At 59.5% G+C, this 56,848-nt stretch carries 55 protein-coding genes (2 of these 55 only partly in view); 33 read left to right on the forward strand and 22 right to left on the reverse strand.

Features of this window, described 5'->3' with window-relative positions; all coding sequences use genetic code 11:
• The 3 genes in view from gpmM to BVU99_RS07835 are tightly spaced (at most 9 nt apart) and all read left to right on the forward strand, a layout consistent with a single transcriptional unit that may run on beyond the window.
• Positions 1-401: the 3' end of a 2,3-bisphosphoglycerate-independent phosphoglycerate mutase gene (gene gpmM, locus BVU99_RS07825; RefSeq protein ID WP_089181448.1), read on the forward strand. The gene continues 1,144 nt to the left of window position 1, outside the view; 401 of the gene's 1,545 nt are visible here — the last part of the coding sequence; its start codon lies off the left edge, out of view; the stop codon is at positions 399-401.
• Between the two features lie 9 nt (positions 402-410).
• Positions 411-1,745, forward strand: a complete 1,335-nt coding sequence (envC, locus tag BVU99_RS07830; RefSeq protein ID WP_025304680.1) for a murein hydrolase activator EnvC — start codon at positions 411-413, stop codon at positions 1,743-1,745.
• 2 nt (positions 1,746-1,747) lie between these two features.
• A complete protein-coding gene (locus tag BVU99_RS07835) occupies positions 1,748-2,701 on the forward strand; it encodes a divergent polysaccharide deacetylase family protein (RefSeq protein ID WP_025304681.1) in 954 nt (317 codons plus the stop codon).
• Positions 2,702-2,741: 40 nt separating this feature from the next.
• Here the strand turns inward: BVU99_RS07835 and tdh are convergent, their stop codons facing one another.
• Together tdh and kbl are read right to left on the reverse strand one after the other, a co-directional pair.
• Complete coding sequence (gene tdh / locus BVU99_RS07840; protein ID WP_025304682.1) at positions 2,742-3,767, reverse strand: L-threonine 3-dehydrogenase; 1,026 nt, start codon at positions 3,765-3,767, stop codon at positions 2,742-2,744.
• Positions 3,768-3,776: 9 nt separating this feature from the next.
• On the reverse strand, positions 3,777-4,973 hold the full coding sequence (kbl, locus tag BVU99_RS07845) for a glycine C-acetyltransferase (protein ID WP_004931154.1): 1,197 nt from the start codon (positions 4,971-4,973) through the stop codon (positions 3,777-3,779).
• 239 nt (positions 4,974-5,212) lie between these two features.
• Here kbl and rfaD point away from each other — a divergent pair, with 239 nt between their 5' ends.
• Genes rfaD through BVU99_RS07875 form a run of 6 tightly spaced genes read left to right on the forward strand, consistent with a single transcriptional unit; the run spans position 5,213 to position 11,586 of the window.
• Positions 5,213-6,142 (forward strand): ADP-glyceromanno-heptose 6-epimerase, encoded by a 930-nt coding sequence (gene rfaD / locus BVU99_RS07850; protein ID WP_025304683.1) that lies wholly within the window; start codon positions 5,213-5,215, stop codon positions 6,140-6,142.
• Between the two features lie 22 nt (positions 6,143-6,164).
• A complete protein-coding gene (gene rfaF, locus BVU99_RS07855) occupies positions 6,165-7,211 on the forward strand; it encodes an ADP-heptose--LPS heptosyltransferase RfaF (protein WP_099817563.1) in 1,047 nt (348 codons plus the stop codon).
• Positions 7,212-7,213: 2 nt separating this feature from the next.
• A complete protein-coding gene (rfaC, locus tag BVU99_RS07860; protein ID WP_025304685.1) occupies positions 7,214-8,179 on the forward strand; it encodes a lipopolysaccharide heptosyltransferase RfaC in 966 nt (321 codons plus the stop codon).
• Positions 8,176-9,342: a glycosyltransferase gene (locus BVU99_RS07865; protein WP_049209106.1), complete on the forward strand. Its 1,167-nt coding sequence runs from the start codon at positions 8,176-8,178 to the stop codon at positions 9,340-9,342. The genes rfaC and BVU99_RS07865 overlap by 4 nt, the downstream gene beginning before the upstream one ends.
• A gap of 28 nt (positions 9,343-9,370) precedes the next feature.
• Entirely contained in the window at positions 9,371-10,612 is a 1,242-nt protein-coding gene (locus BVU99_RS07870) for an O-antigen ligase family protein (RefSeq protein WP_043141024.1), read from the forward strand.
• Positions 10,609-11,586 (forward strand): glycosyltransferase, encoded by a 978-nt coding sequence (locus BVU99_RS07875; RefSeq protein ID WP_060448507.1) that lies wholly within the window; start codon positions 10,609-10,611, stop codon positions 11,584-11,586. Before BVU99_RS07870 ends, BVU99_RS07875 begins: the two co-directional genes overlap by 4 nt.
• 36 nt (positions 11,587-11,622) lie before the next feature.
• Here the strand turns inward: BVU99_RS07875 and BVU99_RS07880 are convergent, their stop codons facing one another.
• Both BVU99_RS07880 and BVU99_RS07885 read right to left on the reverse strand, forming a co-directional pair.
• A complete protein-coding gene (locus tag BVU99_RS07880; RefSeq protein WP_025304689.1) occupies positions 11,623-12,717 on the reverse strand; it encodes a glycosyltransferase family 9 protein in 1,095 nt (364 codons plus the stop codon).
• Positions 12,718-12,725: 8 nt separating this feature from the next.
• Positions 12,726-13,682, reverse strand: a complete 957-nt coding sequence (locus tag BVU99_RS07885; protein WP_025304690.1) for a polysaccharide deacetylase family protein — start codon at positions 13,680-13,682, stop codon at positions 12,726-12,728.
• Between the two features lie 210 nt (positions 13,683-13,892).
• Between BVU99_RS07885 and rfaQ the strand changes: the two genes are divergently transcribed.
• The 3 genes from rfaQ to BVU99_RS07900 are packed head-to-tail and all read left to right on the forward strand — an operon-like array spanning position 13,893 to position 17,202.
• Positions 13,893-14,975: a putative lipopolysaccharide heptosyltransferase III gene (gene rfaQ, locus BVU99_RS07890; protein ID WP_043141032.1), complete on the forward strand. Its 1,083-nt coding sequence runs from the start codon at positions 13,893-13,895 to the stop codon at positions 14,973-14,975.
• Positions 14,972-16,099: a glycosyltransferase family 4 protein gene (locus BVU99_RS07895; RefSeq protein ID WP_099817564.1), complete on the forward strand. Its 1,128-nt coding sequence runs from the start codon at positions 14,972-14,974 to the stop codon at positions 16,097-16,099. Before rfaQ ends, BVU99_RS07895 begins: the two co-directional genes overlap by 4 nt.
• A 2-nt stretch (positions 16,100-16,101) precedes the next feature.
• Positions 16,102-17,202 carry a glycosyltransferase gene (locus tag BVU99_RS07900; protein WP_099817565.1) on the forward strand — a complete coding sequence of 367 codons (1,101 nt, stop codon included), beginning with the start codon at positions 16,102-16,104 and terminating at the stop codon, positions 17,200-17,202.
• A 44-nt stretch (positions 17,203-17,246) separates the two neighbouring features.
• On the opposite strand, the gene BVU99_RS07905 is transcribed toward BVU99_RS07900, so the two are convergent.
• Positions 17,247-18,260 carry a glycosyltransferase family 9 protein gene (locus tag BVU99_RS07905; protein WP_043141040.1) on the reverse strand — a complete coding sequence of 338 codons (1,014 nt, stop codon included), beginning with the start codon at positions 18,258-18,260 and terminating at the stop codon, positions 17,247-17,249.
• A gap of 125 nt (positions 18,261-18,385) precedes the next feature.
• On the opposite strand from BVU99_RS07905, the gene waaA reads away from it, so the two are divergent.
• From waaA to coaD, 3 genes are read left to right on the forward strand one after another with little or no spacing between them, the layout of a single operon-like run.
• A complete protein-coding gene (waaA, locus tag BVU99_RS07910) occupies positions 18,386-19,663 on the forward strand; it encodes a lipid IV(A) 3-deoxy-D-manno-octulosonic acid transferase (RefSeq protein ID WP_025304695.1) in 1,278 nt (425 codons plus the stop codon).
• The gene (locus BVU99_RS07915) at positions 19,664-20,437 is read left to right on the forward strand and encodes a glycosyltransferase family 2 protein (protein ID WP_025304696.1); all 774 of its coding nucleotides are present in this window, start codon (positions 19,664-19,666) and stop codon (positions 20,435-20,437) included.
• 3 nt (positions 20,438-20,440) lie between these two features.
• Positions 20,441-20,926: a pantetheine-phosphate adenylyltransferase gene (gene coaD / locus BVU99_RS07920; RefSeq protein ID WP_004931181.1), complete on the forward strand. Its 486-nt coding sequence runs from the start codon at positions 20,441-20,443 to the stop codon at positions 20,924-20,926.
• Between the two features lie 3 nt (positions 20,927-20,929).
• Here the strand turns inward: coaD and mutM are convergent, their stop codons facing one another.
• The 4 genes from mutM to radC all read right to left on the reverse strand — a co-directional run bounded on the left by mutM (position 20,930) and on the right by radC (position 23,188).
• Complete coding sequence (mutM, locus tag BVU99_RS07925) at positions 20,930-21,745, reverse strand: bifunctional DNA-formamidopyrimidine glycosylase/DNA-(apurinic or apyrimidinic site) lyase (RefSeq protein ID WP_025304697.1); 816 nt, start codon at positions 21,743-21,745, stop codon at positions 20,930-20,932.
• Positions 21,746-21,826: 81 nt separating this feature from the next.
• Positions 21,827-21,994, reverse strand: a complete 168-nt coding sequence (gene rpmG, locus BVU99_RS07930) for a 50S ribosomal protein L33 (RefSeq protein ID WP_002442576.1) — start codon at positions 21,992-21,994, stop codon at positions 21,827-21,829.
• 11 nt (positions 21,995-22,005) lie between these two features.
• Complete coding sequence (rpmB, locus tag BVU99_RS07935) at positions 22,006-22,242, reverse strand: 50S ribosomal protein L28 (RefSeq protein WP_004931195.1); 237 nt, start codon at positions 22,240-22,242, stop codon at positions 22,006-22,008.
• Positions 22,243-22,504: 262 nt separating this feature from the next.
• Positions 22,505-23,188, reverse strand: coding sequence for a DNA repair protein RadC (radC, locus tag BVU99_RS07940; RefSeq protein WP_025304698.1), 684 nt, complete (start codon positions 23,186-23,188; stop codon positions 22,505-22,507).
• Between the two features lie 183 nt (positions 23,189-23,371).
• Here radC and coaBC point away from each other — a divergent pair, with 183 nt between their 5' ends.
• The 3 genes from coaBC (at position 23,372) to slmA (ending at position 25,873) form a co-directional block, all read left to right on the forward strand.
• A complete protein-coding gene (gene coaBC / locus BVU99_RS07945; protein WP_168186804.1) occupies positions 23,372-24,589 on the forward strand; it encodes a bifunctional phosphopantothenoylcysteine decarboxylase/phosphopantothenate--cysteine ligase CoaBC in 1,218 nt (405 codons plus the stop codon).
• Complete coding sequence (gene dut / locus BVU99_RS07950) at positions 24,567-25,025, forward strand: dUTP diphosphatase (RefSeq protein ID WP_016929680.1); 459 nt, start codon at positions 24,567-24,569, stop codon at positions 25,023-25,025. Before coaBC ends, dut begins: the two co-directional genes overlap by 23 nt.
• Before the next feature lie 251 nt (positions 25,026-25,276).
• Positions 25,277-25,873 (forward strand): nucleoid occlusion factor SlmA, encoded by a 597-nt coding sequence (gene slmA, locus BVU99_RS07955; RefSeq protein ID WP_025304700.1) that lies wholly within the window; start codon positions 25,277-25,279, stop codon positions 25,871-25,873.
• A 31-nt stretch (positions 25,874-25,904) separates the two neighbouring features.
• On the opposite strand, the gene pyrE is transcribed toward slmA, so the two are convergent.
• Both pyrE and rph read right to left on the reverse strand, forming a co-directional pair.
• On the reverse strand, positions 25,905-26,546 hold the full coding sequence (gene pyrE, locus BVU99_RS07960) for an orotate phosphoribosyltransferase (RefSeq protein ID WP_004931204.1): 642 nt from the start codon (positions 26,544-26,546) through the stop codon (positions 25,905-25,907).
• Between the two features lie 96 nt (positions 26,547-26,642).
• Positions 26,643-27,359, reverse strand: a complete 717-nt coding sequence (gene rph / locus BVU99_RS07965) for a ribonuclease PH (RefSeq protein ID WP_025160305.1) — start codon at positions 27,357-27,359, stop codon at positions 26,643-26,645.
• A 126-nt stretch (positions 27,360-27,485) separates the two neighbouring features.
• On the opposite strand from rph, the gene BVU99_RS07970 reads away from it, so the two are divergent.
• Positions 27,486-28,349 (forward strand): YicC/YloC family endoribonuclease, encoded by an 864-nt coding sequence (locus tag BVU99_RS07970; RefSeq protein ID WP_060435257.1) that lies wholly within the window; start codon positions 27,486-27,488, stop codon positions 28,347-28,349.
• A gap of 55 nt (positions 28,350-28,404) precedes the next feature.
• Here the strand turns inward: BVU99_RS07970 and BVU99_RS07975 are convergent, their stop codons facing one another.
• A complete protein-coding gene (locus BVU99_RS07975) occupies positions 28,405-28,794 on the reverse strand; it encodes a hypothetical protein (protein ID WP_099817566.1) in 390 nt (129 codons plus the stop codon).
• Positions 28,795-29,156: 362 nt separating this feature from the next.
• On the opposite strand from BVU99_RS07975, the gene BVU99_RS07980 reads away from it, so the two are divergent.
• Positions 29,157-30,341 carry a nucleoside transporter C-terminal domain-containing protein gene (locus tag BVU99_RS07980; protein WP_004931212.1) on the forward strand — a complete coding sequence of 395 codons (1,185 nt, stop codon included), beginning with the start codon at positions 29,157-29,159 and terminating at the stop codon, positions 30,339-30,341.
• Between the two features lie 34 nt (positions 30,342-30,375).
• Here the strand turns inward: BVU99_RS07980 and BVU99_RS07985 are convergent, their stop codons facing one another.
• Positions 30,376-30,810, reverse strand: a complete 435-nt coding sequence (locus BVU99_RS07985; protein WP_060448514.1) for a DUF3574 domain-containing protein — start codon at positions 30,808-30,810, stop codon at positions 30,376-30,378.
• A 253-nt stretch (positions 30,811-31,063) separates the two neighbouring features.
• On the opposite strand from BVU99_RS07985, the gene BVU99_RS07990 reads away from it, so the two are divergent.
• From BVU99_RS07990 to recG, 6 genes are all read left to right on the forward strand, one after another.
• Positions 31,064-31,681: a trimeric intracellular cation channel family protein gene (locus BVU99_RS07990; RefSeq protein ID WP_025304704.1), complete on the forward strand. Its 618-nt coding sequence runs from the start codon at positions 31,064-31,066 to the stop codon at positions 31,679-31,681.
• A 211-nt stretch (positions 31,682-31,892) separates the two neighbouring features.
• Entirely contained in the window at positions 31,893-32,516 is a 624-nt protein-coding gene (gene gmk / locus BVU99_RS07995) for a guanylate kinase (protein WP_033636481.1), read from the forward strand.
• Positions 32,517-32,570: 54 nt separating this feature from the next.
• Positions 32,571-32,846, forward strand: a complete 276-nt coding sequence (gene rpoZ / locus BVU99_RS08000; RefSeq protein ID WP_004931221.1) for a DNA-directed RNA polymerase subunit omega — start codon at positions 32,571-32,573, stop codon at positions 32,844-32,846.
• Between the two features lie 18 nt (positions 32,847-32,864).
• Positions 32,865-34,976 carry a bifunctional GTP diphosphokinase/guanosine-3',5'-bis pyrophosphate 3'-pyrophosphohydrolase gene (gene spoT / locus BVU99_RS08005; protein ID WP_015379445.1) on the forward strand — a complete coding sequence of 704 codons (2,112 nt, stop codon included), beginning with the start codon at positions 32,865-32,867 and terminating at the stop codon, positions 34,974-34,976.
• A gap of 5 nt (positions 34,977-34,981) precedes the next feature.
• Entirely contained in the window at positions 34,982-35,677 is a 696-nt protein-coding gene (trmH, locus tag BVU99_RS08010; RefSeq protein WP_033639122.1) for a tRNA (guanosine(18)-2'-O)-methyltransferase TrmH, read from the forward strand.
• Positions 35,674-37,755: an ATP-dependent DNA helicase RecG gene (recG, locus tag BVU99_RS08015; RefSeq protein ID WP_043141057.1), complete on the forward strand. Its 2,082-nt coding sequence runs from the start codon at positions 35,674-35,676 to the stop codon at positions 37,753-37,755. Before trmH ends, recG begins: the two co-directional genes overlap by 4 nt.
• A gap of 42 nt (positions 37,756-37,797) precedes the next feature.
• On the opposite strand, the gene gltS is transcribed toward recG, so the two are convergent.
• Positions 37,798-39,009, reverse strand: a complete 1,212-nt coding sequence (gltS, locus tag BVU99_RS08020; protein ID WP_025304708.1) for a sodium/glutamate symporter — start codon at positions 39,007-39,009, stop codon at positions 37,798-37,800.
• A 240-nt stretch (positions 39,010-39,249) separates the two neighbouring features.
• Here gltS and BVU99_RS08025 point away from each other — a divergent pair, with 240 nt between their 5' ends.
• Positions 39,250-40,650: an NCS2 family protein gene (locus tag BVU99_RS08025; RefSeq protein WP_025304709.1), complete on the forward strand. Its 1,401-nt coding sequence runs from the start codon at positions 39,250-39,252 to the stop codon at positions 40,648-40,650.
• A gap of 128 nt (positions 40,651-40,778) precedes the next feature.
• The gene (locus BVU99_RS08030; protein WP_049209086.1) at positions 40,779-42,440 is read left to right on the forward strand and encodes an AsmA family protein; all 1,662 of its coding nucleotides are present in this window, start codon (positions 40,779-40,781) and stop codon (positions 42,438-42,440) included.
• Positions 42,441-42,478: 38 nt separating this feature from the next.
• Here the strand turns inward: BVU99_RS08030 and fabY are convergent, their stop codons facing one another.
• From fabY to typA, 5 genes are all read right to left on the reverse strand, one after another.
• Positions 42,479-43,426 carry a fatty acid biosynthesis protein FabY gene (gene fabY, locus BVU99_RS08035; protein ID WP_025304711.1) on the reverse strand — a complete coding sequence of 316 codons (948 nt, stop codon included), beginning with the start codon at positions 43,424-43,426 and terminating at the stop codon, positions 42,479-42,481.
• 21 nt (positions 43,427-43,447) lie between these two features.
• Positions 43,448-43,885, reverse strand: a complete 438-nt coding sequence (gene dtd / locus BVU99_RS08040) for a D-aminoacyl-tRNA deacylase (protein WP_025304712.1) — start codon at positions 43,883-43,885, stop codon at positions 43,448-43,450.
• Positions 43,882-44,775, reverse strand: a complete 894-nt coding sequence (locus BVU99_RS08045; protein ID WP_025304713.1) for a virulence factor BrkB family protein — start codon at positions 44,773-44,775, stop codon at positions 43,882-43,884. The genes dtd and BVU99_RS08045 overlap by 4 nt, the downstream gene beginning before the upstream one ends.
• A 51-nt stretch (positions 44,776-44,826) precedes the next feature.
• Entirely contained in the window at positions 44,827-45,417 is a 591-nt protein-coding gene (gene yihX, locus BVU99_RS08050; RefSeq protein WP_043141076.1) for a glucose-1-phosphatase, read from the reverse strand.
• A 165-nt stretch (positions 45,418-45,582) separates the two neighbouring features.
• Positions 45,583-47,406: a ribosome-dependent GTPase TypA gene (gene typA / locus BVU99_RS08055; RefSeq protein WP_004931243.1), complete on the reverse strand. Its 1,824-nt coding sequence runs from the start codon at positions 47,404-47,406 to the stop codon at positions 45,583-45,585.
• Between the two features lie 370 nt (positions 47,407-47,776).
• Here typA and glnA point away from each other — a divergent pair, with 370 nt between their 5' ends.
• From glnA to BVU99_RS24945, 4 genes are all read left to right on the forward strand, one after another.
• Positions 47,777-49,186, forward strand: coding sequence for a glutamate--ammonia ligase (gene glnA, locus BVU99_RS08065; RefSeq protein WP_025304715.1), 1,410 nt, complete (start codon positions 47,777-47,779; stop codon positions 49,184-49,186).
• Positions 49,187-49,384: 198 nt separating this feature from the next.
• Complete coding sequence (gene glnL, locus BVU99_RS08070; RefSeq protein ID WP_004931246.1) at positions 49,385-50,434, forward strand: nitrogen regulation protein NR(II); 1,050 nt, start codon at positions 49,385-49,387, stop codon at positions 50,432-50,434.
• An 8-nt stretch (positions 50,435-50,442) separates the two neighbouring features.
• The gene (glnG, locus tag BVU99_RS08075; protein WP_025304716.1) at positions 50,443-51,855 is read left to right on the forward strand and encodes a nitrogen regulation protein NR(I); all 1,413 of its coding nucleotides are present in this window, start codon (positions 50,443-50,445) and stop codon (positions 51,853-51,855) included.
• 113 nt (positions 51,856-51,968) lie between these two features.
• On the forward strand, positions 51,969-52,091 hold the full coding sequence (locus BVU99_RS24945) for a YshB family small membrane protein (protein ID WP_015379453.1): 123 nt from the start codon (positions 51,969-51,971) through the stop codon (positions 52,089-52,091).
• Positions 52,092-52,125: 34 nt separating this feature from the next.
• Here BVU99_RS24945 and hemN read toward each other — a convergent pair whose 3' ends face one another.
• Together hemN and yihI are read right to left on the reverse strand one after the other, a co-directional pair.
• Positions 52,126-53,499 (reverse strand): oxygen-independent coproporphyrinogen III oxidase, encoded by a 1,374-nt coding sequence (gene hemN / locus BVU99_RS08080; RefSeq protein ID WP_043141080.1) that lies wholly within the window; start codon positions 53,497-53,499, stop codon positions 52,126-52,128.
• A 182-nt stretch (positions 53,500-53,681) separates the two neighbouring features.
• Entirely contained in the window at positions 53,682-54,221 is a 540-nt protein-coding gene (yihI, locus tag BVU99_RS08090; RefSeq protein WP_072008264.1) for a Der GTPase-activating protein YihI, read from the reverse strand.
• Between the two features lie 734 nt (positions 54,222-54,955).
• Between yihI and yihA the strand changes: the two genes are divergently transcribed.
• Positions 54,956-55,600 carry a ribosome biogenesis GTP-binding protein YihA/YsxC gene (yihA, locus tag BVU99_RS08100; RefSeq protein ID WP_025304719.1) on the forward strand — a complete coding sequence of 215 codons (645 nt, stop codon included), beginning with the start codon at positions 54,956-54,958 and terminating at the stop codon, positions 55,598-55,600.
• Between the two features lie 517 nt (positions 55,601-56,117).
• Here the strand turns inward: yihA and polA are convergent.
• Positions 56,118-56,848, reverse strand: partial view of a DNA polymerase I gene (gene polA / locus BVU99_RS08105; RefSeq protein ID WP_038630023.1) — the 3' end only. The gene runs 2,068 nt beyond the window's last position; only the last 731 of its 2,799 coding nucleotides appear in the window; its start codon lies beyond the right edge, outside the window — the gene reads right to left on this strand; it ends in the stop codon at positions 56,118-56,120.

Genomic DNA, 56,848 nt, shown 5'->3' on the forward strand with positions numbered 1-56,848 from the left:
ACAAACTGCTGAGCGCCATCCGCAGCGGCAAATACGACGCCATTATCTGCAACTACCCGAACGGCGACATGGTGGGGCATACCGGCGTGTATGAAGCAGCGGTCAAAGCGGTGGAGACGCTGGATGCCTGCATCGCCCAGGTGGTTGACGCGGTGCGCGACGTCGACGGCCAACTGCTGATCACCGCCGATCACGGCAACGCCGAGCAGATGCGCGATCCGGCCACCGGCCAGGCGCATACCGCCCACACCAGCCTGCCGGTACCGCTGATTTACGTCGGCAAACCGGCACGGGCGGTCGAAGGCGGCAAGCTTTCGGACATCGCGCCAACCCTGTTAACGCTGATGGGAATGGAAATCCCGCAAGAGATGACTGGTAAGCCGCTGTTCATCGTGGAATAATCCTTCTCCATGAGGGAGAAGGCGTTTTTTGCACTATCAAGGGTAACCCGAAGCGCAAACGCAGGCAGCCGGCCGCTGCCTGAACGCACCGCGCCAAGGACGTTCACCGCCATGTGCGCCAGCGTATTTTGCGCTGGCGTCTTGCTGTTGCCGCTCGCCGGCCAGGCGGCGGAAGACAATAAATCCCAGCTGAAAGACATCCAGCAGAGCATCGCCGAGAAAGAAAAAGCGGTGAAGCAGCAGCAGCAGCAGCGCAGCTCGCTGCAGGATCAGCTGCGTCAGCAGGAAAAAACCATCGCCCAGGCCAGCCGCCAGTTGCGCGACACCCAGGGCACGCTCACCCAGTTGAGCAAGGATATTTCCGGCCTGAACGCCTCGATAGCCAAACTGCAAAAGCAGCAATCGACCCAACAAAACCTCCTCGCCAAACAGCTCGACGCCGCCTTCCGGCAAGGGCAGCACAGCGCCGTGCAGCTGATCCTCAGCGGTGAAGAAAGCCAGCGCAGCGAACGTATTCTGGCCTATTTCGGCTATCTGAACGAAGCGCGCCAGAAAACCATCGAAGAGCTGAAACAGACCCGCGCCGAGCTGGCGAAGCAAAAAACCACGCTGGTGGCCAAACAGGGCCAGCAAAAATCCTTACTGAGCGAACAACAAACACAGCAGCAGAAGCTGGAGCAGGCGCGCGGCGCCCGCAAGAAAACGCTGACCGCGCTGGAAGCCTCGCTGGAAAAAGACCAACAACGCCTGGTGGAACTGCGCCAAAACGAAGCCCGCATGCGCGACAAGATCGCCCGGGCGGAGCGCGAAGCCCGTGCGCGCGCCGAACGCGAAGCGCGTGAAGCGGCCAAAGTGCGCGAACAGGTGCGCATCAAGGAACAGCAGGCGAAGAAAACCGGCACCACCTACAAACCTAGCGAAGCCGATCGCTCGCTGATGGCGCGCACCGGCGGTCTCGGTCGTCCGGCCGGCCAGCTGATGTGGCCGGTACGCGGCCGCACGCTGCACGGCTTTGGCGAACAGCAGCAGGGCGAACTACGCTGGAAAGGCATGGTGATTGAGGCCCGCGAAGGTAGCGAAGTGAAAGCCGTCGCCGATGGCCGCGTGCTGCTGGCCGACTGGCTGCAAGGCTATGGCCTGATGGTGGTGGTCGAACACGGTAAAGGCGACATGAGCGTGTACGGCTACAACCAAAGCGCGTTGGTCAACGTCGGGGCGCAAGTGCGCGCCGGCCAGCCGATCGCTCTGGTCGGCACCAGCGGCGGCCAGGGAACGCCGTCGCTCTATTTCGAAATCCGTCGTCAGGGACAGGCGGTTAACCCACTGCCGTGGTTGGGAAGATAGATTTGCACTATGTCAAAACCCGTACAGCTCTGTTAATAGGCTGTCTGCTGCAGGTTTACGCTGCGCAGGCAGGAAAACTATCCATCGTCATCGATGACGTGGGCTACCGCCCTCACGAAGAAAACGCAGTGCTGCAAATGCCGACGGCGATCTCGGTTGCGGTATTGCCCAACGCGCCGCATGCCCGCCTGATGGCCACTCGCGCCCACAGCCAGGGCCGCGAAGTCTTGATCCACATGCCAATGGCGCCGCTCAGCAAGCAGCCGCTGGAGCGCGATACCCTGCAGCCTGCCATGAGCGGCGACGAGATCCAGCGCATCATCCGCAACGCGGTGAACAATGTGCCTTACGCGGTCGGCATGAACAACCACATGGGCAGCGCCATGACCTCCAGCCTGCCGGGCATGCAGAAAGTGATGCAGGCGCTCGAAAGCTACCGCCTGTACTTCCTCGACAGCATGACCATCGGCAACAGCCAGGCGACCCGCGCCGCGGCCGGCACCGGCGTGAAAGTGATCAAACGCAAGGTGTTCCTCGACGATACCGCGAACGAAGCCGACATCCGCCGCCAGTTCAATCGCGCGGTTGAATTGGCGCGGCGCAACGGTTCCGCCATCGCCATCGGGCATCCACGTCCGGCGACGGTGAAGGTGCTGCAGCAGATGCTGCCGTCGCTGCCCGCCGATATCGTGCTGGTCAAACCGAGCGCGCTGCTGAACGAACCGCAGGGCAACGGCGGCGGCAGCTACGTCCCGCCGCCGGTCAAACCGCAAAAACCGCAGCCGAAAAATCCGTTCAGCGGTGGCATCAAACAGTGCAAGGTCAAACCGCCGAAGGAAAAAGCCAACGCCGGCACCGCGCTGGGCGTCATCGCCGACAGCATAGCCACCTCGCCGCCGGTGACCTTCATCAAGCGTCATTGGCAACACTGGACGCAAGCCAAACCGCAAGCATAAAAAAAGGCCGGAATTCCGGCCTTTTTCACGTCTGCCGAGATTAATCCCAGCTCAGCACCACTTTACCCGACTTGCCGGAGCGCATGGCGTCGAAGCCCTGCTGGAACTCGTCGATCGAGAAACGGTGGGTGATGATTGGGGTCAAATCCAGGCCGGACTGGATCAGCGCCGCCATCTTATACCAGGTTTCGAACATTTCGCGGCCGTAAATCCCTTTGATAAACAGCCCTTTGAAGATGACCTGGTTCCAGTCGATCGACATATCCGAAGGCGGAATGCCCAGCATGGCGATGCGTCCGCCGTGGTTCATGGCATTGAGCAGCGTGCGGAACGCCGGCGGCGCGCCGGACATTTCCAGACCGACGTCGAATCCTTCGGTCATACCCAGCTCGGCCATCACGTCGTTGAGGTTTTCCTTACTGACGTTCACCGCGCGGGTCACGCCCATCTTGCGCGCCAGTTCCAGACGGTATTCGTTAACGTCGGTGATCACCACATGGCGGGCGCCGACGTGTTTGCACACCGCCGCCGCCATGATGCCGATCGGGCCGGCGCCGGACACCAGCACGTCTTCCCCGACCAGATCGAACGACAGCGCAGTGTGTACCGCGTTACCGAACGGATCGAAGATCGAAGCCAGTTCGTCGGAGATGTTATCCGGGATCTTGAAGGCGTTGAACGCCGGGATCACCAGGTATTCCGCGAAGCTGCCCGGACGGTTCACGCCCACGCCGACGGTGTTGCGGCACAGGTGCGTGCGGCCGCCGCGGCAGTTGCGGCAGTGGCCGCAGGTGATGTGACCTTCACCGGACACGCGATCGCCGATGCTGAAGCCTTTGACTTCCTGACCGATCGCCACCACTTCGCCCACGTATTCATGGCCGACCACCATCGGAACCGGAATGGTTTTTTGCGACCATTCGTCCCAGTTGTAGATATGCACATCGGTGCCGCAGATCGCGGTTTTGCGGATTTTGATCATGATGTCGTTGTGGCCCAGCTCCGGCTGAGGCACGTCGGTCATCCAAATTCCTTCTTCCGCTTTCAGTTTTGACAGTGCTTTCATGGTTTTACCTTATGCAATAACGCCAAGATCCTTACCGATACGTGTAAACGCCGCCACTGCGCGTTCGATTTGCTCCGGGGTGTGGTCGGCGGACATCTGGGTACGGATGCGCGCCTGGCCTTTCGGCACCACCGGATAGAAGAAACCGGTCACATAGATGCCTTCCTTGAGCAACGCATTGGCGAATTCCTGCGCCAGCTTCGCCTCACCCAGCATGACCGGGATGATGGCGTGATCGGCGCCGGCCAGGGTGAAGCCGGCGGCGGTCATTTTTTCGCGGAACAGACGCGCGTTGGCCCACAGGCGATCGCGCAGGGCGTCGCCCTCTTCCAGCAGTTCCAGCACTTTGATCGACGCGGCGACGATCGCCGGCGCCAGCGAGTTGGAGAACAGGTACGGACGCGAGCGCTGGCGCAGCCACTCCACCACTTCTTTCTTGGCGGCGGTGTAGCCGCCGGACGCGCCGCCCAGCGCTTTGCCTAACGTACCGGTAATGATATCGACGCGGCCCATCACTTCGCAGTATTCATGGGTGCCGCGCCCGTTGGCGCCGACAAAGCCCACCGCATGGGAGTCATCCACCATCACCAGCGCCTGATACTCGTCCGCCAGATCGCAAACCCCTTTCAGGTTGGCGATTACGCCGTCCATCGAGAATACGCCGTCGGTGGCGATCAGAATGTGCCGCGCGCCGTCGGCTTTGGCCTGTTTCAGCTGCGCGGCCAGCTCGGTCATGTCGTTATTGGCGTAGCGATAGCGCTTGGCCTTACACAGGCGCACGCCGTCGATGATCGACGCGTGGTTCAGCGCATCGGAGATAATCGCGTCTTCCGGGCCGAGCAGGGTTTCGAACAGCCCGCCGTTGGCGTCGAAGCAAGAGGAGTACAGGATCGCGTCTTCCATGCCCAAAAAGGCCGCCAGTTTCTGTTCCAGCTGCTTGTGGCTGTCCTGGGTGCCGCAGATGAAGCGCACCGACGCCATGCCGAAACCGTGGCTGTCCATCCCCGACTTGGCGGCGGCGATCAGCGCCGGATGGTTGGCCAGGCCCAGGTAGTTATTGGCGCAGAAGTTGATCACATGGCTGCCGTCGGCGACGGCGATATCCGCCTGCTGCGCGGAGGTGATGATGCGTTCTTCCTTGAACAGCCCTTCACTGCGAGTGGCGGCAAGCTGTTGTTCCAACTGCTGATAAAAAGACGCTGACATTCGGTTATCTCCAGGATTGGGCTATTTACGGCATATTTTACTGATTTGTAACCAAACTGACGAGAATGCGCGGGAGAGAATATTAAAATTGCAGCAGATATCACGGCAAAAAGCGGACTTCAATGGCAATGCGGGATATTCGGAGCCCTTCCGCTGTTTGCCGCGGCATGAAATGCTATGATAACCGCCATTGAGCGTGGGGCATTGTGCCCCGCCAGCAGCTTAGCAGGGGTAACCCAATGATTATCGTCACAGGCGGCGCCGGCATGATCGGCAGCAACATCATTAAGGCACTGAACGACAAGGGATATCGCGATATCCTGGTGGTGGATAACCTGAAAGACGGCACCAAATTCGTCAACCTGGTCGATCTGGACATCGCCGACTATATCGATAAAGAAGACTTTATCGCCAGCATCGTGGCCGGCGACGATCTGGGCGAAATCGAAGCGGTGTTCCACGAAGGCGCCTGCTCCGCGACCACCGAGTGGGACGGCAAGTACATGATGGACAACAACTATCAGTACTCCAAAGATCTGCTGCACTACTGCCTGGATCGCGAAATCCCGTTCCTCTACGCCTCCTCCGCCGCCACTTACGGCGGCCGCGAAGAGTTTATCGAAGAGCGTCAGTATGAAGCGCCGCTCAACGTGTACGGCTACTCCAAATTCCTGTTCGATCAGTACGTGCGTGAGATCCTGCCGGAAGCGGACTCGCAGATCTGCGGCTTCCGCTACTTCAACGTTTACGGCCCGCGCGAAGGCCACAAAGGCAGTATGGCCAGCGTCGCCTTCCACCTGAACACCCAGATCAACCGCGGCGAAAACCCGAAACTGTTCGCCGGCAGCGAAAACTTCAAGCGTGACTTCATCTACGTCGGCGACGTGGCGGCGGTTAACCTGTGGTTCTGGGAAACCGGCAAATCCGGCATCTTCAACTGCGGCACCGGCCGGGCGGAAACCTTCCAGGCGGTGGCCGACGCGGTGGTGGACTTCCATCAGAAAGGCGCGGTGGAATACATCGAGTTCCCGGAAAAGCTGAAGGGCCGCTATCAGGCGTACACCCAGGCCGATCTGACCAAGCTGCGCGCCGCCGGCTACGACGCACCGTTCAAAACGGTCGCCGAAGGCGTGAAAGAGTATATGGCCTGGTTGAACCGCACCGCATAAGCTGAAGGAATTAACGCTGGGTATGAAAATACTGGTTATCGGCCCTTCTTGGGTTGGCGACATGATGATGTCGCAAAGTCTCTATCGCACCCTGAAGGCCGAATACCCGTCGGCGGAGATCGATGTGATGGCACCGGCCTGGTGCCGTCCGCTGCTGGCGCGCATGCCGGAAGTCAATCAGGCGCTGGCGATGCCGCTGGGCCACGGCGCGCTGGGGCTCGGCGAACGCCGCCGCCTGGGGCGCGCCCTGCGCGCCAACCGTTACGATCGCGCTTACGTTCTGCCTAACTCGTTCAAATCCGCGTTGGTGCCTTTCTTCGCCGATATCCCGCAGCGCACCGGCTGGCGGGGCGAAATGCGCTACGGCCTGCTGAACGACGTCCGCGTGCTCGACAAGGCCGCTTTCCCGCTGATGGTGCAGCGCTATGTGGCGCTGGCCTATGACAAAGGCCGCGTTCAGCGCGCCGACGATCTGCCGCAGCCGCTGCTGTGGCCGCAGCTGCGGGTGAGCGACGAAGAGATCGCCGAAACTACTTCGGCCTTCAACCTGACCGACAGCCGCCCGATCGTCGGCTTCTGCCCAGGCGCGGAGTTCGGCCCCGCCAAGCGCTGGCCGCACTATCACTACGCAGCGCTGGCTCAACGGCTGATCGAGAACGGCTATCAAATCGCGCTGTTCGGTTCGGCAAAAGACCACGAGGCCGGCGAACAGATCCGCGCCGCGTTGCAGGAAGACGCGCGCGATTTCTGCCTTAACCTGGCCGGAAAAACCCAGCTGGAGCAGGCGGTGATCCTGATCGCGGCCTGCCGGGCGGTGGTCAGCAACGACTCCGGTTTAATGCACGTTGCCGCAGCGTTGAACAAACCGCTGATAGCCTTGTACGGCCCAAGCAGCCCCGACTTCACGCCGCCGCTCTCCGACAAGGCGCGGGTTATCCGCTTGATCAGCGGTTATCACAAGGTGCGTAAAGGCGATGCCGAGCAGGGATACCACCAAAGTTTGATCGATATTCAGCCGCAGCAAGTGTTGGATGCGCTGACGCCGTTACTTGTCGCCAGCGAGGAATAGTCATGCAGGTGTTAATCGTAAAAACATCCTCGATGGGCGATGTGCTGCATACGCTGCCCGCCCTGACCGACGCGCTGCAGGCCATTCCCGATATCCGCTTCGACTGGGTGGTGGAAGAAGGTTTCAGCCAAATCCCCACCTGGCATCCGGCAGTGGATCGCGTGATCCCGGTGGCCATTCGCCGCTGGCGTAAAAATTGGTTCGGCAGCGACACCCGACAGCAGCGCTGCGACTTCAAGCGCGCGCTGCAAGAACGCCATTACGACGTGGTGATCGACGCGCAGGGCCTGATCAAAAGCGCCGCGCTGATCACCCGCGTCGCCAAAGGCAACAAACATGGCCCGGACTGCAAGAGCGCGCGCGAGCCGTTCGCCAGCTGGTTCTACAACGTGCGTCATGAGATAGACAAACAGCAGCACGCGGTGGAACGCACGCGCGAGCTGTTCGCCAAAAGCCTCGGCTACGATAAACCGGGCAGCTACGGCGATTACGCCATCGCCGCGCGTTTTCTCAGCCAGCCGCCGGTCGATGCCGGTCAATATCTGGTGTTTCTGCACGCGACAACCCGTGACGATAAGCATTGGCCGGAGCAGAACTGGCGCGAGCTGATCGCGCTGACGGCCGACAGCGGGCTGAAGATCAAACTGCCGTGGGGCGCAGAGCATGAACATCAGCGCGCGCTACGCTTGGCGGAAGGTTTTCCACATGTCGAAGTGCTGCCGAAGCTCAGCCTGCAGCAGGTGGCTGACGTGCTGGCCGGCGCCAAGGGCGTGGTCTCGGTCGACACCGGACTCAGTCATCTGACCGCCGCGCTCGACAAACCGAACATCACGCTGTTCGGGCCAACCGATCCCGGCCTGATCGGCGGCTACGGGCAAAATCAGCACTCGCTGATTTCGCCGGAAAAAAGCATGGCGACAATTGACGCCGATACGGCATGGCAGGCGTTGCAAAAGGTTATAGCATGAAAAAACTGCACATTATCAACCTGGGTAAAATGGGCGGCGTCGAGCGCCTGTTCCTGCAGTACATCAACGATACCACCGACGGCAGCAACCAGGTCCTGTGCATCAGCGGCGACATTGGCGAAGAGATCCGCCGCCAGTTGCCTGCGCATCAGCCCGTCACCTTCGCCAACCGCCTGATCAATGCGCTGCCGCTGCGCTGCCCGCAGTTCCTGCGCAAATTTTTGCTGAAGTGGAAAATCGAGCGGGCCAACGCCGACGTGGTGATCGTCTGGGACCTGGTGCCGGGGCTGGCGGCCAAACCCAAGCGCGGCAAGCTGGTTTACTACGATCATGGCTGCTCCTGGCGTTACCCCAAGAATAAAAAGACGCTGCGTTTCTTCGCCATGCTGGACGGCGTCATTTCCGCCTCACACGCGTCGAAGCGAGTGATGGAGCTGCGCTTTAATCTGCCTTGCCCCAATCACGTGGTGATCAACCGCATCAAGACGCCGGCAGGGATCGACAACACACCGAAAACGCTGTCGCAGCCGGTCCGGATCGGCACGGCCTCACGCCTGGTCAGCCTGAAAGGCATCAGCGTTTCCTTATTGATGATGCAGGAGCTGCTGCGGCGCGGGCATGACGTCACGCTGGAAGTGGCCGGCAAAGGGCCGGATCGCGCGGCGTTCGAGGCGCTGGCGGATCGGCTTCAGCTCGGCGACCGCATCACTTTCAGCGGTTATCAGGATGACGTCGCCGGTTTCTTCAATCGCACGCACATCTACATGAGCACGCCGATCACCGAGCCGTTCGGCTTGTCCTGCATGGAATCGCTCTATTTCGGCGTGCCGGTCATCTTCCCGCAGGTCGACGGCCAGCCGGAAGCGGTGAAAGACGGGGTCTGCGGCATTGGCCTGACGCCGTCGGTCACCATCGAACAGCACCGGCAGCTCACCGATATCGAGGTCGACTTCCCGCATGAGGTCTACGATCCGTTGACCGACAGCCTGGTAGCGCCCAAGCTGCTGTCGCATATCGACTGTGCGGATGCCGTTGAGAAATTGCTGGAGCGAGAAACCTACCAGACTCTGAGCCGAAATGCGCAGCGCTATCCTGCGGAACATTTCAACTATGCTCAGTTCAAAGTTGAATTCGACGACACGCTGCGATCCTTTATCGTTTAATCAACACGTGAGCCGGAAAACACGCCCGATGCTAAAATACAGAACGCCGCACCCTGCCTTCAGCTATCTGATCTATCTGGGGTGCGCCATCGCTTTTTGCACCATCCCTTTCGGTTCCGCGACCGGACGCAATCTGTTTTACGTTTCCAGCTACATCGCCTTTATCGCCGTTTGCCTGTATCCGCGCTACTACTTCAGCAACGTTAGAAATCTGCTGCTGCCCGCGTTGATGTTCAGCGTCGGTATGGGAACCATCCTCTGGATGCATCACTTCAAACAGCCGGGTGACTACATCAATATCTATCGCTCTTATATGTCGACCGGCAAACTGCAGCTCGCGACCGCTTTCATCTTGCTGATTGCGCTCAATGAGCGGTTGTGCGTGCAGCGCCTGTTGATCGTTGTGGCTCTCGTCACCGGTCTGGCGATCAACGGTTATTCCCTCTATCAAGGGCTGCGTCTGGATATCCCGCGCGTAGAGCTCAACTTCGATCGCGCCACGGTCGCCGCCTACCTGATGACCGCCATCGATCTGGTCATGATGCAAGCCATCCTGATGCTGCGCACCCGCTACCGTCTGGTGTTGTACATTGCGGCATTCCTGCTGTCCTTCTCTGCGCTGGTGCTCACCGGCACCCGCGCGGCGATGCTGGTCTACCCGGTGGCGATTTGTCTGTCGCTGCTGGCCACCAAGCAACTGGTTTCCAGAAAACACAAGCTCGCGTTGATGGCCTCGGTACCGCTGCTGCTCGTAGCCTGCGGCCTGGTGTTTAAACCGCAGATAGAAGAACGCATTCAGGCCTTTGAGACCGATATGCGTCTGATGGATCAGCCACAGACTGAAAACTCGATCATTTCACGGCTGTCGATGCAAACGCTGGCATGGCGTACCGGCTCACAAGCCCCCTGGGGCCAATCCGCCGAACAGCGCGGCGAAGAGATCCGTGCGATGGTCGCACAGCAACCTCGCCTGTCTGGCGTTATGCCCTATATCAACGTCCACCTGCACAACGAGCTGCTGGAAACCTATTCGCTCAAGGGCGTCTGGGGCGTACTGCTGCTGCTGGCACTCTATGTCTGCCTGTTCTTCTCTTCGTTCCGGCCGCAGCGCAACGCGCTGTTGCTGAGCGTGAGCGCCAGCCTGTTCGTTTACGGGCTGAGCGACGTCATCTTCTTCAGCACGGAAGGCACCGCCATGTTCTGTCTGGCGCTGATCGCCGGAGTGCTCTCCGTGGCGAGACAGACTTCCACACAGGAGCAGGCCGCGTGAACATTCAGCCACCGCTGCTCAGCGTTATCGTGCCGTTTTATAATAACGAAGCGTTCATCATCGCTGCGCTGGATTCGTTATTTACGCAGATTTCTGATGATATTGAGGTGGTGATCATCGACGATGGCTCTACCGATGCGTCGGGGGCGCTGGTCAGCCGGTATCTGGCGCAGCGGCAGCATCCGCAGGTGGCTTTTATTTCTCAGGCCAACGGCGGTATTGCACACGCCCGCAATGTCGGCCTGCAGCAAGCCACCGGGCGCTACGTCACCTTTCTCGACGGCGACGATCTGCTAAGCGACGACTATCTGGCGATCCTGCATCCCCTGCTGATCGCCGGTGAGTATGACCTGATCGATTTTAATTATCAGAAGTTCACCGAACAACCGCCGAAATCCGAGAACCGCGCGACGCAGCCCGTAGCCTACGACTTTTCACAGTTGGGGCTGAGCTGCCTGCAACCGCTGTTCGCGCGCTCAATGTGGCATCTCTGGAGCCGGGTATATAAACGCACGCTGCTGGCAGGGGAAGCGTTCGAAGACGGCAGGCGCTATGAAGACGTGATTTTCACGCCTTTTCAGTATTTCAAAACTCGCCGCATCGCCCATCTTGAGTGCGAACTCTACTTCTATCGGGACAACAGCCAGGGCATCACTCGCAATATCAAACCCAAAGATATTGACGATCTGTTGTTCGCTATGGAGAAAATGCTGCGCTTTGTGGCGCAGCATTCTGGGGATGAGCCGCTGCGCCGGTTGGCCGCCCTGATGCTGGCCAACTGCTTTTCCGAGGTGAAAAGCATGTCGAAAGCGGTGTACGGGTATTATCATTACGCGCCGGCAACGCTGCACATTTTGCGCCGCGCCGCCGCTGTCTGCCGCAACAGCGACGTGCCGGGCAAAAAAGTCCGTCAGATGCGCTATGCGCGAGTGGATACCTTGCTTTCGAAGCTGCGCGGGCGCAGGCCGCGCTAACCGCATCGGCCTCGCGGCCGATGCGTCGCCGCACCTTTAGCGCGCTAAAGGCACGTGCGCGACCAGTTCGTCATAAATCCGCTGCGGTTGAATAACCCCCATCGGGCTTTCCGCCTCCAGCGGCATCGTATAGCCGGTACGCGACACCTGAATGATGCGGTGCAGTTCAGGATCCTGAATCGGCCCGGTGGAGCGTGAATCGGCGGTCACGAACAGGCTGATGGTTTTCACCTTCAACGCCACCGCCAGATGCAGCGGCCCGGTGTCGCCGGTGACAAGAACATGGAAACTGTCGAGCAACGTCAGCAAGCCTTGCAGCCCCGTTTTGCCGATCTGGTTATCCACGCAGGCCTGCGTTTGCGGGCCGATTAAGCTCATAAACTGTTTGGCCTTGCCGTCGTCAAAAGGCGCACCAATCAGCACGATGCGTACATTGGGGTGCTTCGCCACCAGCTCATCGGCCAGCCGCGCATAGTGTGAAACCGGCCAGCAACGCGACTCCGTAGATGCCCCCAATTGAAACCCGATGGTGGGGTGGTCGCTGCTTTTGACGCCGCGCTGATAATCCACGGGAATTTCCATCGTCGGATCGTCGCTGCGGCAACCTAAAATGGAAATCAGCTCCAGCTTGCGGCGCACGAAGTGGCCGTAATAATGGAAGACATAGTTGGTCAGCCAAGGCTCCAGCCCGCAAATGCCCGAGCTGTAGTTATCGCGGATAATGTACTTCGCCCCGGCCAGTACGGCGCTGATGATGTCATAAGGCAGATGGGAGTGCAGGATCAGCGCCAAATCCGGCTGATGTTCGCGCAGCGATTTCAGCAACGGGCGTATCGTCTTGATCTTGCTGTCCCAATACACCACGCGATCGTAATAGCGGCCGTTTTCCACCAGCTCGCGGTTTTTCTTGTGCACCACCAGCGTGATGTGCGCGTTGGGGTAGCGTTCCCGCATCGCCCTCAATGCCGGCGTGTTGAACATGAAGTCGCCCAACGCCGTGGTGGAATAGATGACGATATTGTCAAACTGCTGGGCGCCGTCGAACGTCGCCTTGTCCTGAAAACGGCCGTACTTCGCCGTATAGCGCCGCAAGAACCAGTCGGCAACCTTGATTTTCCATTTCTTCGACATGTGCGTGCTTAGTTCGCTTTAAGTTGATAATACTCGGCCAGCGTCATGCCCACCGTGCGCTGCTGCAGCCAGTCAAACAGCTGCTCCAGATCGCGGTACAGCACTTCGATATCCTGTTCAGTTTTGAACGTCGGGCTGCCGCCCGGCATAAACTCGGAGGAGTGCAGCATAAACTCGACGTAGTCATGCCCCTGCGCCAGCGACGTCTCGGCCACGCTGATCATCTTGGCCACGTTGCCGCCACTCGGCCGCAGCCAGTTGACGGACGGCGAACGGCGCTTGCCGCGCAGCCGATCATAGCCCTGCTTGAACGCATTCATCAGCGCCGAATGCTTGTACTGGATGCTCATCGGCACTTCCAGCAGCGCCGAAGCGCCCGGCTTGGCGATGTTCTGCGGATCGATGAAATAGGCCTGCGACGGGAACCGGCTGTAATCGGTACCGCCGTTGCCCTGCGGGTTACCCGGCGAAAACTGCCAGTTGACCCGCGGCGTCACAGAACAGTCCACCTGATAGCCGTATTCCAGCAGCAGTGAGGCATAGTATTCGTTGAACGCCCAACGGCCGGCGCGATGGCTAAGCATTTTGGTCTGGAAGGCATCTTCCAGCAGCTTGGTCATGTGATCGACCTTGGCGCGGATCTGATCGGCGGGATACTCGATCAAATAAGGCTTGTGGCGCCAGTCATCGTCGGTCAGCGGCGTCAACGGCGGGCTGTTCCAGGCGTGCAGGTGCATGCCGACCTCGCCGGCGTCGCGGGCGATCACGTCGCGCGCGAACTCGACGTAGGCCGGGTCCATCGCCATTTCATAGTTGGTGAGATAAACCGGCTTGAAGGCGTATTTCTCGCACAGCGCCTGAAAGCGCGGCAAGAAACGTGTGTTTTCGGTCGCGATGCGATCGTGGTTTTGCCACAGATTATCGCCTTCGGTATCAATGGTGATGAGAAACGCCGGTTTAGTCATGAATATCGAGCCTGATATCAACAGAATGCACTATGTTACGCAGGCCGTTTCGCCAGGGCAAACGACTTTGCTGCCTGGTTTGGACAACGTTGAAGCGCATTCGTCCCCGGCTCGGCGATTTTTTTGCGGCCCGGCAAGAAAACCGTGCAACAGTAGCCACATGCGATCGGGTCATTTAGAATCAAAGATTGGTTTCCCAGAAAGCGACTCATGATGAACGACGCGCCAGCACTAACTTCCGCCCCATCCGTACAGCGTATTTTGATCATAAAACTGCGCCATCACGGCGATATGCTGCTGGTCACGCCGGTCATCAGCAGCCTGCGGCAAAACTACCCGCAGGCGCAGATCGATGTGCTGCTGTATCAGGAAACGCAGGAGATGCTAGCCAGTAATCCGGAATTGTCGACGCTGTTCGCCATCGACCGCCAATGGAAGAAACAGGGCGTCCGCGCGCATCTGGGGCACGAGCTGGCGCTGCTGCGCCGCCTGAAGGCGCAGCGCTACGATCTGGTGGTCAATCTGGCCGATCAGTGGCGCAGCGCCATCATCACGCGCCTGACCGGCGCGCGCATCCGTTTGGGCTTCGATTTCCCCAAACGCCGCGGCTTCCTGTGGCGCCACTGTCACACGCAGCTGGTGCCGGTGGACAATCACGCCCACCTGCATACCGTCGAACAAAATCTCTCGTTGCTGGCGCCGCTGAACCTGCCCACGCTCAATGAGCATGTCACCATGAGTTACGATCCGCAGGATTGGCAGACCTGTGAGCAACGGTTGCAGAAACAGGGCGTCGCCGGCAGTTATATTGTGGTGCAGCCCACCTCGCGCTGGTTCTTCAAATGCTGGAGCGAAGAGAAAATGGCCGCCACCCTCACCGCCTTGCAGGCCGACGGACACCAGTTGGTGATCACCTCCGGCCCCGACGCCAGAGAACAAGCCATGGTAGAGCGCATTTTGGCGCTCTGCCCGCCGCAGGGCGTAATCTCGTTGGCCGGCCAGCTGACGCTGCGCCAACTGGCCGCCCTGATTGATCACGCCAAGCTGTTTATCGGCGTGGATTCAGTGCCGATGCACATGGCCGCCGCGCTGCAAACGCCGTGCGTGGCGCTGTTCGGCCCTTCCAAGCTGACTTTCTGGCGGCCGTGGCAGGCTACCGGCGCCGTGATCTGGGCCGGCGACTTCGGCGAACTGCCCGATCCGGACGCCATTGATACCGGCACAGACGAACGGTATCTCGACCTTATTCCTACAGACGCGGTGATTGCAGCCGCGCGGAGCACGCTGGCATGAAAGCATTTCGTTTGGCGATCGTTCGCCAAAAATACCGCCCGGACGGCGGAGCCGAACGTTTCGTTTCCCGCGCCCTGGAAGCGCTGGAACAACAGGATCTCGATCTGAACGTCATCACCCGCGAATGGCAGGGTGACGCCAATCCCAACTGGCATATCCACCTGTGCAACCCGTTAAAACTCGGCCGCATCAGCCGCGAGCGAGGCTTCGCCGTGGCGGCCAGGGCGCTGTGGCAGAAAGAGCGTTTCGATCTGGTGCAAAGCCACGAGCGCATTCCCGGCTGCGACATCTACCGCGCCGGCGACGGCGTACACCGCCGCTGGCTGCTGCAACGCGCGCGTTTGCTGCCGGAATGGCGCCGCAAATGGCTGTTCTCCAATCGCTATCACCGCTATGTAATGTGCGCCGAACGCGCCATGTACGCCGCGCCGGAGCTGAAAGCCGTCATCTGTAACGCCGAGATGATCAAGCAGGAAATCATCGCCGACTTTGGCGTGCCCGCCGACAAAATCACGGTGATCTATAACGCCATCGACAATCAAAAGTTCCCGCCCGCCGACGAGGCCCAGCGCCAACGTCTGCGCGAGCAGTATCAGATCCCACAACAGGCGCACTGCCTGATCTTCGTCGGCTCGGGCTTTGAGCGCAAAGGGCTGGCCGCCGCCATCCGCGCCGTGGCAGCGACCGATAGCCACCTGTTAGTGGTCGGCAAAGACAAGGCCGAAAAACGCTACCGGGCGCTGGCGCAGTCGCTGGGCTGCGGCAATCGGGTTCACTTTATGGGCGTGCAGAAGCAGACCTTGCCGTTCTATCAGGCCGCGGACGCGCTGCTGCTGCCGACGCTGTACGATCCGTTCCCGAATGTGATTCTGGAAGCGATGTCGTGCGGCCTGCCGGTTATCACCAGCACCACCTGCGGCGGCGCCGAGTTTATCACCCCCGGCCAGAACGGCTTCGTGACCGACGCGCTCGACGTACCGGCCATCACGGAGGCCATTCGGGCGCTGCCGCGCCAGGCGCTGGGATCATCCATGGGCGAAGCGGCAAGATTGCGCATTATGACGGCTACGCCGGCGCATCTGTCCGAACAGCTGATTTCCCTCTATAACCGGTTACTGGATTAGCTATGCGTATTCTGATGATCATCGATGGCCTGCCGGGAGGCGGCGCGGAAAAAGTGGTGCTGACCCTGTGCCAGGGCATGCAGCAACAGGGGCATAAAGTTAGTCTGATCTCACTGCGCGACGTCTGCAATTACCCTATCCCGCCGGGCATTGATTATCAGGTGGTGGCCGATCGCAGCCGTGCCCCCTGGCGCAAGCTGACCGAGCTCTCACGCCGCGCCGCCGCGCTGGATCGGGCAATAGCCGAACACGAGCGCCAACACGGCGCGTTCGATCTGGTGTTCTCGAATCTGCATAAAACCGATCGCATCGTCAGCCGCAGCAAGCGGTTGGCCGCGGATCGCCTGTGGTTCTGCATTCACGGCATTCTCTCCACTTCCTACCTCGGCCACCGCAAAGGCCTGGATCGCTGGCTCAAGCAACGTAAAATCGCCAACGTTTACCAGGGGAGAAATATCGTCGCCGTTTCACAGGCGGTCGGCGACGATCTGCAGCAGAAGTTGCCGATCCGCCCGCGCCGCCTGGCGGTCATCAACAATCCGTTCGATATCGACGCCATTCATCAACAGGCGGCGGCGCCTTGCGAACTGGCCGGCCAGGAGTATCTGGTGCACGTCGGCCGCTTTCACGCCACCAAGAGGCATGACCGCCTGCTGAAAGCCTATGCGCTCTCCGGCATTCAGGCGCCGCTGGCTTTGATCGGCACCGGGGATGACGCCCGCGTCGCCGAGGTCAAACGTCTGGCGGCAGACTTGGGCATCGCAGAGCGCGTGCTATTCCTCGGTTTCCAGGCCAATCCCTACCCATTTATTCGCCATGCCTCGCTGCTGGTGCTCAGCTCCGACAGTGAAGGGTTTGGCAACGTGCTGGTAGAATCGCTGTTGTGCGGCACGCCGGTGGTCAGCACCCGCTGTCCGGGCGGCCCTGCGGAAATTCTGGAAAAAGCCGGCATGGCTAACGCGTTGGCGGAATTAAACGAAGCGTCGCTGGCAGAAAAAATGGCGGAAATTTACGCCAATCCGCCACAGATAAATCAACAGCAATTGCTAAGCTATGGGCTGGACCCTATTTGCCGTCAATATATTGAGCTGAAAGAAAAATAATAAAAAAATAAATAAGGCAGGTGATACCTGCCTTATTTTCTTCGTTAGCTGAGTGCCTGCATTTTCTGCCAAACCTCATCGACAGAAACATCTTCACAGTGCCCCGACTCACTCTGCAAAATATGATGGCGGCCAGTCCATGGATGCCAGGACGTTTTATCGGTATCGCCAAAGAACACCACCATGTCCTTATTCAACGCGGCGGCAAGATGCATCTGCCCGCCGTCGCTGCACAGCACCCGGTCGCATAAATCAAACCCGCCCAACAGCTCGCGCACCGACGCCGTCGGATAAAGCGCGACGCGTTCGTTTTGGCACAGCGCCAGCAGCTGTTCGGCGCGCTGCCGATCGCCGATGTCGTCCGGCGCCAGCGTGCCCTGCGGCGACCAGAAGATCAGCACGCCGGTGTGGGGATCGGCGGTCAGACGGTTGATGATTTCGGCATAGCGTTCAACCGGCCAGCGTCTTTTCGGGCTGCGGCTGCTGATATGCACGGCGCATACCCGTTCGACCGACGGCAGACGTTCCTGCAGCCGCTGCACCGCCAATTGCCGCTCTTCAGGCGTCAGGAATACCCGCACCGGCGGGATCGGAATGGCTTGATCGGTGATCGCCGATAAATAGCTGTAGGTGTGTTCAACCTGATGGAGGCCGCGGAAATCGTCCTTGCGGAACGGGCGCTGAATCTCTTTCGTGCCCAGATCGGCACCGATGATATGGGTGGCGCCGGCCATTTTTGCTAAACGCAGGCTGTATTTGCAAGGCACCGGGTTGGCCAGAATGACCGCATCGAACTTTATTTTGCGCAGCTTCAGGAAGATCATCAGACGTTCGAAATAAACGCCCAACGTCGTTTCATTTTTCGCCTTGTGCTTGGCCTTTTTATAGACAAAGACTTTCTCGAGATGAGGGTTGTTTTTAACAACGTCCTGGCTGACTTTATTGATCAGCAGATAAACTTTTGCGTCTGGATAGGCAATTTTCACCCCTTCAATCAAGGGCGTAGTGCAAACAAGATCGCCGATGTTGTCGCGGCGAATAATTAAAATATTCTTCATTCCGAGCCTATCGGCGAAATCGCTCGCCGGTTGTCTGAAACTGACACCCAAGGTTACCAAATTAGCGCCTTTCCCTTCCAGTTATGGTACTATTCCGAATAACCCATATAAATGAAATTGATAGAATGTTGCTGCGTTTATATCAGGTACTACTCTACCTCATCCAACCCCTGATCTGGCTCCGCTTACTGCTGCGCAGCCGCAAAGCTCCAGCCTACCGTAAACGCTGGGCGGAACGCTATGGCTTCTGCGCCGGGAAAGTCGTGCCGGGCGGCATTATGCTGCATTCCGTCTCCGTCGGCGAAACGCTGGCGGCCATCCCGCTGGTGCGGGCGCTGCGCCATCGTTACCCCGCTTTGCCGATAACTGTGACCACAATGACCCCGACAGGTTCAGAACGCGTCCAGTCCGCTTTCGGCAAAGACGTGCATCATGTCTATCTGCCCTACGATCTGCCCGGTTCCATGAACCGCTTCCTCGACCAGGTGAATCCCAAGCTGGTGATCATCATGGAAACCGAGCTATGGCCTAACCTGATCAACGCACTGCATCAGCGGCAAATCCCCCTGGTGATCGCCAATGCGCGCCTGTCGGCTCGTTCCGCCGCCGGCTACAAGAAAATTGGCGGATTCATGCGCGATATGCTGCGCCGCATTACGCTGATCGCCGCACAGAACCAGGAAGACGGCGATCGGTTTATCGAACTGGGCCTGAAACGCTCGCAGCTGGCCGTAACCGGCAGCCTGAAATTCGATATCTCCGTCACCCCGGAGCTGGCCGCCCGCGCCGTTACATTGCGCCGCCAATGGGCGCCGCGCCGCCCGGTGTGGATCGCCACCAGCACCCATGACGGTGAAGAAACCATCCTGCTGGAAGCGCACCGCAAACTGCTGGAAAAACACCCCGACCTGCTGCTGATCCTGGTGCCGCGTCATCCGGAGCGCTTCCCGACCGCCAAGGAGCTAGTGCAGAAGGCCGGCTTCAGCTACACCCTGCGCAGCAGCGGCGAAATCCCGTCCGGCAGCACCCAGGTGGTGATCGGCGATACCATGGGCGAACTGATGCTGCTGTACGGCATCGCCGATCTGGCCTTTGTCGGCGGCAGCCTGGTGGAACGCGGCGGGCACAACCCGCTGGAAGCCGCCGCGCACGCCATCCCGGTGCTGATGGGCCCACATACCTTCAACTTTAAAGACATCTGCGCCAAGCTCTCGCAGGCCGAAGGCCTGATCACCGTGACCGACGTGGATTCGCTGGTGAAGGAAGTGGAAACCCTGTTGACCGACGAAGATTACCGTCGCTACTACGGCCGCCATGCGGTGGAAGTGCTGTATCAGAATCAGGGAGCGTTGCAGCGCCTGCTGCAGCTGCTGGAACCGCACCTGCCGCCCCGGAGTCACTGAATGAGCAGCCGCAAAAGCCTGTCGGTGGTGATGATCGCCAAAAACGAAGCCGGGCTGTTGCCGGACTGCCTGCGCTCTGTCGCCTGGGCCGATGAAATCATCGTGCTGGACTCCGGCAGCGAGGACGACAGCGTCGCCGTCGCCGAAAGTCTGGGCGCCAAAGTCTTCACGCACACCGACTGGCAAGGATTCGGCAAGCAGCGTCAGCTGGCGCAAAGCTACGCCAGTCATGACTACGTTTTGATGATCGACGCCGACGAACGCGTCACCCCCGAGCTGCGGCAATCCATCGAGCGGGTGTTGAACGCACCGGACGACGGCGCCGTCTACAGCTGTGCGCGGCGCAACCTGTTCCTTGGCCGTTTCATGCGCCACAGCGGCTGGTATCCCGACCGCGTCAACCGCCTGTACGCCAACCAACGCTATCGCTATAACGACGATCTGGTGCACGAATCGCTGAACATCGGCGACGCCAAAGTGATCCCCCTCAGCGGCGATATGCTGCACCTGACCTGCCGCGACTTCTTCGCCTTCCAGCGCAAACAGCTGCGCTATGCCGAAGAGTGGGCCACGCAACGCCACCGGGCCGGCAAGCGTTGCGGCTATCTGTCCATCCTGACCCACACGCTCGGTGCCTTCGTCAAAACCTGGCTGCTGCGGGCCGGTTTCCTTGACGGTAAACAGGGGTTGCTGTTAGCGGTGGTCAACGCGCAATATACCTTCAATAAATATGCCGCATTATGGGCATTGGGCCGCAACTACTCAGAGAAGTGAATCATGACCAGCAAAGCCATCTATCCCGGGACCTTCGATCCCATGACCAACGGCCACCTGGATTTAGTGACGCGCGCGTCGCTGATGTTCGATCACGTGATTCTGGCCATCGCCGCCAGCCCGAGCAAAAAGCCGCTGTTCAGCCTGGATGAGCGCGTGGCGCTGGCGACGCAGGTCACCTCGCATCTGGACAATGTGGAAGTGCTGGGTTTCAGCGAGCTGATGGCGCACTTTGCCGCTCACCAGAATGCCAATATCCTGGTGCGCGGCCTGCGGGCGGTGTCTGACTTTGAGTACGAATTGCAGCTGGCGAACATGAACCGCCATTTGATGCCGACGCTGGAAAGCGTGTTCCTGATGCCTTCCGAAGAGTGGTCGTTCATCTCCTCTTCACTGGTGAAAGAGGTCGCGCGTCACGGCGGCGATATCGCGCCTTTCCTGCCTGACGTGGTTACGCAGGCGCTGATGGCGAAGCTCGCCGCCGAGTGATGCTCAGCGCTGGCAGCGCCGGCAAAAGAAGGTGCTGCGCTGCCCGTGCTTGGCGGATTCGATCGGCGTGCCGCACGCGCGGCAAGGTTCTCCCGCCCGCCCGTAAACCTGCAACTCCTGCGCGAAATACCCCGGTTTGCCGTCCGACTGCAAAAAGTCGCGCAATGTCGTACCGCCCTGCTCGATGGAGCGCTGCAACACCGCCTTGATGGTCTTCACCAGCCGTTCCGCTTCGGCTTTGCTCAACGATCCCGCCGGACGATCGGGCAGGATCCCGGCGCTGAACAGCGATTCACTGGCGTAAATGTTACCGACGCCGACCACCAGCTTGTTATCCATCAGCCACGGTTTGATCAGCGTGCGCTTATTGCGTGATTTTTCATACAGGTAGTCGCCGTTGAACGCTTCACTCAGCGGTTCCGGCCCCAGATGCGCCAACACGCTGCTGGTCGCCAGGTCTTCGCACCACAGCCAGGCGCCGAAACGGCGCGGATCGGTATAGCGCAGGATCATGCCGTTGCTGATCACCAAATCGACGTGGTCGTGTTTGCCCGCTTCATCTTCGTTCTCCTCGCGCAGCATGCGCAGGCTGCCCGACATGCCCAGGTGCACGATAATCCAACCGTTCTCCAGCTCGATCAGCAGGTATTTGGCTCGGCGCTGCACGCTGAGCACCGGCCTATCGCTCAGCGTCAGGATCTGCTCGGAAACCGGCCAGCGCAGGCGCGCGTTGCGCACCACCGCATACTGAATGCTGTGGCCGACAAGATAAGGCTCTATACCGCGTCTGCTCGTCTCAACTTCCGGTAATTCAGGCATCTGGCTTCCCCTCCGACGTTTTCTACCCTTTATAAAACAAAAAACCCGGCCAAGGCCGGGTTTTTCATTAATCCACTAAAATTATTTAATTTTAGCTTCTTTGTATACTACGTGCTGACGGACAACTGGATCGAATTTCTTCAGTTCCAATTTTTCCGGCTTAGTACGCTTGTTCTTCGTGGTGGTATAGAAGTGACCAGTACCAGCAGAAGAAACCAGCTTGATCTTCTCGCGAACACCTTTAGCCATGATTCAGTTCCTTAATACTTCTCACCACGGGCACGCAGATCGGCCAGAACCGTCTCAATACCCTTCTTATCGATAACACGCATACCTTTAGCAGATACACGCAGAGTTACAAAGCGCTTCTCAGCCTCAACCCAAAAACGGTGTGAGTGCAGGTTAGGCAGAAAACGGCGTTTGGTCGCGTTCATTGCGTGGGAACGGTTGTTACCGCTCACCGGGCGCTTGCCAGTAACTTGGCAGACTCGGGACATGTCTATTCTCCAAAAATCAAATCAGCTCGAGCTTCGTATAGGGTATGGCCGCCTCGTCAGGCTTTTAGAGCCCATCTCAGCAAACTTCATACTGAGGAGACTCTCGTCATCAGGTAGAAACCACACATCAGGTCAGAAACCTGCTGAGATAGGCTCTTGCGCCAAACCCAAGATTCTCAAAGGTGGCGTAGTATACGCTCTGAAGCGTAAGTGCTCAAGTCCCGAACAGCTAAAGATCCCACAAGGATCGCGAAAAAATCGCTTAAAGCCATCCGCGCTCGGCAAAAGAGACGCATTCACCCCGACCGATCACCAAATGATCGAGCACTCGGATCTCCAATAACTGACAGGCTTTCACCACCTGTTCCGTTATCAAACGGTCGGCATGACTGGGTTCAGCCTTACCCGAGGGGTGATTATGCGCGAGAATCAGCGCGGCGGCATTAGCCTTCAACGCTTCACGCACAATTTCTCTCGGGTAGACGACGACGCTGCTGATGGTACCAGCAAACATCTCCTGATGGCGAATAACCCGGTGCTGATTGTCTAAAAACAATACCAAAAAGACCTCTCGCTCACGATGGGCCAGCAGGCTTTGCAGATAATGCTGGGTGACGCGCGGATTGAGCATGGCGTTTTCCTGCGACAAATGGCTGGAAAAGAAGCGCAGCGCCAGCTCGGCAATCGCCTGCAGCTGCGTATAGCTGGCATCCCCCAGGCCTTTTTGGCTACAAAAAGCCTGATGATCGGCCGACATCAGGTGATAAAGCGAGCCGAACCGGCGCAGCAGCTGCTCCGCCAGCTGCATCACGTGCACGCCGGGCAATCCGGTGCGCAAGAAAATGGCCAACAGCTCTGCGTCGGACAGCGCCGCCGCCCCCTGCATCAACAGCTTTTCACGCGGCGCCAGCGCGCCCGGCCAGCACGCCACAATCGGGTTGCTCATCGTGTTCCTCCCTGAAAGGGCTACAGCATGCCATGTGCTGCCCGGCGCGTTCGACAGGTGTTTGATAACATTGCGAAGTGTTTCGCAAAGCACAATGTAACGCCCTGCAGCCATTGCGGAATCACTCACCTGAACGGCGGATATGCTAAAATGGCGCATCTTTCGGCTTTCAATCGGACAATGATGATGACGGGACTTTCCGGCAAACATATTGTGCTTGGCATCAGCGGCGGCATCGCCGCCTACAAATGCCCAGAGCTGGTGCGCCGCCTGCGCGACAGGGGTGCAGAAGTGCGCGTGGTGATGACCCACGCCGCCAAGGCGTTCATTACGCCACTGACGCTGCAGGCCGTTTCCGGCTACCCGGTGTCCGACGATCTGTTGGATCCCGCCGCCGAAGCCGCCATGGGCCACATCGAACTGGGCAAGTGGGCGGATCTGGTGATTCTGGCGCCGGCGACCGCCGATCTGCTGGCGCGCGTCGCCGCCGGCATGGCCAACGATCTGCTGACTACCGTCTGCCTGGCGACCGACGCCCCTATCGCCGCCGCCCCCGCCATGAACCAGCAGATGTATCGCGCCGCCGCCACGCAGGCCAACCTGCAAACGCTGCAGACGCGCGGCATGCTGCTCTGGGGGCCGGACAGCGGCAGCCAGGCCTGCGGCGACGTCGGCCCGGGCCGCATACTGGATCCGCTGGACATCGTCGACCTGGCGAACGCGCATTTCTCCGCCCCGCAGGATCTGCAACATTTGCAGGTTATGATCACCGCCGGCCCAACGCGTGAAGCGCTGGATCCGGTACGTTTCATCAGCAATCACAGCTCCGGCAAAATGGGCTTCGCCATCGCCCGCGCCGCCGCCGCCCGCGGCGCGCAGGTGACGCTGATCGCCGGGCCGGTCAGCCTGCCGACGCCGCCATCGGTCACCCGAGTGGACGTCACCAGCGCGCTGGAGATGGAGCAGGCGGTGCAACAGCGCGCGGCGCAGCAGCAGATTTTCATCTCCTGCGCCGCCGTGGCCGACTACCGCCCCGAGCAGATCGCCGATGAAAAAATAAAAAAACAGGGTGATGAAATCGTCCTCAAGATGGTAAAAAACCCCGATATCGTCGCCGGCGTGGCCGCGATGACCAAAAATCGACCGTTTGTCGTGGGGTTTGCCGCCGAAACCCAGAATGTGGAAGAATACGCGCGGCAAAAACTGGCGCGTAAGAAGCTGGATTTGATTTGCGCTAACGATGTATCGCTTGCAGAGCACGGGTTCAACAGCGACACCAATGCCCTGCACCTTTTTTGGCAGGATGGAGAAAAGCGCCTGGCGCTGAGCGACAAGGCACTCCTTGGCCAACGTTTAATAGACGAGATAGTCAGCCGTTATGATGAAAAAAATCGACGTTAAGATCCTCGACCCGCGTATCGGTCAGGATTTCCCGCTACCGACCTACGCCACGCCGGGCTCCGCCGGTCTCGACCTGCGCGCCTGCCTGGACAGCGCGGTAGAGCTGGCGCCGGGTGAAACCACGCTGCTGCCCACCGGCCTCGCGATCCACATCGCCGACGCCGGCCTGGCGGCAGTGATCCTGCCGCGCTCCGGCCTGGGCCATAAGCACGGCGTCGTGCTGGGCAACCTGGTCGGCCTGATCGACTCCGATTACCAGGGCCAGCTGATGGTGTCCGTTTGGAACCGCGGCCAGAAGCACTTCACCATCGAGCCGGGCGAACGCATCGCGCAGATGGTCTTCGTGCCGGTGGTGCAGGCCGAATTCAACCTGGTGGAAGAGTTCGACAGTAGCGAGCGCGGCGAAGGCGGCTTCGGCCACTCGGGGCGCCACTAAGCGCCACCCAATGCACGATGGCCGGCAGGGAAACGTCGCCTGAACCTTGCCTTTCCGGGGAGAAGGATGTCTCTGCGGCAAGGTTTTACCGCGACAATTGCAGCGCACACCAGGCAGCGCGGAAAAAGGCCGTTAAGGCCGCTGACCCCAGCATCGTAAAAAAGCTATCACATAAGCCGCACAGAGCCTGCTCTGCAGCGGCCGGTGCCCGGGTTTCCGTCAGTTAAGTTTTAGCAAGGGTCTAATCAGACATGGCAGAAAAAGAAAATACGAAAAGGAATCGGCGCGAGGAAATATTGCAGGCGTTAGCCCAGATGCTGGAATCCAGCGACGGCAGCCAGCGCATTACCACCGCCAAGCTCGCCGCGAACGTGGGTGTTTCTGAAGCTGCGCTGTACCGGCATTTCCCCAGCAAGACACGGATGTTCGACAGTCTGATCGAGTTTATCGAAGACAGCCTGATCACCCGCATCAACCTGATCTTGCAGGACGAGAAAGAGACGTTTAATCGTCTGCGCCTGATTTTACTGCTGATTCTGGGCTTTGCGGAACGTAACCCGGGGCTGACGCGCATCATGACCGGCCACGCGCTGATGTTTGAACAGGATCGCCTGCAGGGCCGCATCAACCAGCTGTTCGAACGCATCGAGGCGCAGCTGCGTCAGGTGCTGAAAGAGCGCAAATTGCGCGAAGGCAAAGGCTTCATCGTCGATGAAACGCTGTTGGCCAGCCAACTGCTGGCCTTCTGCGAAGGCATGTTGTCGCGCTATGTGCGTTCGGAATTCCGCTATCGTCCAACGCAGGAATTCGACGCCCGCTGGCCGCTATTGGCGGCACAGCTGCAATAACGAAAACGCCGGGCATGCCCGGCGTTTTTATTTATACCCCGTACTGCTCGCGGTAAGCGCGCACCGCCGCCAGGTGGTCCGCCATTTCCGGTTTCTCTTCCAGATAAGCGATCAGGTCCTTCAGCGTCACGATCGAAATCACCTTGCAGTGATAGTCGCGTTCCACTTCCTGAATGGCGGAGATATCCGCGCGGCCGCGTTCCTGACGGTCGAGGGAGATCAGCACCCCCGCCAGCGAAGCGCCGCTGGCGCCGATGATTTCCATCGACTCGCGGATCGCGGTGCCGGCGGTGATCACATCATCCACCAGCATCACACGCCCCTGCAGCGGGCTGCCGACCAGCGAACCACCCTCGCCGTGGGTCTTGGCTTCCTTGCGGTTAAAGCAGTAAGGCACGTCGCGCTCATGGTGTTCCGCCAGCGCAACCGCCGTGGTGGTGGCGATAGGAATGCCTTTATAGGCCGGGCCAAACAGCAGATCGAAATCGATGCCGGAGTCCATCAGGGCTTCGGCGTAGAAGCGCCCCAACAGCGCAAGATCGCGCCCGGTATTAAACAGGCCGGCGTTGAAGAAATACGGGCTGGTGCGACCGGATTTCAGGGTGAACTCGCCGAATTTCAATACCTGCTTGTTAAGCGCGAACTCGATAAACTGGCGCTGATAGGCTTTCATTACTGCTTCTCCTCGTCTGAATCTGCTTGGGTCTTGTCATTACTGCCGCCCGATCGTCGGGCATAAAAAAGGCGACTTCTCAGTCGCCTTAAAAAATCAGTCCGCCAGCGCCGCTTTCTGCGCCTGGAAGATGGTTTCGATGCCCCCTCGGGCCAGCGCCAATAGCGCCAACAGCTCATCGTGGCTGAACGGCTCGCCTTCGGCGGTGCCCTGCACTTCAATCATGCGGCCGTCTTCCATCATCACCACGTTCATGTCGGTTTCCGCCGCGGAATCTTCCACATACTCCAGATCGCACAGCGCTTCGCCGTTGACGATGCCGACGGAAACCGCCGCTACCATGCCCTTCATCGGGTTGGCTTTCAGCTTGCCGTTGGCCACCAGGGTGTTCAGCGCATCGGCCAGCGCCACGCAGGCGCCGGAGATGGAGGCTGTGCGGGTACCGCCGTCGGCCTGCAGTACGTCGCAGTCGAGGGTGATGGTGAATTCACCGAGCTTTTTCAGATCCACCGCGGCGCGCAGCGAGCGGGCGATCAGGCGCTGGATCTCCAGCGTGCGGCCACCCTGTTTGCCTTTGGCGGCTTCACGGGCGTTGCGGCTATGGGTGGAGCGCGGCAGCATGCCGTACTCGGCGGTGATCCAACCTTGCCCCTGGCCTTTCAGGAAGCGCGGAACGCCCTCTTCTACCGTGGCGGTGCACAAGACTTTGGTATCGCCAAACTCAACCAGCACGGAACCTTCAGCGTGTTTGGTATAGTGACGGGTCAGTGTCAGGGGGCGAACTTGCTGTGGTGCTCTGCCTGCAGGACGCATGGGCTCTCTCCGGCTTCAAATCAACTATTGGCTGCGCATTATACGGGCTTCGTGACGTAATGCCTATCCTGCCCGCAGTCGCGACGCTATAATCGCCCCATCTTTTCCTATTACGGGTACGCATCAATGATCCGCAGCATGACCGCCTACGCCCGGCGTGAAATCAAGGGTGAATGGGGCAGCGCAGCCTGGGAGCTGCGTTCCGTTAACCAGCGCTACTTAGAAACCTACATCCGCCTGCCGGAACAATTCCGCAGCCTGGAGCCGGTGATCCGTGAACGTATCCGTGGCCGCCTGACGCGCGGCAAAGTCGAATGCAACCTGCGTTTCGAACTGGATCCAAGCGCACAAAGCTCGCTGATCCTGAACGAAAAACTAGCCAAACAGCTGGTCGAAGCCGCCAACTGGGTGAAAATGCAGAGCGACGAAGGGGAAATCAACCCGATCGACGTGCTGCGCTGGCCGGGCGTGATGTCCGCTGAGGAGCAGGATCTGGACGCCATCAGCGTCGAGCTGATGCAGGCGCTGGACGGCGCGCTGGATGACTTTATCGTCGCACGCGAGAGCGAAGGCGCCGCGCTGAAGACGCTGATCGAACAACGCCTCGACGGCGTCAGCGCCGAAGTGGTCAAAGTGCGCGCCCAGATGCCGAACATCCTGCAATGGCAGCGCGAGCGCCTGGTCAGCAAGCTGGAAGAGGCGCAGGTACAGCTGGAAAACACCCGCCTGGAGCAAGAGCTGGTGCTGATGGCGCAGCGTATCGACGTCGCCGAAGAGCTGGACCGTCTGGAAGCGCACGTGAAAGAGACGCACAACATCCTGAAAAAGAAAGAAGCCGTCGGCCGCCGCCTCGACTTTATGATGCAGGAGTTCAACCGCGAATCGAACACCCTGGCCTCCAAGTCGATCAATGCCGACGTCACTGCTTCGGCCATCGAGCTGAAAGTGCTGATCGAGCAAATGCGCGAGCAGATCCAGAATATCGAGTGATCCTGCCCCTAATGTCATCAAGCCCGCGCCACGCGGGCTTTTTTATGGCTGCAAATCAGCGATAGGCGGCCACCTGCTCCTCACCGATCAACCCCATTTTCTGCAGCTGCACCGCAATGCTCCAGGTTGAGCGCTCGAACTCATCGCTCAGCGCTTCCAGCGTCGCCCCGGCCGCATGGCTCTCGCGCAGCCGCAGTTTTTCCTCTTCCGGCCAGGGGAAGTAGGCATTGGCAGGTCGGCCCTCGACCAGATTCTTCTGCCGTTTCTCCTCCGGCGTCAACCGGGCTTTTTTCTGCAGTTCAGCCTCACCGTCGAACTCGTTGGCCAACGCGAACAGCAGCCGGATAGCCTCCGGTGCGCAGGCCGCTGAAGCCGGTTTCAACAGCTCGCCGGTGTCGGGATTAACGCCGTTGGCCAGCGCCCTGAGCAAAGTGCCGGTATTCATCGTTCGCCTCCTTGTCCGAGAAAATGCGCGCCGGTCACGGCGCCTGTTCCAAAACATGTTTCTCTTCCTCAGCCAAGAAAACCACGCTTTGCGCCATGAAAAATCGCCGATTGCGAACCAGATTCCAGGCGTTTGCACATAAGTAACGGGGATTACATCAAGTTGCGAGCCGGCAGGCCTCTGGGGAGACGGCTCACCGGGGGCTTATGAAAAACTGCCGAGCAGCGCGTGCGGATGACAATCGGCAAGATATCCCGCATGCCATAAGTATTTTGTTCTAATTATCACGCAAGGTAATGAAAGGATGGCGATGCTGTGGCTAAATGTGTTTTTTTCCTGCCCGTGAACCGTACGGACCGTTTATGCCACAAATTCTGCAATTTATTATGGCCCTGGTGGTGATCATCGCCCTGGCGCTGCTGGTCAGCAATAATCGCAAGAAAATCCGCCTGCGCTATATCATCCAGCTGTTGGTGATCGAAGGCGCGCTGGCCTATTTCTTCCTGCACTCCGCCAGCGGGCTCAGCGTGATCAAACACGTCGCCGGCTTCTTCGACACCCTGCTCGCCTACGCTGCCCAAGGATCGGAGTTCGTGTTCGGCGGCATGAGCAAGGATGGTCTGGCGTTCATCTTCCTCGGCGTTTTGTGCCCTATCATCTTTATTTCCGCCCTGATCGGCATTTTGCAGCATTTCCGCATCCTGCCGCTGATCATCCGCCTGGTCGGCACCCTGCTGTCCAAGGTCAACGGCATGGGCAAGCTGGAATCGTTCAACGCCGTCAGCACGCTGGTGCTGGGGCAGTCGGAGAACTTTATCGCCTATAAAGGCATCATCGGCGATATCTCACCGCGCCGCATGTACACCATGGCCGCGACCGCCATGTCGACGGTTTCGCTCTCCATCGTCGGCGCCTACATGTCGATGATCGACGCGCAGTACGTGGTGGCGGCGTTGATCCTTAATATGTTCAGCACCTTCATCATCCTGTCGATCATCAACCCATATCAGGTTGAAGACGAGCCGGAGCTGAAGCTGAACAAACTGCATGAAGATCAGAGCTTCTTCGAAATGTTGGGCGAGTACATTCTGGCCGGCTTCAAGATTGCGATGATCATCGCGGCGATGCTGATCGGCTTTATCGCGCTGATCTCCGCCGTCAATGCGCTGTTCTCTGCGGTGCTCGGCATCAGCTTCCAGCAGATCCTCGGCTACGTGTTCTATCCGCTGGCCTGGCTGATCGGCATCCCGGCGGAAGAGGCCCTGAAGGCGGGCAGCATCATGGCGACCAAACTGGTAGCCAACGAATTCGTGGCGATGATTGAACTGAAGAAGATCGCGGCGGAGCTGTCGCCGCGCGGGCTGGGCATTCTGTCGGTGTTCCTGGTGTCGTTCGCCAACTTCGCCTCCATCGGCATCGTCGCCGGCGCCATCAAAGGGCTGAACGAGCAGCAAGGCAACGTGGTTTCCCGTTTTGGCCTGAAGCTGGTTTACGGCTCAACCTTGGTGAGCCTGTTGTCGGCGGCCATCGCCGGCCTGGTGCTGTAATCCCCACTCCCGGCCAGGCGGCCGGGAGTTCGCTTTAAAACGCCACGCACACCGGCGCATCCACCCGCATTACCGAATCCTGCGCAAACTGCTGCTTATAGCCGCTGCGCAGCGCCTCGATATTCGCCTCGCTCTCTTTGCCCTGCGCATGAATCAGCAGCAGCGCCTTGCTGTTCTCGCGCGCCAGCTTGCCGTCGTGACCCAGCCACTGCCCTTTGGCATCAAACACCGTCAGCCCGTCTTTAAAACGCGGCGTCACCTGGCTATCGACGAAGGTTTGCCACTCGGCGGCGGTGATCGCCGGCCCCGCCGGCCGGTTCAGGCCGAAGTAGAGCGTTGTCTGCACCAGCGGATCGCCGGTGCGACAAGTCGGGGCGGGGGAAACAGCCTGGTGGCCTGGCGCCACGCAGCCGCTCAGCAGCAGGGCGGCCACCATGGCGCCGGCGGCCAGTCTCGGGGAGTTTTTCATCTGCAGTCTCGATTTTTCGGTTGAAGGATTCGCTGCAAAAGTCATAGTCAGCGATGGAAATTAGCGCGAAATTTCTAATGCTTTCATTAACAGCCAGATGTTAAAAAAGGCTGGTTATCGGCAATAAAAATGGAGTTTGGATTAGCTATATTAATCCGAAACGCCATCGGTGAAAAAAACTCAGTGGCGCGCGTCCTCGGCGGCGATTACCCTGCCGGCCATCATTCTGACGCAATTACGCTGTGAACCCCTTATGTTACTGAGCATCCTTTATATCATCGGCATCACCGCCGAAGCCATGACCGGCGCGCTGGCGGCCGGCCGCCGCCAAATGGACATGTTCGGCGTGATCATCATCGCCTCTGTCACCGCAATCGGCGGCGGGTCGGTGCGCGATATGTTGCTCGGGCATTTTCCATTGGGCTGGGTCAAACATCCAGAATACATCGTCATCGTCGCGATAGCGGCGATCGTCACCACCTGGGTGGCTCCCCTGATGCGCCATCTGCGCCGCCTGTTCCTGGTGCTCGACGCCGTCGGCCTGATCGTCTTCTCCATCATCGGCGCACAGGTGGCCCTGGATATGGGGCACAGCGCCATTATCGCCGCCATCGCCGCGGTGATCACCGGCGTCTTCGGCGGGGTGCTGCGCGATATGTTCTGCAACCGCATCCCGCTGGTTTTCCAGAAGGAGATCTACGCCGGCATCTCCTTCAGCGCCGCCTGGCTGTATATCGGCCTGCAGCACCTCAGCCTGCCGCACAATCTGGTGGTGATCCTCACGTTGGTCGCCGGCCTGAGCGCACGTCTGATCGCCCTGCGCTTCCGCCTCGGCCTGCCGGTGTTCAACTACCAGCATCCGGATCACTGATCTCGGGGCGGCAACGCGCCGCCGCCGAGGCCAAAACTGCAAAAATGTCGCCCTTCGACGCGCAAATTCGCCCTTTCGACGCTTTTTCCACGCAAAGCCGCGGGCAAAATGCGAGCTAACGCTGCACCCGGCGCGTTAGCCGTGTATACTGTGCGGAGAAAATACACATCCGCTGTTTTTGGCATATCAACCGTTATCAACGAACATCATCATGGCTCAAGGCACGCTTTATATTGTCTCTGCTCCCAGTGGCGCAGGTAAATCAAGTCTGATTCAGGCTTTGTTAAAGACGCAACCGCTGTACGACACGCAGGTTTCGGTTTCGCACACCACGCGCGACAGTCGCCCGGGTGAAAATCACGGCGAGCATTATTTCTTCGTCTCGAAAGACGAATTCCGCCGGATGATCGAGCAGGACGCGTTTCTTGAGCACGCCGAAGTGTTCGGCAACTATTACGGCACTTCGCGCGCCGCCATCGAACAAGTCTTGTCGACCGGCGTGGATGTGTTTCTGGATATCGACTGGCAGGGCGCGCAGCAAATCCGCGCCAAAATGCCGCAGGCGCGCAGCATCTTCATTCTGCCGCCGTCGAAGGAAGAACTGGGCCGCCGCCTGCGCGGGCGCGGGCAGGATTCCGAAGAGGTGATCGCCAAACGCATGGCTCAGGCCGTGGCGGAAATGACGCATTACGCGGAGTACGATTACCTGATCGTGAACGATGATTTCGATCTGGCGCTGTCCGATCTGAAGACCATCATTCGCGCCGAACGCCTGCGTTTGGGCCGCCAGTTGCTGCGGCATGACGCTTTAATCAGCAAACTATTGGCAGACTGAAGGCAGTTTCAGTATCATGCCCAGTCTTTTCGTCACCTGTGGAGTAGCACAAATATGGCACGCGTAACTGTTCAAGACGCTGTAGAGAAAATTGGTAACCGTTTTGACCTGGTGTTGGTCGCTGCTCGTCGGGCGCGTCAGATCCAGACCGGCGGCAAAGATGCACTGGTTCCGGAAGAGAACGACAAGTACACCGTTATCGCCCTGCGCGAAATCGAAGAAGGCCTGATCACCAGCCAGATCCTCGACGTGCGTGAGCGCCAGGAACAGCAAGAGCAGGAAGCCGCAGAGATTCAAGCGGTTACCGCGATTGCTGAAGGTCGTCGTTAATTAGACTGCGAGTCCGCCTTGTACCTGTTTGAAAGCCTGAATCTGCTGATTCAACGTTACCTGCCCGAGGAGCAGATTAAGCGCCTCAAACAGGCATACCTCGTCGCGCGCGACGCGCACGAGGGCCAGACACGCTCCAGCGGTGAGCCCTACATTACTCACCCGGTCGCCGTGGCCTGCATCCTGGCGGAAATGCGTCTCGATCACGAGACGCTGATGGCGGCGTTGCTGCACGACGTCATCGAAGACACCCCAGCCACCTATCAAGATATGGAACAGCTGTTCGGCAAGAGCGTCGCCGAACTGGTTGAGGGCGTCTCCAAGCTCGACAAGCTGAAGTTCCAGGACAAGAAAGAAGCGCAGGCGGAAAACTTCCGCAAGATGATCATGGCGATGGTGCAGGATATCCGCGTCGTGCTGATCAAGCTGGCCGACCGTACGCACAACATGCGCACCCTCGGTTCGCTGCGCCCCGACAAACGCCGGCGCATCGCGCGTGAAACCCTGGAAATCTACAGCCCCCTCGCCCACCGTCTGGGTATTCATCACCTGAAAACCGAGCTGGAAGAGCTGGGCTTCGAGGCGCTGTACCCAAACCGCTATCGCGTGATCAAGGAAGTGGTGAAAGCCGCACGCGGCAACCGCAAAGAGATGATTCAAAAAATCCTCTCCGAGATCGAAGGGCGACTGACCGAAGCCGGCATCGCCTGCCGAGTCAGCGGGCGGGAAAAACACCTCTACTCCATCTACCTCAAGATGCACCTCAAAGAACAGCGTTTCCATTCCATCATGGATATCTACGCGTTCCGGGTGATCGTGAAAGAGGTCGATACCTGCTACCGCGTACTCGGCCAGGTGCACAGCCTGTACAAACCGCGCCCGGGGCGGGTGAAAGATTACATCGCCATTCCCAAGGCCAACGGCTATCAATCGCTGCATACCTCGCTGATCGGCCCACACGGCGTGCCGGTCGAAGTGCAGATCCGCACCGAAGACATGGATCAGATGGCTGAGATGGGGGTGGCCGCGCACTGGGCTTACAAGGAAAGAGAACAGGGCGAAACCGGTACTACGGCGCAGATCCGCGCCCAGCGCTGGATGCAAAGCCTGCTGGAGCTGCAGCAAAGCGCCGGCAGTTCGTTTGAATTTATCGAGAGCGTCAAATCCGATCTGTTCCCGGATGAGATTTACGTTTTCACCCCGGAAGGCCGCATCGTCGAGCTGCCCGCCGGCGCCACGCCGGTCGACTTCGCCTATGCGGTGCATACCGATATCGGCCATGCCTGCGTCGGCGCGCGCGTCGATCGTCAGCCATACCCGCTGTCGCAGTCGCTGACCAGCGGCCAGACCGTCGAGATCATCACCGCACCGGGCGCGCGGCCCAACGCCGCCTGGCTGAACTTCGTGGTCAGCTCGAAAGCACGTGCCAAAATTCGCCAGATGTTGAAGAACCTCAAGCGCGACGACTCCGTCGGCCTCGGCCGCCGACTGCTCAACCATGCGTTGGGCGGTAGCCGCAAGCTGGCCGAAATCCCGCAGGAAAACATTCAGCACGAGCTGGACCGCATGAAGCTGGCGACGCTGGACGATCTGCTGGCGGAAATCGGCCTCGGCAACGCCATGAGCGTGGTGGTGGCGAAGAATCTGCAGGGCGATCAGTCCAGCCTGGGCACCACCTCCGGCGTGCGTAACCTGGCCATCAAGGGCGCCGACGGCGTGTTGATCACCTTCGCCAAGTGCTGCCGTCCGATTCCGGGCGACCCGATTATCGCTCACGTCAGCCCGGGCAAAGGGCTGGTGATCCACCATGAATCTTGCCGCAATATTCGCGGCTATCAGAAAGAGCCTGAGAAGTTCATGGCGGTCGAGTGGGATAAAGAGACCGAGCAGGAGTTCATCGCCGAGATCAAGGTGGATATGTTTAACCACCAGGGCGCGCTGGCCAACCTGACGGCAGCGATCAACGCGGCCGAGTCCAATATTCAGAGCCTGAACACCGAAGAGAAAGACGGTCGGGTTTATAGCGCCTTTATCCGCTTGACCACCCGCGATCGCATCCATTTGGCAAACATTATGCGTAAAATCCGTATCATGCCGGATGTGATCAAAGTTAACCGCAACCGAAACTAGCGCTTATGAGTCCTGAACGCTATGCGCGGATTTGTGAAATGCTCGCGACCCGGCAGCCGGATTTGACGGTCTGCCTGGAGCAAGTGCACAAGCCGCATAACGTCTCCGCCATTATCCGCACCGCCGACGCCGTCGGCGTGCATCAGGTCCACGCCGTGTGGCCCACCACCCGCATGCGCACCCTGGTTTCCTCCGCCGCCGGCAGCAACAGCTGGGTCAGCGTTAAAACCCATCCCACCATCGGCGACGCGGTCGGTCACCTGAAAGCGCAGGGCATGCAAATTCTGGCCACCAACCTGTCTGCGCGCGCGGTCGATTTCCGCGAGGTGGACTACACCCGGCCAACCTGCGTGCTGCTCGGCCAGGAAAAAACCGGCATCACCGAAGAAGCGCTGGCGCTCGCCGATCAAGACATCGTCATTCCGATGATCGGCATGGTGCAATCGCTCAACGTCTCCGTGGCTTCGGCGCTGATCCTGTATGAGGCGCAGCGCCAGCGGCAAAACGCCGGCCTGTACCGCCGCGACAACAGCATGCTGGACGAAGAAGAGCAGCAGCGTCTGCTGTTCGAAGGCGGCTATCCGGTGCTGGCCAACGTGGCCAAACGCAAGGGGCTGCCGCGTCCGCAGATCGACGAACAGGGTCAGGTGGTCGCCAGCGCCGAATGGTGGGCGGCCATGCAGGCGACGGTGCGCAAATGAAAGGCCGCCTGCTGGATGCTGTCCCACTCACCACGCTTTCCGGGGTTGGCGCCAGCCAGGCGGGCAAACTGGCCAAGCTTGGCCTCGAGACCATTCAGGATCTGCTGCTGCACCTGCCGCTGCGCTACGAAGACCGCACCCGCCTCTATCCGATCAACGATCTGCTGCCGGGCATCTACGCCACGGTAGAAGGGGAAGTGCTGCGCAGCGACATCAGCTTCGGCCGCCGCCGCATGCTGACCTGCCAGATCAGCGACGGCACCGGCATCCTCACCATGCGCTTCTTCAACTTCAACGCCGCAATGAAGAACAGCCTGGCCACCGGCCGCCGCGTGACCGCCTACGGCGAGATCAAACGCGGCAACCACGGCGCGGAGATCATTCATCCGGAATACCGTATTCAGGGCGAAGCCAGCGAGGTCGAGCTGCAGGAGTCGCTGACGCCGGTCTACCCCACCACCGAGGGGGTGCGGCAGGCCACGCTGCGCAAGCTAACCGACCAGGCGCTGGCGCTGCTGGATACCTGCGCCATCGCCGAACTGCTGCCGCCGGAGCTGAGCGGCGGCCTGATGAGCCTGCCGCAGGCGCTGCACACCCTGCATCGCCCGCCGCCGGACATTCAGCTGGCGGATCTGGAACTGGGCAAACACCCGGCGCAAAAACGCCTGATCCTCGAAGAGCTGCTGGCGCATAACCTCAGCATGCTGGCGGTGCGCGCCGGCGCGCAGAGTTATCAGGCGCAACCGCTGCTGCCGGACGATCGGCTGAAAAACCGTTTTCTCGCACAGTTGCCGTTCTCGCCGACCGGCGCGCAAACGCGCGTGGTGGCCGACATCGAAGCCGACATGCAAAAAGACTTCCCGATGATGCGGCTGGTACAGGGCGACGTCGGTTCCGGCAAAACGCTGGTGGCGGCGCTGGCGGCGCTGCGCGCCATCGCGCACGGCAAGCAGGTGGCGCTGATGGCGCCGACCGAGCTGCTGGCCGAACAGCATGCCAACAACTTCCGCCAGTGGTTCGAACCGCTGGGGCTGCAGGTCGGCTGGCTGGCGGGCAAACAGAAAGGCAAGGCGCGCATCGCGCAGCAGGAAGCCATCGCCAGCGGCCAGGTATCGATGGTGGTCGGTACCCACGCCATCTTCCAGGAGCAGGTGCAGTTCAACGGCCTGGCGCTGGTGATCATTGATGAGCAGCACCGCTTCGGGGTGCATCAGCGGCTGGCGCTGTGGGAGAAAGGCGAAGAGCAAGGCTTCCACGCCCATCAGCTGATCATGACCGCCACGCCGATCCCGCGCACGCTGGCGATGACCGCCTATGCCGATCTCGATACCTCGGTCATCGACGAGCTGCCGCCGGGCCGCACGCCGGTGACCACCGTCGCCATTCCCGATACCCGCCGCGCCGACATCATTCAACGGGTGAAAAGCGCCTGTCTGGAAGAAGGACGGCAGGCTTACTGGGTATGTACGCTGATCGAAGAGTCCGAGCTGCTGGAAGCGCAGGCGGCGGAAGCCACCTGGGAAGAATTGAAAGCCGCGCTGCCGGAGCTGAAGGTGGCGCTGGTGCACGGCCGCATGAAAGCGCAGGAAAAGCAGGCGGTGATGCAGGCGTTTAAACAGGGCGAGCTGCAGCTGTTGGTCGCCACCACGGTGATCGAGGTCGGCGTCGACGTGCCCAACGCCAGCCTGATGATCATCGAAAACCCGGAACGGCTGGGCCTGGCGCAGCTGCACCAGCTGCGCGGCCGCGTAGGGCGCGGCGCGGTGGCTTCACACTGCGTGCTGCTGTACAAAACGCCGCTGAGCAAAACCGCGCAAACGCGCCTGCAAGTGCTGCGCGACAGCAACGACGGCTTTGTCATCGCCCAGCGCGATCTGGAGATCCGCGGCCCGGGCGAGCTGCTGGGCACCCGCCAGACCGGCAGCGCCGAATTCAAGGTGGCGGACCTGTTGCGCGACCAGGCGATGATCCCCGAAGTGCAACGCGTCGCCCGCCATCTCCATCAGCACTACCCGGAACACGCCCAGGCGCTGATCGAACGCTGGCTGCCGGAGAAGGCGCGCTACTCCAACGCATAAAAAAGGGCGCCGCAGGCGCCCTTCTCATGATGACTCGCGATATTACCCCACCGCCGGGAACACCGGCAGCAGCAGATACAGCTTGATAACGATGGCGTTGGCGATATCGATAAAGAACGCTCCCACCATCGGCACCACCAGAAACGCCAGATGCGACGGGCCGAAGCGATCGGTGATCGCCTGCATGTTGGCGATCGCCGTCGGCGTGGCGCCCATGCCGAAACCACAGTGGCCGGCGGCCAGCACCGCCGCGTCGTAGTTCTTGCCCATCACCCGGTAGGTAACAAAGATCGCGTACAGCGCCATCACCAGCGTCTGCACCGCCAGGATCGCCAGCATCGGTAACGCCAGCGAAGCCAGCTCCCACAGGCGCAGGCTCATCAACGCCATCGCCAGGAACAGCGACAGGCTGACATTACCCAGCACCGATACCGCCCGTTCGAACACGGTATAGAAACCGGTGAAGGCCAGCGTGTTGCTGAGGATCACCCCGACGAACAGCACGCAAACGAAGTTAGGCAGCTCAAACACCGTACCGTTCAGCAAGCCGGCAATCAGCTGCCCCAGGCTCAGACAGATGGCGATCATGGCGATGGTTTCGATCATCACCAGCGAGGTGATCAGGCGGCCGCTTTCCGGCTTCTCGAAACCGCTCGGCTGCACGCTGTCTTCCGGCGTGCCTTCCGGCGTAGAGGAGTGTTTGACCAGATAGCGCGCCACCGGGCCGCCGATCAGGCCGCCCAGCACCAGGCCGAAGGTGGCACAGGCCATGGCGACTTCCGTCGCGTTTTCAAAGCCGTAGCGCTCGATGAACAGCTTGCTCCAGGCCGCCCCGGTGCCGTGGCCGCCCGACAGGGTGATCGACCCGGCGATCAGGCCCATCAACGGATCCAACCCCAGCATTTTCGCCATGCCGATGCCGATGGCGTTCTGCACCAACAGCAGCCCCAGCACCACGAACAGGAATACCATCAGCGCCTTGCCGCCGGCGCGCAACCGCGCCAGGTTGGCATTCAGCCCGATAGTGGCGAAAAAGGCCAGCATCAGCGGATCCTTCAGCGACATGTCAAAGCTGATTTCCCAGTTGGCGAACTTTTTCAGGGCTAACAACAGAAGGGCCACCAGCAAACCGCCGGCGACGGGGGCAGGAATGGTATATTTTCGCAGCAGAGGAATGCTTCTGACGCACTTGCCCCCGAGGAGCAAAACCAGCGTCGCGGCGACTAACGTGCCATAAGTATCAAGATGAAACATCCAGGTACTCCATGTAAGGGAAAAGATCCAAATAAAAATAATAAGTTATAGAAAACCACTGAGTTTTTAAACTTGATGAGTCCAGGATTAGAAGTAAAAAACGCTAAGATGACAAGAAAAAATGAATGAAAATGCGACATAAACAGGAAAGTTGACAATATAATATTTAGGCGCAACCGTTTGCTTTTGCGGGGCGGCGCATTAAAATGCCTGCTTTGCCGTATCTGGAAACGCCACACCATGAGCATGTCATCCTCCGAGCTTGATGCCACACGCCAAGCCGCCTCAGAATCCCGCGCCAGCGAACTGATTTATCGCCTCGAAGACCGCCCGCCGCTGCCGCAAACGCTGTTTGCCGCCGGCCAGCATCTGTTGGCGATGTTCGTTGCGGTGATCACTCCGGCGCTGCTGATCTGCCAGGCGCTGGGCCTGCCGGCGCAGGATACCCAGCACATCATCAGCATGTCGCTGTTCGCCTCCGGCCTGGCTTCCATTCTGCAAATCAAAACCTGGGGGCCGGTGGGTTCCGGGCTACTGTCGATTCAGGGCACCAGCTTCAACTTCGTTTCGCCGCTGATCATGGGCGGTCTGGCGCTGAAAAACGGCGGCGCCGACGTGCCGACCATGATGGCCGCGCTGTTCGGCACCCTGATGGTCGCTTCTTGCACCGAAATTTTGCTGTCGCGCGTGCTGCATCTGGCGCGCCGCATCATCACCCCGCTGGTTTCCGGCATCGTGGTGATGATCATTGGCCTGTCGCTGATTCAGGTCGGTTTGACCTCGATCGGCGGCGGTTATGCCGCGATGAACGATCACAGCTTCGGCTCACCGAAAAACCTGCTGCTGGCCGGCGCGGTGCTGGCGGTCATCATCCTGCTGAACCGCCAGCGCAACCCTTACCTGCGCGTCGCTTCATTGGTGATCGCCATGGCGGTCGGCTATCTGTTGGCCTGGGCGATGGACATGCTGCCCGCCGACGCTCCGGCGGCACCCACGGCGGCGATCACTATTCCCACGCCGCTCTATTACGGCCTGGGCTTCGACTGGAACTTGCTGCTGCCGCTGATGCTGATCTTTATGGTCACCTCGCTGGAAACCATCGGCGACATCACCGCCACCTCTGACGTCTCCGAACAGCCGGTCAGCGGGCCGCTGTACATGAAGCGTCTAAAAGGGGGCGTACTGGCCAACGGCCTGAACTCGATGCTGTCGGCGGTGTTCAATACCTTCCCCAACTCCTGCTTCGGCCAGAACAACGGCGTGATCCAGCTGACCGGCGTCGCCAGCCGCTATGTCGGCTTTGTGGTGGCGCTGATGCTGATCGCGCTGGGGCTGTTCCCGGCGGTAGCCGGCTTCGTGCAGCACATCCCCGAGCCGGTACTGGGCGGTGCGACCATCGTGATGTTCGGCACCATCGCCGCCTCCGGCGTGCGCATCGTGTCACGCGAGCGCCTGAACCGCCGCGCCATCATGATCATGGCGCTGTCGCTGGCCGTCGGCATGGGCGTCTCCCAGCAGCCGCTGATCCTGCAGTTCGCGCCGGACTGGCTGAAAACCCTACTCTCTTCCGGCATCGCCGCCGGCGGCATTACCGCCATCGTGCTGAACCTGGTGTTCCCGCAGGAACACGAGAAAAAGTAACCCGCCCATTGGCGTTCAAACGGCCGCTTGCGGCCGTTTTTTATTGTCTATCAGACCATTGCCCTTGAGATGCCCGGCCAATTGCGGCATAAACAGGGTATCTTTTTTGACCGATGCGGATGTAGACGATGAAATTTATCGGAAAGCTGTTGCTGACGTTGCTGCTGCTGATCGTGCTGGCGGTGGTGGTGCTGTACCTGGTCGGGCAAACCCGCTGGGCGGCAGGCCGCCTGAGTGCCTGGATCAGCGACAACAGCGAATACCGCCTGTCGATAGGAAAAATCACCCATTCGTGGAGCCAACCGGACCAGATCGGTCTGGAAGACGTGCAGCTGGCGCGCAGCGGCCAGCCGCAGGCGCTGGTTGCCAAACGCGTCGATCTCGGCCTCAGCCTGCGCCAAATCACCGAGCCGCGCTATTTTCACAGCGTCACGCTGCGCGACGGCACGCTGAACGTGCAGCCGCAGGCGGCGGCGTTGCCTGTACAGGCCGACGTGCTGCAGTTGAGCAACATGGCGCTGCAGTCCAACGATAACGAGTGGCAGCTCAACGCGCAGCAGGTCAATGCCGGCATCACGCCGTGGCGCCCGCTGGCCGGCCATCTGCTGGGGGACAACAACCAGTTTCAGTTCAGCGCCGGTTCGATGACGCTGAACGGCATCCCCGCCTCGAAGGTGTTGGTGCAGGGGGAGCAAAAGCAGGGCCAACTGCTGTTGAACAACTTCGGCGCCGATCTGGCGCAGGGCGGCCTGACCGGCGTGGCCAGCCGCGCCGCCGACGGCAGCTGGCGGGTGGATCGCCTGCGGCTGAGCGGCGTGCGCCTGCAGACCCCGTTGACGCTGGCGGAATTCATGCAGCGCTTTACCACTCTGCCGCCGGTCACCCTCAAGCGTTTCGATCTTATCGACGCGCGCCTGGAAGGCAAGGCATGGGCGGTTAACGATCTCGATTTGTCGCTGCAAAACGTCAGCGTCGAAAAAGGCGACTGGCGCAGCGAAGACGGCTCGCTCAACTTCAACGCCAGCGACGTGATCAACGGCGGTTTCCACCTGATCGATCCGATCGCCACCCTACGGCTCTCTTCCGCCGGCATCGCCATTCAGCAATTCACCACCCGCTGGGAAGGCGGGCTGCTGCGCACCTCCGGCAACTGGCTGCGCGCCGGCAAACGCCTGCAGCTGGATGAAGTGGCCATGGCGGCGCTAGAGTACACCCTGCCGATAGACTGGCGCGAGCTGTGGCTGAAACCGCTGCCGGGCTGGCTGGCGGAGGTGTACGTCACCAAGCTGACCACCAACCGCAATCTGATCATCGATATCAACCCGGCATTCCCATTCCAGATCACCGCGCTGGACGGTTACGGCAGCAACCTGCTGCTGGCGCGCGACCACCAGTGGGGCATTTGGTCCGGTTCGCTAAACCTGAACGGCAGCGAGGCCACCTTCAACAAAATCGACGTGCGGCGCCCTTCGCTGGCGCTGAACGCCGACGCCAACCAGATCACCGTCACCGAGCTCAGCGCCTTTATGCCCAATGGGTTGCTGGAGGCCAAAGCGACCGTCGATCAGCTGCCGGGCAAGCCGTTCCAGCTGATGCTGCACGGCCGTTCGGTACCGATCAATACCTTGCAGCAATGGGGATGGCAGCCGGTGCCGCTGACGGGCGACGGCAACCTTGAGCTGCAGTTGAAAGGGCTGCTGAACAGCGACGGGCCGTTCAAGGCCTCATTGAAAGGCAATCTGCAGGCCACCGCCGGCGACGGCCAAGCGGTGAACCAACAACTGCCGTAATGCACTGCGCGGCCCGCCCTCAGGGCAGGGCCGCCACCCTACTCTTCCAGCGCTTCAGAGCCACCCTGATCCAGCGGCACATCCGGCTCAGCCGGCAACACCATGTAGGTGCCTTCGAATACCGCGCCCTTATCCTCGTCGCCGAACAGATGCACTTCGGCGTGCACGCGCGCGCGGCGGCCGCGCGCCAGACGCGCCAAATCGCCGCTCAGCGAGCCCAGATCCGCCACCGCACGCGGCCTGCCGGTAATCGGTTTGCTGTAGCGAATGTGCGCGTCCGCCAGAATGATGGTGCCGCCGAGATGGCGCTCGCGCAGCAGCAGCCAAATCAGCCCCCAGGCGGTCAGCGTCGCCAGCGAGAACAGGCTGCCGGCGAACAGCGTGTGGTGCGGATTCTGGTTGCCGATCTCCGGCATGGTGGTGACGAAGCGCTGGCCGGTGTATTGGCTGATGCGCACGCCCATCTTTTCGCTCAGCGGAATGTGTTCATACCAGGCCTGCTGCAATTGGCCGCACCAATCAGGGCGATGCAGGATATCGTCCAGCGTCGCCACCGGTTTGATCATTAAAAAGTGACGGATCGGGGTGGTCTGCGGCGCGGTGATCTCGCCCTGATTGACGAAGCCCAGCTTGGCGAAGAAATCCACCGCGTCTTCACGGGCGCTGCACACCACCCGCTTCACGCCTTCCTGCCGCGCGACGGACTCCAGCGTTATCGCCACCAGCGTTCCCAACCCTTTATCCTGCAACGTCGGGTCTACCGCTAGAAAACGGATCGCCGCCTCGTTGTCGGCATTGATATACAGCCGCCCGATGGCGACGATTTTACCGGCCTCGTCCACCACCATTTGGTGATGGGCCATGGCGTCATAGGCATCCTTTTCCGAACCCACCGGCTGGTGCAGCGGCTTGCGCAGCATTTCCCAGCGAAACTGGTAATACTCCTTCAGTTCTTGCTCTGTTACGGGTACTCGTAGGTGATACATAGACGCCTGTTCTCCGAATGCTTAGACCTGTAGCCAGAATGTCACCGGACCATCGTTGACCAGCGCCACCTGCATGTCGGCGGCGAACTCGCCGGTCTGGGTCTCTACGCCGCGTTCACGGCATTGGCCTACAAAATATTGATACAACCGATCGGCTTCCTGCGGCGCGGCGCCGCGCGAAAAGCTGGGCCGCATGCCCTTCTGGGTGTCCGCCGCCAGGGTGAACTGCGAAACGACCAGCACGCTGCCCCCGGCCTGCTGGACGTTGAGATTCATCTTGTCGTTTTCGTCGCCGAAAATGCGGTATCCCAACACGCGTTCGCACAGGCGCTGCGCTTTTTGCTCGTTATCGCCCTGCTCCACGCCCAATAACACTAACAAACCGGGGCCAATCTTGCCTACTGTCTCGCCACCCACCGTGACGCTGGCGTTTAACACCCGTTGAATCAACGCAATCATTCCTGCTGCCCTTCTGGTTTTTGTTCCTGTTGCTCCGCCTTCTGCCGACGGTAGTCGCGGTATTCGCCGATGGTCACGGTGATTTCCGCACCGAGTAACACGATACACCAGCTCCAGTAGACCCACAGGAATAAAATCGGGATCACCGCCAGCACGCCGTAAATCAGCTGATAGGAGGGGAACATGGTGACGTACAGCGCGAATCCCTTCTTGCCCAGTTCGAACAGCAATCCGGCCACCACCGCGCCAATCAGTGCATCTTTGGGCGGCACGCGCACCGTCGGCACGATGCAATACAGCAGCCAGAAGGAGATGCACGACAAAATCAGCGGGAAGATGCGCAGCACCTGATCCACCAGGCCATTGACGCCGGTCTGCGCCAACCAGTTGAGCGACAGCAGGTAAGAACTGATGGCCATGCTGGCGCCCACCAGCAGCGGCCCCAGCGTCAGCACCATCCAGTACACGGCAAAGGAGAAGACGATCGGCCGCTTGTTCTTGCTGCGCCAGATGGTGTTCAGCACGCTGTCCACCGAGGAAATCAACAGCAGCGCGGTAACGATCAGCCCGCAGGTGCCGACGGCGGTCATCTTGTTGGAATTGGCGACGAACTGTTCCAGGTAGTTCTGGATCACATTGCCGGCGGCCGGCACGAAATTGGAAAAGATAAAGCTCTTCAGCTGTTCGCTGATGTCGGAAAACATCGGGAAAGCGGCGAACAGGGCGAACACCACGGTGACCAGCGGCACCAGCGACAGCAGGGAAACGTAGGCGAGATGGCCCGCCAACATCGTCAGGCCATCGTGGTCGATGCGTTGGTACAGCAGCCGTCCGAAGGTGACGCTTGGCTTAATCGCAGAGGGTAGCTTCTTGCGGCGGAAAAACGACATGGTCACTCCTTGATGTCCGTTGATACGCCTTAAGCTTAACGCGCCCTGTGCTCATTGAGCAAAATAGGCCGGCACCACGTCGCGATCGGTGACGTGCACCGTCTTGATCCCCAGCGCCTGCGCGGCGAGGACGTTCGCCGGGTGATCGTCAAAGAACACCGCGTCGGCGGCAGCGGTGTTTTCCGCGGCCAGCACATGCTGGTAGATGTTGGCTTCCGGTTTGCGCATGCCGAGATCTTGCGACAAATAGAGATGATCGGCGGCGGCGGCCACTTCAGGGTAATGCTGCGGCCAGTAGTTGCAGTGCAAACGGTTGGTGTTCGACAGCACCACCACCCGGTGACCTTCGTTGCGCAGGCGCTGCATGATGTCGATCACCTCCGGGCGCAGCGCGACGAATACCGCCTGCCAACCGGTGGCGAACTGCTCAAAGCTGAGCGCGATGCCCATTTCATCGCACAGTTTGCCGGCGAAGTCTTCATCGCTGATTTCACCGCGTTCATGCTTCTGGAACACCTCACCCATGGTGAAACGATCGGACAGCACCGCCAACGGCGTGCCGCTCAAATTGCTCCACACGCCCAGCACACGCTTGAAATCGATATCGACGATCACATTACCTAAATCAAAGATATACAGCATAGTCCTCTCCTATGGGCCGGTGAGATTTCACTGTAGCGGGAAAAGGAACAGCTGAACAGGGAGCGAACGGAAAAGCGCATAGCGCGCCGCACAAACGGGGAACAACAGAGGAAAAAACTCAGGGCGCGAGAACCGCGCCCTAAGCATGAGACACTCAATCAGCGATTAAGCGTCTTTAGGACCGCGGCTGGCACGCTTACGATCGTTTTCCGTCAGGTGACGCTTACGGATACGGATCGAGGTTGGCGTCACTTCTACCAGTTCGTCGTCATCGATGAACTCCAGAGCTTGTTCCAGGGTCATTTTGATCGCCGGAACCAGGGTAGTCGCTTCGTCAGTACCGGAAGCACGCATGTTGGTCAGCTTCTTACCGGTCAGGCAGTTTACGGTCAGGTCGTTGGAACGTGAGTGAATACCGATGATCTGGCCTTCATACACTTCCGCACCGTGGCCCAGGAACAGCTTGCCGCGATCCTGCAGGCCGAACAGCGCGAACGCGACCGCTTTGCCCTGGCCGTTGGAAATCAGCACGCCGTTCTGACGCTGGCCCACTTCGCCCGGACGCACGTCGTCGTAGTGGCTGAAGGTGGAGTACAGCAGACCGGTACCCGAAGTCATGGTCATGAATTCGTTACGGAAGCCGATCAGACCGCGGCTTGGGATCACGTAGTCGAGACGCACGCGGCCCTTACCGTCCGGATCCATGTTTTTCAGGTCAGCTTTACGCTCGCCCATCGCCTGCATCACGGAACCCTGATGCTGCTCTTCGATATCCAGCGTCACGTTCTCGAATGGCTCCTGCTTGCGGCCATCGATTTCGCGGAAGATAACTTTCGGACGGGAAACCGCCAGCTCGAAACCTTCACGGCGCATGTTTTCGATCAGCACCGACAGGTGCAGCTCGCCACGGCCGGAGACGCGGAAGGCGTCCGCATCGTCGGTTTCTTCAACGCGCAGCGCCACGTTGTGCACCAGCTCTTTGTTCAGACGGTCAAGGATCTGACGCGACGTCACGTACTTACCTTCTTTACCGCAGAACGGCGAGGTGTTGACGTTGAAGAACATGGTGACGGTCGGTTCGTCGACGGACAGCGCCGGCAGCGCTTCTACGGCATTGGTGTCGCAGATGGTGTCGGAGATGTTCAGCTCGCCCAGGCCGGTGATGGCGATGATGTCGCCCGCTTCCGCCAGGGTGCTGTCGATACGCTCCAGACCCAGGTGACCCAGCACTTTACCCACTTTACCGTTGCGAGTTTTACCTTCGCTGTCGATGATGGTGACCTGCTGGTTCGGCTTCACTTTACCGCGCTTGATGCGGCCGATGCCGATAACGCCCAGGTAGTTGTTGTAGTCCAACTGGGAGATCTGCATCTGGAATGGCGCTTCCAGCTCAACCTGCGGCGCAGACACGTGGTCGACGATCGCCTGATACAGCGGGGTCATGTCTTCCGCCATGTCGGTGTGATCGACGCCGGCGATGCCGTTCAGCGCAGAAGCGTAGATGATCGGGAAGTCGAGCTGCTCGTCAGTCGCGTCGAGGTTCACGAACAGGTCGAACACCTGATCCACAACCCAGTCAGGGCGCGCGCCAGGGCGGTCAACCTTGTTGATGACCACGATCGGCTTCAGACCGTTGGCGAAGGCCTTCTTGGTCACGAAGCGGGTTTGCGGCATAGGGCCATCCATTGCATCCACAACCAGCAGCACCGAGTCAACCATCGACATCACGCGCTCTACCTCACCGCCGAAGTCGGCGTGTCCTGGGGTATCCACGATGTTGATACGGTAACCATTCCAATTAATGGCGGTGTTTTTTGCGAGGATGGTAATCCCACGCTCTTTCTCCAAATCGTTGGAGTCCATTACGCGTTCGGTCGCTTCCGCACGCTCTCCGAAAGTACCGGATTGTTGCAGCAGCTTGTCAACCAGGGTGGTTTTACCATGGTCAACGTGGGCAATAATGGCGATGTTACGCAAATTTTCGATCACAGCTTTGCCTCGGGCATTAGAAATAGCGCGCTATTGTACACGTATTAAGCGAGGGACTAAACAAGATCACAACCATCTCTTATAAACAACCGCGTACCGGTCAGTTTGTGATCCCTTTCACGGTGCAAAAAGCCGCAATCGTTGCACTTTTGCACCATTTCAGTGCCCACGCCCGCCCTGATTGCACCATAACAGTGCAATTTATCGCTGATGGTGCATACTGTGGCTGGGTAAAACCCGCGCAGAAAGGCGATGAACGCCTTTTTAAAAAGTTGGCACGCTTTTCGCTTTAGTCTTTTCAAGGCGAAAAAAAGCCAGTTCCACAGATTCGTTCCACGACGACGACAATGATAAACCGGGAGAGTTAAGTATGTCCGCTGAACACGTTTTGACGATGCTGAATGAGCATGAAGTGAAATTCGTAGACCTGCGTTTCACTGACACCAAGGGTAAGGAACAGCACGTGACTATCCCGGCTCATCAGGTAAACGCCGACTTCTTCGAAGAAGGCAAAATGTTTGACGGCTCCTCTATCGGTGGTTGGAAGGGCATCAACGAATCTGACATGGTGCTGATGCCGGACGCCAGCACGGCGGTTCTGGATCCGTTCTTCGAAGAACCAACGCTGATCATTCGCTGCGACATTCTCGAGCCGGGCACCATGCAAGGCTACGATCGCGACCCGCGCTCCATCTCCAAACGCGCCGAAGACTTCCTGCGCTCCTCTGGCATCGCGGACACCGTCCTGTTCGGGCCAGAGCCTGAATTCTTCCTGTTCGACGACATTCGCTTCGGCAGCAGCATCCGCGGTTCCCACGTGGCTATCGACGACATCGAAGGCGCCTGGAACTCCGGCACAAAATACGACGGCGGCAACAAAGGCCACCGTCCGGCGGTGAAAGGCGGTTACTTCCCGGTTCCACCGGTCGACTCTTCGCAGGATCTGCGTTCCACCATGTGTTTGACCATGGAAGAGATGGGCCTGGTGGTTGAAGCGCACCACCACGAAGTGGCGACCGCCGGTCAGAACGAAGTGGCAACCCGCTTCAACACCATGACCAAGAAAGCCGACGAAATTCAGATCTACAAATACGTGGTGCATAACGTGGCGCACGCCTTCGGTAAAACCGCGACCTTCATGCCGAAGCCTATGTTCGGCGACAACGGTTCCGGCATGCACTGCCACATGTCGCTGTCCAAGAACGGCACCAACCTGTTCGCCGGCGACAAATACGGCGGCCTGTCTGAAACCGCGCTGTTCTACATCGGCGGCATCATCAAGCACGCCAAGGCGATCAACGCGCTGGCCAACCCGACCACCAACTCGTACAAGCGTCTGGTACCGGGCTACGAAGCGCCGGTGATGCTGGCCTACTCCGCCCGTAACCGCTCCGCGTCCATCCGTATCCCGGTGGTCGCCAGCCCGAAAGCGCGCCGCATCGAAGCCCGCTTCCCGGATCCGGCGGCTAACCCATACCTGTGCTTCGCCGCACTGCTGATGGCCGGTCTGGACGGCATCATCAACAAGATCCACCCTGGCGACGCCATGGACAAAAACCTGTACGACCTGCCGCCGGAAGAAGAAGCCGAGATCCCAAAAGTGGCCGGCTCGCTGGACGAGGCGATGGCCGCACTGAACGAAGACCGCGAGTTCCTGACCCGCGGCGGCGTGTTCACCGACGATGCGATCGATGCCTACATCGAACTGCGCAAAGAAGAGATGGACCGCGTTCGTATGACGCCACACCCGGTTGAGTTCGAACTGTACTACAGCGTCTAAGCTAAGCCCTACCCGCGCCGTCTGCGCAGGCGGACGGCGCCCATATTTTTGTTATCGCTTTTTTGTTGCCGTGGAAACTTTCAGCCCATCTTCGGATGGGTTTTTTTCTCCACCGTATTTTCTGCAAAACTATTCCATACCGCGCCGATCCCGGATGGAGTAGGATAGATGCACTAAAAAGGTGCAGGAGTCTGCTGTATGGCAACTGGCAAGCTGCCCGATGCTGGGCAGATCCTCAATTCACTCATCAACAGCATCCTGCTGTTGGATGACTCTCTGGCGGTTCACTACGCCAACCCGGCGGCACAGCAGCTGCTGGCGCAAAGCTCCCGCAAGCTGTTCGGCACGCCGCTGCCCGATTTGCTCGGTTATTTTTCGCTGAACGTCTCTCTGATGCGTGAAAGCCTGCGCGCCGGGCAGGGCTTCACGGACAACGAAGTGACCCTGGTGGTCGACGGCCGCGCGCATATCCTTTCCCTGACCGCTCAGGCGCTGCCGGAAGGCTATATCCTGGTCGAGCTGGCGCCGATGGACAATCAGCGCCGCCTGAGCCAGGAACAGCTGCAACATGCCCAACAGGTGGCAGCCCGCGATCTGGTGCGCGGTTTGGCGCACGAAATTAAAAACCCGCTGGGCGGCCTGCGCGGCGCAGCGCAGCTGCTGGCCAAAGCGCTGCCCGATCCGGCGCTGACCGAATACACCAAGGTGATCATTGAGCAGGCCGATCGGCTGCGTAATCTGGTGGATCGTCTGCTCGGGCCGCAGCGGCCCGGCCAGCATATTACCCAGAGCATTCATCAGGTCGCGGAGCGCGTCTGCCAACTGGTGTCCCTGGAAATGCCGGATAACGTCACGCTGGTGCGCGACTACGATCCGAGTCTGCCGGAAATGGCTCATGACCCGGATCAGATAGAACAGGTGCTGCTGAACATCACCCGCAATGCGCTGCAGGCGCTGGGCGAGGCGGGCGGCACCATCACGCTGCGCACCCGCACCGCGTTTCAGATTACGTTGCACGGTACCCGCTACCGCCTGGCGGCACGTATCGACGTCGAAGACGACGGCCCCGGCGTGCCGGCGCAGCTGCAGGACACGCTGTTCTACCCGATGGTCAGCGGCCGTGAAGGCGGTACCGGCCTGGGATTATCCATCGCCCGCAATCTGATCGATCAGCATTGCGGAAAAATTGAATTCAACAGTTGGCCAGGTCATACCGAATTCTCGGTCTACCTGCCCATTCGTCAGTGAGGTTTGCTATGCAACGAGGGATAGTCTGGATCGTCGATGACGATAGCTCCATCCGCTGGGTGCTTGAGCGCGCGCTCACCGGCGCGGGCCTGAGCTGCGCCACCTTCGAAGGCGGCAATGACGTGCTGGAAGCCTTGGCCACGCAAACCCCCGACGTGCTGCTATCCGATATCCGCATGCCGGGTATAGACGGCCTGGCGCTGCTCAAACAGATCAAACAGCGCCATCCGATGCTGCCGGTGATTATCATGACCGCGCATTCGGATTTGGACGCCGCCGTCAGCGCCTATCAGCAAGGGGCCTTCGACTACCTGCCGAAGCCGTTCGACATCGACGAAGCAGTGGCGCTGGTCGAGCGCGCCATCAGCCATTATCAGGAGCAGCAGCAGCCGGTGCGCAGCCAGCCGGCCAGCGATCCGGCGGCGGACATCATCGGCGAAGCGCCGGCGATGCAGGACGTGTTTCGCATCATCGGCCGGCTGTCGCGTTCGTCGATCAGCGTGCTGATCAACGGCGAATCCGGCACCGGCAAGGAGCTGGTGGCGCATGCGCTGCACCGCCACAGCCCGCGCGCCAAGTCGCCGTTCATCGCCCTGAACATGGCTGCCATCCCCAAGGATCTGATCGAGTCGGAGCTGTTCGGCCACGAGAAAGGCGCCTTCACCGGAGCGAACCAAATCCGTCAGGGGCGCTTTGAACAGGCCGACGGCGGCACGCTGTTCCTCGACGAGATCGGCGATATGCCGCTCGACGTGCAAACGCGCCTGCTGCGGGTGCTGGCGGACGGCCAGTTCTACCGGGTCGGCGGCTATGCGCCGGTGAAGGTCGACGTGCGCATTATCGCCGCCACGCACCAAAACCTGGAGCTGCGGGTACAGGAAGGCAAGTTCCGCGAAGACCTGTTCCATCGCCTGAACGTGATCCGCGTACACCTGCCGCCGCTGCGCGAGCGCCGGGAAGACATCCCGCGGCTGGCGCGCCACTTCCTGCAGATCGCCGCCAAAGAGTTAGGCGTCGAGGCCAAGAACCTGCATCCGGAAACCGAAACCGCGCTGACCCGCCTGCCCTGGCCGGGCAACGTGCGCCAGCTGGAGAATACCTGCCGCTGGCTGACGGTGATGGCCGCCGGGCAAGAGGTGCTGATTCAGGATCTGCCGAGCGAACTGTTCGAAACCGCCGCGCCGGAGAGCCCCAGCCACAGCCTGCCGGACAGCTGGGCCACGCTGCTGGCTCAGTGGGCCGATCGCGCGCTGCGTTCCGGTCATCAAAACCTGCTGTCGGAAGCGCAGCCGGAGATGGAGCGTACGCTGCTCACCACCGCCCTACGCCACACCCAGGGGCACAAACAGGAAGCCGCACGCCTGCTGGGCTGGGGGCGCAATACCCTGACCCGCAAGCTCAAAGAGCTGGGCATGGAATAGGAACGTGGGTGGATGATGAAAAACGCAGTCCGGCGCACAAAAAAACGCCAACCTCAGGCTTTACAGCCGGAGCGGGCGCAGTATGATCGTGTCGCACACTCTGGAGGTTGACGATGCTGGACTCATTCATCGTGTTCATTTCTCAGGGCGCGGAGCTGGGCTCCGCCGCCAGCCACACCCCGCAGGCGGCGGTCGCCGCGGTGTTGTGCGCCGCGCTGATTAACTTCTTCAGTTAAAAAAACAGCCGCATCAGCGGCTGTTTTTTCATCCTCAGATCACCCGAGAGAACTGCTGGCTGCGCGCCTGTTGCCGCAGATAGCGGTCGAAGCACATGCAGATATTGCGGATCAGCAAGCGCCCGCGCGGCGTGACGCGAATGCCTTGCTCGTCGCGCTCCACCAGCCCATCGCGTTCAAACGGCGCCAGCAGCTGCAGGTCTTCGGCGAAGTAAGCGGTGAAATCGATGCCGTATTGCCGTTCAAGCGGCTGATACGCCAATCGGAAGTTACAGATCAGCGTTTTGATCAGATCGCGCCGCAGGCAATCGTCGTCCGTCAGCGCCAGCCCGCGCCACAGCGCGTTGCCCTGCGCCTGCACGCTGTCATAGTAACGCTTCAGCTCTTTCTGATTCTGCGCATAGCTGTCGCCGAGCATGCTGATGGCCGACACGCCCAGCCCCAGCAGATCGCTGTCGCCCTGAGTAGTGTAACCCTGGAAATTGCGGTGCAGCTTGCCTTCGCGCTGCGCGATCGCCAGCTCGTCGTCCGGGCGGGCAAAGTGATCCATGCCGATGAACTGATAGCCGGCGTCGGTCAGGAACGCGATGCTCTGCTGGAGGATATCCAGCTTCTGCTGCGCGCCCGGCAGATCGGCGTCTTTGATTTTGCGCTGGGCGGCGAACAAGTTCGGCATATGCGCGTAGTTGAACACGCTGAGGCGATCGGGATTCAGTTCAGCCACCCGCTGCAGCGTGAAAGCGAAGCTTTCCGGCGTCTGTTTCGGCAGGCCGTAGATCAGATCGATATTGGTCGAGCGGAAGCCCAGCGCTTTGGCCCGCTCAATCAGGGCGAAAATAAAGGCTTCGTCCTGCTCGCGATTGACCAGCTGCTGCACCTGCTTGTTGAAATCCTGCACCCCCATGCTCAGACGATTAAAGCCTTCTGCACGTAAATGATCGAGCACATCCAGCTCTATCTCGCGCGGATCGACCTCGATCGACATCTCCGCATCGGGCAGGAAATCAAAGTGTTCGCGCAGCAACGCCACCAGCCGGCTGATTTGCGCTTTATCCAGGTAGGTCGGCGTACCGCCGCCCCAGTGCATCTGGCCGACTTTACGGCCGGCGAACAGCGGCGCACGGCTGGCGATCTCTTGCGCCAAAACGTTCAGGTATTCATCGGCCTTGTGCGTCTGGCGCGTCACCAGCTTGTTGCAGCCGCAGAAGTAGCACAGCTTATGGCAGAAGGGGATATGCACGTACAGCGACAGCGGTCGCTTAGGATAGCGCGCAGCGGCGCGTTGAAACGCCGCTTCGTCGTAGCACTGGTTAAACTCCAGCGCCGTGGGGTATGAGGTATAACGCGGCCCTGAGTAGTTATATTTTTGGATCAGGGCCAAATCCCAGACAATCGTCTGCTCTGACATGCTCACTCCTTCCGATATCTTTTTCTACCGGGCCGGGAGAGAGGCGGTTGTCTGCGCTGTCTGGCCACGGAAGCACTGCGAAAACGCGCTTTGCGCTTAGACAGCCGCCATAGTTTACCGAATAACCACAGCAGATAACACATCAAGAGTAGGGCTATTGTCGGGATTAGCCACATGGCGCGTTAAAAGGCGTCTTTCGGATTGCCGCCTTTCAGCAGCTTCAGAATATCTTCCTGCTTCTCTTCTTCTTCGTCGTCGTCTTCACCCAGTTCGATACCCAACACGTCCATCAGCACATCGATGCGATCCAGCGTTTTATCGACATAGGTCTGCTCTTCCGCGTTCAGCGTTTCGCCGTCGTCGATGCGATCCAGCAGCGCGTTCAGGCGCTCGTCATTTTCCAGCTTCGCCAACTCTTCTTCCGGCGACAGGCGTGGTTTCGCTTCGGCCTTCGGCTTCGGCTGCGGTTTGGCCTTCACTTTGGTTTCGTCGACCACCAGCGCAACCGGCACTTTACTGCCGATACGTGGATCTTTGGCTTCTGCCGCCGATTTGTTCTTCTGGCTGCCGGACTCGACCTGGGTGCGCGAACCGGAAGCGAGGCCGCGGCGCTTTTTCAAGCGTTTGCGCTCACGCGCTTCCTGATCGAGCTCCATACGGCTTTTCTTTTTCGTTTTTGACTTCGCCGCGCTGCCGCGAGGTGCTTTTGATGGCTGGTTCATAGCGTGTGCTCTTAGGTATGTAGATTCAGTATAGAATTGCGGCGGAATCTAGCAGAAAGCGGACAAAGAAAAAAGGCGGCAGGTTAAACCTGCCGCCTATTTCGCACCTTCTTGCGAAGGGTATTCCTGTTACGCGCTCCTTGCGTACATGCAACATCCCGGTTTTTCCTTCTGCTATAACCGCATTCCCTGCCACTACGTCCTTCATCCTGAAAGGAAAATCGTCCATGGCGCAATCCATTCGCATCCGCTCTTCCCGAGCGCGCTTCCTGCGGGCATCCAAACTGCCGATACTTCACCATCCGATGTGCCTGCCGCCTGTTCCGGTGCGAAAGGGTCACTTCCTTTTGCGTTCATCCTGGCACTCATTGCACACCCTGTGCATTCCCTGAGATTTGTCATCCTTCCCGGATGTTCCCTAATCCTGCGCAACCCTGCGTTAACGACTACTTTACGTTATTGTTGCGAAGGCTCAAGGCACCTGACGCCAATTTGAACGACATTTCCCTACAACGAAAAAACAACGCTTTGTTTTTAAAACAAAAACAAAAATATCACTTTCGAATAAAGCGACATTACCCGCGATTCGAATGGCAAATGTCTCACAACGCACGCGCGGCATAACTGCCGTTTTATCGCGTCCCGCCGCTTAAAAACGGAGAAACACGCCATTTTTACCGCTGATGCAGTTATAATCGCCAACCAGTTAGCCATCCTCACGGAGACGAAAAATTTTGACCAGCAAGAACTACAACTATCATGTGACCCATTTCGTCACCAGCGCACCCGATATTCGCCATCTGCCGGGGGATGCAGGAATTGAAGTCGCCTTTGCCGGCCGTTCCAACGCCGGTAAATCCAGCGCGCTGAATACGCTGACCAACCAAAAAAGCCTGGCGCGCACCAGTAAAACGCCGGGGCGCACCCAGCTGATCAACCTGTTCGAAGTGGAAGACGGCATCCGCCTGGTCGACCTGCCGGGCTATGGCTACGCCGAAGTGCCGGAAGAGATGAAGCGCAAATGGCAGCGCGCGCTGGGCGAATATCTGCAGATGCGCAACAGCCTGAAAGGCCTGGTGGTGCTGATGGATATTCGCCATCCGCTGAAAGATCTCGACCAGCAGATGATCCAGTGGGCGGTCGACGTCGGCACGCCGGTGCTGGTGCTGCTGACCAAGGCCGACAAGCTGGCCTCCGGCGCACGCAAGGCGCAGCTCAACATGGTGCGTGAAGCGGTGCTGCCGTTTATGGGGGATATCCAGGTCGAAGCCTTCTCATCGCTGAAAAAGATCGGCGTCGACAAACTGCGCCAGAAGCTGGACACCTGGTTTAACGAGATCCCGCCGGAAGTGCTGCCGGAAGACGAAACCGGCGAATAAGCCCAGGCCTAACGCCAGAGCCGATGCCTCACCGCATCGGCTTTTTTATCCCCGTCGAACGGCCGCAGACGAAATTTTTTGTTATCTAATTACAGTTTTGAAATAAAGCCATCATAAAAACTTATCGCCAGGGCTGGCTTATCTCGCCGGATTACGCGAGTCGAAAGGATGGAAGCAGGAACGAAAAGCGGTGCGGAGCGATAGGAAAAACGTATGGTTTGCTGCTGTTTTTACAATAAAAAACGCCCCAGTCAATACTGACTGGGGCGGCTAAATATTCAGCCAAATCCGATTACGTGAAGTAAAAGGTCTGAAAGATAGAACATCTTACCTCTGTACCCTACGCCTGTAACTCTACATCATTTTTTCGCAGGGCAAAAGAATTTTTTGTAGTTTACTTACACAATTTGCGGCGCAAGAACGGCGAAGTTGGGGAAACTATCGCCGAATCTTGTAGCTTAATTACGAAAAGTGCTTAGGTTATCGCCAGTTAGCGCATCCGGCGATAACCCGACGATCAGTGCGCCTCATCCCAGTTCATGCCGACGCCCACGTCAACCTTCAGCGGCACCGCCAGGGTCATACTGCCTTCCATCAATTGGCGGATACGTTGGCTGGCTTCTTCGAGCACCGACTCGTGCACCTCAAACACCAATTCATCGTGCACCTGCATGATTGCGCGCACCAACGGCTTCTCCTGCCCTTGCAGCCAGGCGTCGACCTCAATCATCGCACGCTTGATGATATCAGCTGCCGTGCCCTGCATCGGGGCGTTGATAGCGGCGCGCTCGGCCGCCTTGCGGCGCATGCCATTGCTGGAGCGGACGTCCGGCAGGTACAGACGGCGACCATCCAACGTGCTGACATAGCCCTGTTCTGAGGCCTGCTGGCGGGTACGCTCCATGTAGTCCAGCACGCCTGGGTAACGCTCGAAGTAGAGATCCATATAGCGCTGAGCTTCCCCACGCGGGATCCCCAGCTGACGCGCCAGGCCGAAGGCGCTCATGCCGTAAATCAGGCCGAAGTTAATCGCCTTGGCGCTGCGGCGCTGCTCGCCGGTCACTTTATCCAACGGCACGCCGAAAACTTCCGACGCCGTGGCGCGGTGAATGTCTTTCCCTTCGGCGAAGGCCTTCAGCAGCCCTTCATCCTGTGACAAATGCGCCATGATGCGCAGCTCGATTTGCGAGTAGTCGGCCGCGACGATGCGGTAGCCTTCCGGCGCGATAAAGGCCTGGCGAATGCGTC

It is taken from the genome of Serratia sp. OLAL2 (assembly GCF_002752475.1).
GTDB lineage: Bacteria > Pseudomonadota > Gammaproteobacteria > Enterobacterales > Enterobacteriaceae > Serratia > Serratia bockelmannii.

Coding starts and splice junctions, on each gene's coding strand:
- envC (WP_025304680.1), top strand. CDS start 411: ATGAGGGAGAAGGCGTTTTTTGCACTATCAAGGGTAACCCGAAGCGCA.
- tdh (WP_025304682.1), bottom strand. CDS start 3,767: ATGAAAGCACTGTCAAAACTGAAAGCGGAAGAAGGAATTTGGATGACC.
- kbl (WP_004931154.1), bottom strand. CDS start 4,973: ATGTCAGCGTCTTTTTATCAGCAGTTGGAACAACAGCTTGCCGCCACT.
- rfaD (WP_025304683.1), top strand. CDS start 5,213: ATGATTATCGTCACAGGCGGCGCCGGCATGATCGGCAGCAACATCATT.
- rfaF (WP_099817563.1), top strand. CDS start 6,165: ATGAAAATACTGGTTATCGGCCCTTCTTGGGTTGGCGACATGATGATG.
- rfaC (WP_025304685.1), top strand. CDS start 7,214: ATGCAGGTGTTAATCGTAAAAACATCCTCGATGGGCGATGTGCTGCAT.
- BVU99_RS07865 (WP_049209106.1), top strand. CDS start 8,176: ATGAAAAAACTGCACATTATCAACCTGGGTAAAATGGGCGGCGTCGAG.
- BVU99_RS07870 (WP_043141024.1), top strand. CDS start 9,371: ATGCTAAAATACAGAACGCCGCACCCTGCCTTCAGCTATCTGATCTAT.
- BVU99_RS07880 (WP_025304689.1), bottom strand. CDS start 12,717: ATGTCGAAGAAATGGAAAATCAAGGTTGCCGACTGGTTCTTGCGGCGC.
- BVU99_RS07885 (WP_025304690.1), bottom strand. CDS start 13,682: ATGACTAAACCGGCGTTTCTCATCACCATTGATACCGAAGGCGATAAT.
- rfaQ (WP_043141032.1), top strand. CDS start 13,893: ATGATGAACGACGCGCCAGCACTAACTTCCGCCCCATCCGTACAGCGT.
- BVU99_RS07895 (WP_099817564.1), top strand. CDS start 14,972: ATGAAAGCATTTCGTTTGGCGATCGTTCGCCAAAAATACCGCCCGGAC.
- BVU99_RS07900 (WP_099817565.1), top strand. CDS start 16,102: ATGCGTATTCTGATGATCATCGATGGCCTGCCGGGAGGCGGCGCGGAA.
- BVU99_RS07905 (WP_043141040.1), bottom strand. CDS start 18,260: ATGAAGAATATTTTAATTATTCGCCGCGACAACATCGGCGATCTTGTT.
- waaA (WP_025304695.1), top strand. CDS start 18,386: ATGTTGCTGCGTTTATATCAGGTACTACTCTACCTCATCCAACCCCTG.
- BVU99_RS07915 (WP_025304696.1), top strand. CDS start 19,664: ATGAGCAGCCGCAAAAGCCTGTCGGTGGTGATGATCGCCAAAAACGAA.
- coaD (WP_004931181.1), top strand. CDS start 20,441: ATGACCAGCAAAGCCATCTATCCCGGGACCTTCGATCCCATGACCAAC.
- mutM (WP_025304697.1), bottom strand. CDS start 21,745: ATGCCTGAATTACCGGAAGTTGAGACGAGCAGACGCGGTATAGAGCCT.
- rpmG (WP_002442576.1), bottom strand. CDS start 21,994: ATGGCTAAAGGTGTTCGCGAGAAGATCAAGCTGGTTTCTTCTGCTGGT.
- rpmB (WP_004931195.1), bottom strand. CDS start 22,242: ATGTCCCGAGTCTGCCAAGTTACTGGCAAGCGCCCGGTGAGCGGTAAC.
- radC (WP_025304698.1), bottom strand. CDS start 23,188: ATGAGCAACCCGATTGTGGCGTGCTGGCCGGGCGCGCTGGCGCCGCGT.
- coaBC (WP_168186804.1), top strand. CDS start 23,372: ATGATGACGGGACTTTCCGGCAAACATATTGTGCTTGGCATCAGCGGC.
- dut (WP_016929680.1), top strand. CDS start 24,567: ATGATGAAAAAAATCGACGTTAAGATCCTCGACCCGCGTATCGGTCAG.
- slmA (WP_025304700.1), top strand. CDS start 25,277: ATGGCAGAAAAAGAAAATACGAAAAGGAATCGGCGCGAGGAAATATTG.
- pyrE (WP_004931204.1), bottom strand. CDS start 26,546: ATGAAAGCCTATCAGCGCCAGTTTATCGAGTTCGCGCTTAACAAGCAG.
- rph (WP_025160305.1), bottom strand. CDS start 27,359: ATGCGTCCTGCAGGCAGAGCACCACAGCAAGTTCGCCCCCTGACACTG.
- BVU99_RS07970 (WP_060435257.1), top strand. CDS start 27,486: ATGATCCGCAGCATGACCGCCTACGCCCGGCGTGAAATCAAGGGTGAA.
- BVU99_RS07975 (WP_099817566.1), bottom strand. CDS start 28,794: ATGAATACCGGCACTTTGCTCAGGGCGCTGGCCAACGGCGTTAATCCC.
- BVU99_RS07980 (WP_004931212.1), top strand. CDS start 29,157: ATGCCACAAATTCTGCAATTTATTATGGCCCTGGTGGTGATCATCGCC.
- BVU99_RS07985 (WP_060448514.1), bottom strand. CDS start 30,810: ATGAAAAACTCCCCGAGACTGGCCGCCGGCGCCATGGTGGCCGCCCTG.
- BVU99_RS07990 (WP_025304704.1), top strand. CDS start 31,064: ATGTTACTGAGCATCCTTTATATCATCGGCATCACCGCCGAAGCCATG.
- gmk (WP_033636481.1), top strand. CDS start 31,893: ATGGCTCAAGGCACGCTTTATATTGTCTCTGCTCCCAGTGGCGCAGGT.
- rpoZ (WP_004931221.1), top strand. CDS start 32,571: ATGGCACGCGTAACTGTTCAAGACGCTGTAGAGAAAATTGGTAACCGT.
- trmH (WP_033639122.1), top strand. CDS start 34,982: ATGAGTCCTGAACGCTATGCGCGGATTTGTGAAATGCTCGCGACCCGG.
- recG (WP_043141057.1), top strand. CDS start 35,674: ATGAAAGGCCGCCTGCTGGATGCTGTCCCACTCACCACGCTTTCCGGG.
- gltS (WP_025304708.1), bottom strand. CDS start 39,009: ATGTTTCATCTTGATACTTATGGCACGTTAGTCGCCGCGACGCTGGTT.
- BVU99_RS08025 (WP_025304709.1), top strand. CDS start 39,250: ATGAGCATGTCATCCTCCGAGCTTGATGCCACACGCCAAGCCGCCTCA.
- BVU99_RS08030 (WP_049209086.1), top strand. CDS start 40,779: ATGAAATTTATCGGAAAGCTGTTGCTGACGTTGCTGCTGCTGATCGTG.
- fabY (WP_025304711.1), bottom strand. CDS start 43,426: ATGTATCACCTACGAGTACCCGTAACAGAGCAAGAACTGAAGGAGTAT.
- dtd (WP_025304712.1), bottom strand. CDS start 43,885: ATGATTGCGTTGATTCAACGGGTGTTAAACGCCAGCGTCACGGTGGGT.
- BVU99_RS08045 (WP_025304713.1), bottom strand. CDS start 44,775: ATGTCGTTTTTCCGCCGCAAGAAGCTACCCTCTGCGATTAAGCCAAGC.
- yihX (WP_043141076.1), bottom strand. CDS start 45,417: ATGCTGTATATCTTTGATTTAGGTAATGTGATCGTCGATATCGATTTC.
- glnA (WP_025304715.1), top strand. CDS start 47,777: ATGTCCGCTGAACACGTTTTGACGATGCTGAATGAGCATGAAGTGAAA.
- glnL (WP_004931246.1), top strand. CDS start 49,385: ATGGCAACTGGCAAGCTGCCCGATGCTGGGCAGATCCTCAATTCACTC.
- glnG (WP_025304716.1), top strand. CDS start 50,443: ATGCAACGAGGGATAGTCTGGATCGTCGATGACGATAGCTCCATCCGC.
- BVU99_RS24945 (WP_015379453.1), top strand. CDS start 51,969: ATGCTGGACTCATTCATCGTGTTCATTTCTCAGGGCGCGGAGCTGGGC.
- hemN (WP_043141080.1), bottom strand. CDS start 53,499: ATGTCAGAGCAGACGATTGTCTGGGATTTGGCCCTGATCCAAAAATAT.
- yihI (WP_072008264.1), bottom strand. CDS start 54,221: ATGAACCAGCCATCAAAAGCACCTCGCGGCAGCGCGGCGAAGTCAAAA.